Origin of the sequence: Massilia sp. TS11 (assembly GCF_022012445.1) — a bacterium.
Lineage (GTDB): Bacteria > Pseudomonadota > Gammaproteobacteria > Burkholderiales > Burkholderiaceae_D > Telluria.
Map to the genome: position 1 here is coordinate 228525 of NZ_JAKLTS010000005.1, position 57496 is coordinate 286020.

Annotated in this window: 47 protein-coding genes and 3 tRNA genes (2 of these 50 only partly in view); 27 read left to right on the forward strand and 23 right to left on the reverse strand. The window is 64.4% G+C overall.

The genetic code is table 11. From position 1 onward, the window contains the following. Both LZ005_RS09895 and LZ005_RS09900 read right to left on the reverse strand, forming a co-directional pair. A protein-coding gene (locus LZ005_RS09895) for a phytanoyl-CoA dioxygenase family protein (RefSeq protein ID WP_237807252.1) crosses the window boundary here: on the reverse strand, positions 1 to 902 show its 5' portion. It extends 154 nt beyond the left edge of the window; 902 of the gene's 1056 nt are visible here — the first part of the coding sequence; the start codon lies at positions 900 to 902; the stop codon falls past the left edge of the window. A 3-nt stretch (positions 903 to 905) separates the two neighbouring features. After that, entirely contained in the window at positions 906 to 1481 is a 576-nt protein-coding gene (locus LZ005_RS09900; protein WP_237807260.1) for a helix-turn-helix domain-containing protein, read from the reverse strand. A gap of 151 nt (positions 1482 to 1632) precedes the next feature. Here LZ005_RS09900 and kbl point away from each other — a divergent pair, with 151 nt between their 5' ends. The 7 genes from kbl (at position 1633) to moaD (ending at position 8689) form a co-directional block, all read left to right on the forward strand. Continuing rightward, a complete protein-coding gene (kbl, locus tag LZ005_RS09905) occupies positions 1633 to 2832 on the forward strand; it encodes a glycine C-acetyltransferase (RefSeq protein WP_237807280.1) in 1200 nt (399 codons plus the stop codon). A 17-nt stretch (positions 2833 to 2849) separates the two neighbouring features. Further along, entirely contained in the window at positions 2850 to 3812 is a 963-nt protein-coding gene (locus LZ005_RS09910) for an NAD-dependent epimerase/dehydratase family protein (RefSeq protein ID WP_237807282.1), read from the forward strand. A 61-nt stretch (positions 3813 to 3873) separates the two neighbouring features. Next, positions 3874 to 5259, forward strand: a complete 1386-nt coding sequence (locus LZ005_RS09915; protein WP_237807289.1) for an L-serine ammonia-lyase — start codon at positions 3874 to 3876, stop codon at positions 5257 to 5259. A 106-nt stretch (positions 5260 to 5365) separates the two neighbouring features. After that, entirely contained in the window at positions 5366 to 5641 is a 276-nt protein-coding gene (locus LZ005_RS09920) for a cation transporter (protein WP_237807292.1), read from the forward strand. A 108-nt stretch (positions 5642 to 5749) separates the two neighbouring features. Further along, the gene (thrC, locus tag LZ005_RS09925; RefSeq protein ID WP_237807294.1) at positions 5750 to 7219 is read left to right on the forward strand and encodes a threonine synthase; all 1470 of its coding nucleotides are present in this window, start codon (positions 5750 to 5752) and stop codon (positions 7217 to 7219) included. A 4-nt stretch (positions 7220 to 7223) separates the two neighbouring features. Then, the gene (glp, locus tag LZ005_RS09930; protein ID WP_237807296.1) at positions 7224 to 8435 is read left to right on the forward strand and encodes a gephyrin-like molybdotransferase Glp; all 1212 of its coding nucleotides are present in this window, start codon (positions 7224 to 7226) and stop codon (positions 8433 to 8435) included. Continuing rightward, entirely contained in the window at positions 8432 to 8689 is a 258-nt protein-coding gene (moaD, locus tag LZ005_RS09935) for a molybdopterin converting factor subunit 1 (RefSeq protein ID WP_237807298.1), read from the forward strand. The genes glp and moaD overlap by 4 nt, the downstream gene beginning before the upstream one ends. Here moaD and LZ005_RS09940 read toward each other — a convergent pair. Next, the gene (locus tag LZ005_RS09940) at positions 8686 to 9360 is read right to left on the reverse strand and encodes a phosphoribosyl-dephospho-CoA transferase MdcG domain-containing protein (RefSeq protein ID WP_237807300.1); all 675 of its coding nucleotides are present in this window, start codon (positions 9358 to 9360) and stop codon (positions 8686 to 8688) included. The two genes, moaD and LZ005_RS09940, sit on opposite strands and share 4 nt — an antisense overlap. A gap of 123 nt (positions 9361 to 9483) precedes the next feature. Between LZ005_RS09940 and LZ005_RS09945 the strand changes: the two genes are divergently transcribed. Then, positions 9484 to 10719 carry a TIGR03862 family flavoprotein gene (locus tag LZ005_RS09945; RefSeq protein ID WP_237807302.1) on the forward strand — a complete coding sequence of 412 codons (1236 nt, stop codon included), beginning with the start codon at positions 9484 to 9486 and terminating at the stop codon, positions 10717 to 10719. On the opposite strand, the gene LZ005_RS09950 is transcribed toward LZ005_RS09945, so the two are convergent. The 6 genes from LZ005_RS09950 to hpnC form a co-directional block, all read right to left on the reverse strand. Next, positions 10712 to 11521 (reverse strand): GIN domain-containing protein, encoded by an 810-nt coding sequence (locus LZ005_RS09950; RefSeq protein WP_237807309.1) that lies wholly within the window; start codon positions 11519 to 11521, stop codon positions 10712 to 10714. The two genes, LZ005_RS09945 and LZ005_RS09950, sit on opposite strands and share 8 nt — an antisense overlap. Continuing rightward, positions 11518 to 12285: a DUF1700 domain-containing protein gene (locus LZ005_RS09955; RefSeq protein ID WP_237807311.1), complete on the reverse strand. Its 768-nt coding sequence runs from the start codon at positions 12283 to 12285 to the stop codon at positions 11518 to 11520. Before LZ005_RS09955 ends, LZ005_RS09950 begins: the two co-directional genes overlap by 4 nt. 9 nt (positions 12286 to 12294) lie before the next feature. After that, positions 12295 to 12444, reverse strand: a complete 150-nt coding sequence (locus tag LZ005_RS09960; protein ID WP_237807317.1) for a hypothetical protein — start codon at positions 12442 to 12444, stop codon at positions 12295 to 12297. A gap of 103 nt (positions 12445 to 12547) precedes the next feature. Further along, the gene (gene hpnE, locus LZ005_RS09965) at positions 12548 to 13921 is read right to left on the reverse strand and encodes a hydroxysqualene dehydroxylase HpnE (protein ID WP_237807325.1); all 1374 of its coding nucleotides are present in this window, start codon (positions 13919 to 13921) and stop codon (positions 12548 to 12550) included. Continuing rightward, positions 13914 to 14747, reverse strand: coding sequence for a presqualene diphosphate synthase HpnD (gene hpnD, locus LZ005_RS09970; protein ID WP_237807334.1), 834 nt, complete (start codon positions 14745 to 14747; stop codon positions 13914 to 13916). Before hpnD ends, hpnE begins: the two co-directional genes overlap by 8 nt. Before the next feature lie 39 nt (positions 14748 to 14786). After that, positions 14787 to 15608, reverse strand: coding sequence for a squalene synthase HpnC (gene hpnC, locus LZ005_RS09975; protein ID WP_237807341.1), 822 nt, complete (start codon positions 15606 to 15608; stop codon positions 14787 to 14789). Between the two features lie 129 nt (positions 15609 to 15737). Between hpnC and LZ005_RS09980 the strand changes: the two genes are divergently transcribed. The 11 genes from LZ005_RS09980 (at position 15738) to LZ005_RS10030 (ending at position 28903) form a co-directional block, all read left to right on the forward strand. Next, positions 15738 to 16883, forward strand: a complete 1146-nt coding sequence (locus LZ005_RS09980) for an efflux RND transporter periplasmic adaptor subunit (protein ID WP_237807349.1) — start codon at positions 15738 to 15740, stop codon at positions 16881 to 16883. After that, positions 16880 to 19957, forward strand: a complete 3078-nt coding sequence (locus LZ005_RS09985; RefSeq protein WP_237807351.1) for an efflux RND transporter permease subunit — start codon at positions 16880 to 16882, stop codon at positions 19955 to 19957. Before LZ005_RS09980 ends, LZ005_RS09985 begins: the two co-directional genes overlap by 4 nt. Positions 19958 to 20059: 102 nt before the next feature. Then, positions 20060 to 20146, forward strand: a tRNA-Leu gene (locus LZ005_RS09990). A 35-nt stretch (positions 20147 to 20181) separates the two neighbouring features. After that, positions 20182 to 21519, forward strand: a complete 1338-nt coding sequence (tig, locus tag LZ005_RS09995; protein ID WP_237807360.1) for a trigger factor — start codon at positions 20182 to 20184, stop codon at positions 21517 to 21519. Between the two features lie 29 nt (positions 21520 to 21548). Then, positions 21549 to 22175: an ATP-dependent Clp endopeptidase proteolytic subunit ClpP gene (clpP, locus tag LZ005_RS10000; RefSeq protein ID WP_237807362.1), complete on the forward strand. Its 627-nt coding sequence runs from the start codon at positions 21549 to 21551 to the stop codon at positions 22173 to 22175. Between the two features lie 147 nt (positions 22176 to 22322). Then, positions 22323 to 23591, forward strand: coding sequence for an ATP-dependent Clp protease ATP-binding subunit ClpX (gene clpX / locus LZ005_RS10005; protein ID WP_237807364.1), 1269 nt, complete (start codon positions 22323 to 22325; stop codon positions 23589 to 23591). Positions 23592 to 23851: 260 nt separating this feature from the next. Further along, entirely contained in the window at positions 23852 to 26275 is a 2424-nt protein-coding gene (gene lon, locus LZ005_RS10010) for an endopeptidase La (protein ID WP_237807366.1), read from the forward strand. 143 nt (positions 26276 to 26418) lie between these two features. Next, complete coding sequence (locus LZ005_RS10015) at positions 26419 to 26691, forward strand: HU family DNA-binding protein (protein WP_237807368.1); 273 nt, start codon at positions 26419 to 26421, stop codon at positions 26689 to 26691. A gap of 43 nt (positions 26692 to 26734) precedes the next feature. Next, positions 26735 to 26811: transfer RNA gene (locus LZ005_RS10020), tRNA-Asp, on the forward strand. Positions 26812 to 26836: 25 nt separating this feature from the next. After that, a tRNA-Asp gene (locus LZ005_RS10025) sits at positions 26837 to 26913 on the forward strand. 61 nt (positions 26914 to 26974) lie between these two features. Further along, positions 26975 to 28903, forward strand: coding sequence for a SurA N-terminal domain-containing protein (locus tag LZ005_RS10030; protein WP_237807377.1), 1929 nt, complete (start codon positions 26975 to 26977; stop codon positions 28901 to 28903). Positions 28904 to 28974: 71 nt separating this feature from the next. Here the strand turns inward: LZ005_RS10030 and mnmH are convergent, their stop codons facing one another. Next, on the reverse strand, positions 28975 to 30030 hold the full coding sequence (gene mnmH / locus LZ005_RS10035; protein ID WP_237807393.1) for a tRNA 2-selenouridine(34) synthase MnmH: 1056 nt from the start codon (positions 30028 to 30030) through the stop codon (positions 28975 to 28977). Further along, positions 30027 to 30653 (reverse strand): arylesterase, encoded by a 627-nt coding sequence (locus LZ005_RS10040; RefSeq protein ID WP_237807395.1) that lies wholly within the window; start codon positions 30651 to 30653, stop codon positions 30027 to 30029. Before LZ005_RS10040 ends, mnmH begins: the two co-directional genes overlap by 4 nt. Here LZ005_RS10040 and LZ005_RS10045 point away from each other — a divergent pair. Next, on the forward strand, positions 30652 to 31371 hold the full coding sequence (locus tag LZ005_RS10045; RefSeq protein WP_237807397.1) for an ABC transporter ATP-binding protein: 720 nt from the start codon (positions 30652 to 30654) through the stop codon (positions 31369 to 31371). The genes LZ005_RS10040 and LZ005_RS10045 overlap by 2 nt on opposite strands. Here the strand turns inward: LZ005_RS10045 and LZ005_RS10050 are convergent. Beyond that, on the reverse strand, positions 31368 to 32843 hold the full coding sequence (locus tag LZ005_RS10050) for an NAD(P)H-hydrate dehydratase (protein ID WP_237807399.1): 1476 nt from the start codon (positions 32841 to 32843) through the stop codon (positions 31368 to 31370). The genes LZ005_RS10045 and LZ005_RS10050 overlap by 4 nt on opposite strands. An 86-nt stretch (positions 32844 to 32929) precedes the next feature. On the opposite strand from LZ005_RS10050, the gene LZ005_RS10055 reads away from it, so the two are divergent. Then, a complete protein-coding gene (locus LZ005_RS10055) occupies positions 32930 to 36520 on the forward strand; it encodes a hydantoinase B/oxoprolinase family protein (RefSeq protein ID WP_237807401.1) in 3591 nt (1196 codons plus the stop codon). A gap of 176 nt (positions 36521 to 36696) precedes the next feature. Here LZ005_RS10055 and LZ005_RS10060 read toward each other — a convergent pair whose 3' ends face one another. Next, a complete protein-coding gene (locus tag LZ005_RS10060; RefSeq protein ID WP_237807403.1) occupies positions 36697 to 38415 on the reverse strand; it encodes a lipopolysaccharide assembly protein LapB in 1719 nt (572 codons plus the stop codon). A gap of 52 nt (positions 38416 to 38467) precedes the next feature. Further along, the gene (locus LZ005_RS10065; protein WP_307727790.1) at positions 38468 to 40099 is read right to left on the reverse strand and encodes a tetratricopeptide repeat protein; all 1632 of its coding nucleotides are present in this window, start codon (positions 40097 to 40099) and stop codon (positions 38468 to 38470) included. Between the two features lie 228 nt (positions 40100 to 40327). On the opposite strand from LZ005_RS10065, the gene purL reads away from it, so the two are divergent. Next, on the forward strand, positions 40328 to 44344 hold the full coding sequence (purL, locus tag LZ005_RS10070) for a phosphoribosylformylglycinamidine synthase (protein WP_237807405.1): 4017 nt from the start codon (positions 40328 to 40330) through the stop codon (positions 44342 to 44344). A gap of 4 nt (positions 44345 to 44348) precedes the next feature. Here purL and LZ005_RS10075 read toward each other — a convergent pair whose 3' ends face one another. Continuing rightward, positions 44349 to 45053, reverse strand: a complete 705-nt coding sequence (locus LZ005_RS10075) for a helix-turn-helix transcriptional regulator (protein ID WP_237807413.1) — start codon at positions 45051 to 45053, stop codon at positions 44349 to 44351. 71 nt (positions 45054 to 45124) lie between these two features. Between LZ005_RS10075 and LZ005_RS10080 the strand changes: the two genes are divergently transcribed. The 3 genes from LZ005_RS10080 to LZ005_RS10090 all read left to right on the forward strand — a co-directional run bounded on the left by LZ005_RS10080 (position 45125) and on the right by LZ005_RS10090 (position 46468). Continuing rightward, positions 45125 to 45427 (forward strand): NIPSNAP family protein, encoded by a 303-nt coding sequence (locus tag LZ005_RS10080; protein ID WP_237807415.1) that lies wholly within the window; start codon positions 45125 to 45127, stop codon positions 45425 to 45427. Next, positions 45424 to 45774: an antibiotic biosynthesis monooxygenase gene (locus LZ005_RS10085; protein WP_237807417.1), complete on the forward strand. Its 351-nt coding sequence runs from the start codon at positions 45424 to 45426 to the stop codon at positions 45772 to 45774. Before LZ005_RS10080 ends, LZ005_RS10085 begins: the two co-directional genes overlap by 4 nt. 79 nt (positions 45775 to 45853) lie before the next feature. Beyond that, positions 45854 to 46468 carry a hypothetical protein gene (locus tag LZ005_RS10090; RefSeq protein WP_237807425.1) on the forward strand — a complete coding sequence of 205 codons (615 nt, stop codon included), beginning with the start codon at positions 45854 to 45856 and terminating at the stop codon, positions 46466 to 46468. A 65-nt stretch (positions 46469 to 46533) separates the two neighbouring features. Here LZ005_RS10090 and LZ005_RS10095 read toward each other — a convergent pair whose 3' ends face one another. The 6 genes from LZ005_RS10095 to LZ005_RS10120 all read right to left on the reverse strand — a co-directional run bounded on the left by LZ005_RS10095 (position 46534) and on the right by LZ005_RS10120 (position 51027). Beyond that, positions 46534 to 47322, reverse strand: a complete 789-nt coding sequence (locus tag LZ005_RS10095) for a peptidyl-prolyl cis-trans isomerase (protein WP_237807428.1) — start codon at positions 47320 to 47322, stop codon at positions 46534 to 46536. Positions 47323 to 47382: 60 nt separating this feature from the next. Further along, a complete protein-coding gene (locus LZ005_RS10100; RefSeq protein WP_237807430.1) occupies positions 47383 to 48159 on the reverse strand; it encodes a peptidyl-prolyl cis-trans isomerase in 777 nt (258 codons plus the stop codon). Between the two features lie 88 nt (positions 48160 to 48247). Then, on the reverse strand, positions 48248 to 48520 hold the full coding sequence (locus LZ005_RS10105; RefSeq protein WP_237807438.1) for a BolA family transcriptional regulator: 273 nt from the start codon (positions 48518 to 48520) through the stop codon (positions 48248 to 48250). Beyond that, complete coding sequence (locus LZ005_RS10110; protein WP_237807440.1) at positions 48517 to 49143, reverse strand: septation protein A; 627 nt, start codon at positions 49141 to 49143, stop codon at positions 48517 to 48519. The genes LZ005_RS10105 and LZ005_RS10110 overlap by 4 nt, the downstream gene beginning before the upstream one ends. Positions 49144 to 49146: 3 nt before the next feature. Then, positions 49147 to 49539 (reverse strand): peptide-methionine (R)-S-oxide reductase MsrB, encoded by a 393-nt coding sequence (msrB, locus tag LZ005_RS10115; RefSeq protein WP_237807443.1) that lies wholly within the window; start codon positions 49537 to 49539, stop codon positions 49147 to 49149. 9 nt (positions 49540 to 49548) lie between these two features. Then, entirely contained in the window at positions 49549 to 51027 is a 1479-nt protein-coding gene (locus tag LZ005_RS10120; RefSeq protein WP_237807445.1) for a YdiU family protein, read from the reverse strand. A 143-nt stretch (positions 51028 to 51170) separates the two neighbouring features. Between LZ005_RS10120 and LZ005_RS10125 the strand changes: the two genes are divergently transcribed. Then, complete coding sequence (locus LZ005_RS10125; RefSeq protein ID WP_307727791.1) at positions 51171 to 52823, forward strand: 3-(methylthio)propionyl-CoA ligase; 1653 nt, start codon at positions 51171 to 51173, stop codon at positions 52821 to 52823. Between the two features lie 76 nt (positions 52824 to 52899). Next, complete coding sequence (locus tag LZ005_RS10130; protein WP_237807447.1) at positions 52900 to 54987, forward strand: 3-hydroxyacyl-CoA dehydrogenase NAD-binding domain-containing protein; 2088 nt, start codon at positions 52900 to 52902, stop codon at positions 54985 to 54987. A gap of 226 nt (positions 54988 to 55213) precedes the next feature. On the opposite strand, the gene LZ005_RS10135 is transcribed toward LZ005_RS10130, so the two are convergent. Both LZ005_RS10135 and LZ005_RS10140 read right to left on the reverse strand, forming a co-directional pair. Further along, entirely contained in the window at positions 55214 to 56884 is a 1671-nt protein-coding gene (locus LZ005_RS10135) for an MFS transporter (RefSeq protein ID WP_237807449.1), read from the reverse strand. A 99-nt stretch (positions 56885 to 56983) separates the two neighbouring features. After that, positions 56984 to 57496, reverse strand: the 3' portion of a protein-coding gene (locus tag LZ005_RS10140) for a DNA alkylation repair protein (RefSeq protein WP_237807451.1). The gene runs 177 nt beyond the window's last position; 513 of the gene's 690 nt are visible here — the last part of the coding sequence; the start codon falls outside the window, past its right edge — the gene reads right to left on this strand; the stop codon is at positions 56984 to 56986.

A 57496-nucleotide genomic window follows, 5' to 3' on the forward strand; every position in this document is an offset into this window, starting at 1 on the left:
TCGGTGGCGGCGATGAACTGGGGCGGCACGGTCTGGCCGGCGTAGCGGTTGGGCATCAGCTCGCCGGTGGCGATATTGCGCAGCTCGCGGAAGCAGATGCGCCCGTAGGCCGGATCGGACAGCATCGGCGTGTAATAGGCGCAGTCTTCGAAGAAATAGTGGGTCACCTGGGACCAGCGCGTGCGAGTCCGGTCCTGGTGCGGCATGCCGCCATGCATGAGGTTGGCGGCCCAGATCAGGGCCTGGCCTTTGCGGGCGAGGAAGGTTTCGGGCCGCGCCTGGTGGGCTTCGACCAGCTCGCGCCACATCGGCTCGTACAGCGACTGGCTGACCTTGCCTTCGTATTCGGCCACGCACAGGCCGATGTGCTCATTGCTCAGCACTGGCCATTTGTGGCTGCGCGGGAAATACATGAGGGGCCCGGCCTCGGGCAGGATGTCTTCGAGCGCGATCCAGACGCCGCACATGAAGCGCTCGGGCATCGAATGGAAGTGGATGGCGTCGGTGTGGTAGTGCTGCTGGGTGCCGACCGGGAAGTTCAGCGTCTGAAATGGCCAGGCGCGCTTGCCGTACAGCTTGCTCAGCAGCTCGAGAATGGCCGGATGGGCGGCCAGGGCCTTGACATCGGCGTCGAACTCCCAGGCGTCCTGCAGGCGCAGGCTGTACTGGGCCTGATCGGCGCGCCAGGTGTCGAGATCGAAACGGGGACCGAGATTGGCCTTGATGCGCTCGGCACGCTCGGCGAACTCGGGGTCGGGCACGTCGATGACGGCATAGCCGCGCATATTCAGGTCGAGCGCGATGCGCCGCTCGTCCTCGGTGAACGCGGGGTCCGCGAAGATGCGGGCAAAGAAGGGCGATTCGATCAGCGGTACGCCGGGCAGCGGATTCGGTTGGCTCATGGGTCAGCGGTGAACGACGACCAGCAGCGCACGGGCTTCGGATTTGCCCGTGTTGCGGATCGTATGATTTTGATCAGCATTGTAACGGGCGGTCGCTCCCTGTTTCAGCTTCTTTTTTGTATTGCCGGCTTCAATTTCGAGACTGCCGTGCAGCACGGTCAGATGTTCGTGCGTGCCGGGGTCGTGCGCTTGCGAGGCCAGTTCGCCGCCGGCCGTCAGGCTCAGCTCGTACCATTCGTACTTACCGGCCAAGTCCATCGGCCCCAGAATGCGCAGTGTGTAGCCGGCGTGGGCGCCAGGCAGGGTCGGGGTTTCATGGGCGTCGACCACGCGTATCGTTTCGACGTCGCGCACTTCGGCCGTCAGCAGTTCGCCGATGCCGACGCCGAGCGCATTGGCCAGGCGCCAGGTGATCGCAATCGTCGGGTTGGCTTTCTCGCGCTCGATTTGGGATAACATGGACTTGGACACGCCCGCGATCCGGGACAGGTCTTCCAGCGTGAGCCCGCGCGCCAGCCGCAGGCGTTGCAGGGTGGCGCCCACCTCGGGCGGAGAATTCGGAGCAGCGGCTGTTTTCATGGTTGCGAAGTTCAATAAGCTTCTGTAGTATTCGATATATTGAATTATCGTTCGATTTATTGAAACGCGTACCGATCGTCGAACAACGCGATCTACGGTACACATTGTTCACCAGCCGGTCAAGCGCCGGCCCCGGACCAGTGAGGACAGCATGAGTGGGAAAGACGCTTTCTACAGCAGCCTGCAGCAGAACCTGGAAACCCTGAAGGAACAGGGCCTGTTCAAGCCCGAGCGCGTGCTCGCTTCGCGCCAGGGCGCGGAAGTGCAGGGCGCCGACGGCCGCACGCTGATCAATATGTGCGCCAACAACTACCTGGGCCTGTCCGGTGAGGAAGCGACCGTGCAGGCGGCCATCGCCGCCACCGAAGAGTTCGGCTACGGCCTGTCCTCGGTGCGCTTCATCTGCGGCACCCAGACCGTGCACAAGCGTCTGGAAAAAGCCATCGCTGACTTCCTCGGTACCGAAGACACCATCCTGTACGCGGCCGCCTTCGACGCCAATGGCGGCGTGTTCGAGCCGCTGTTCGATGAGAACGACGCCATCATTTCCGACGCGCTCAACCACGCCTCGATCATCGACGGCATCCGCCTGTGCAAGGCCGCGCGCTTCCGCTACGCCCATAACGATATGGACGACCTCGAGAAGCAACTGCAGGCCGCCGCCGACAAGCGCCACAAGATTATCGTGACCGATGGCTGCTTCTCGATGGATGGCACGATCGCCCAGCTCGACAAGATCGTCGCCCTGGCCGAGAAATACGGCGCCCTGACCATGATCGACGAATGCCATGCCTCTGGCTTCATGGGCAAGACCGGGCGCGGTACCCACGAACACCACAATGTGCTGGGCAAAATCGACATCATCACCGGCACGCTGGGCAAGGCCCTGGGCGGCGCCATGGGCGGCTTCACCTCCGGCCGCAAGGAAGTGATCGAGATGCTGCGCCAGAAGTCGCGCCCCTACCTGTTCTCGAACTCGCTGGCGCCGTCGATCGCCGGCGCCTCGCTGGCCGTGCTCGAGCGCCTGTCGCGTTCGACCGAACTGCGCGACCGTCTGCACGAGAACACCGCCTATTTCCGTCATCACATCGAAGCCCTGGGCTTCACGATCAAGCCCGGCACCCACCCGGTGGTGCCGGTCATGTTGTTCGATGCCAAGATCGCCCAACAGTTTGCCGCCCGAATGTATGAGCTGGGCGTGCTGCTGTCGGGTTTCTTCTACCCCGTCGTTCCGATGGGTCAAGCCCGCGTGCGCGTCCAGCTTTCCGCTGCACATACCCGCGAACAGCTCGACCGCGTCCTGGCCGCCTTTGCGCAAACCGGCCGCGAACTGGGCGTCTTGAAGAACTAAGATCTTGAAGGAACACCATGGAACGTATTCTCGTTATCGGCGCCAACGGCCAGATTGGCAGTGAACTTGTTGAGGCCTTGTCGGTCAAATTCGGCGTAGACAATGTCATCGCCTCGGATATCAGCACCACCAACCTGTACCACGCCAAGCACTACACCACGGTCGACGTGCTCGACAAGCTGCGTCTGGCCACCCTGATCGCTGAGCGGAACATCACGCAGGTGTATCAGCTGGCGGCCCTGCTGTCGGCCACCGGCGAAAAGGCCCCGCTCAAGGCCTGGACCCTGAACATGGACGGCCTGCTCAATATTCTGGAAGTCGCGCGTGAGCGTGCCGAGCAGGGCAAGCCGCTGCGCGTGTTCTGGCCCTCGTCGATTGCCGCGTTCGGCCCCAACACGCCGGCCGAGCACACGGCCCAGTACACGATCATGGACCCGACCACGATCTACGGCATCAGCAAGCTGGCCGGCGAGCGCCTGTGCGAGTACTACCACGCCAAGTATGGCGTCGACGTGCGCTCGATCCGCTATCCGGGCATCATCAGCTACAAGTCGCCCCCGGGCGGCGGCACCACCGACTACGCGATCGCGATCTTCCACGCGGCCCTCAAGGGCGAGCGCTACGATTGCTTCCTCGGTCCGGACACCACCCTGCCGATGATCTACATGCCCGACGCCATCCGCGCCACCATCGAACTGATGGATGCGCCGGCCGAGCAGGTGAAGATCCGCTCGTCCTACAATGTGGCCGGGGTGTCGTTCAACCCGCGCGAGCTGTACGAAGCGATCCGCGCCCAGCGCCCGGAGTTCACGATTGCCTACACGCCCGACAGCCGCCAGCAGATCGCCGATACCTGGCCGCGCAGCCTGGACGACGAGCGCGCCCGCAGCGACTGGGGCTGGCAGGCGAAGATCGGTCTGGAGGCCATGGTCACCGACATGCTCAAAAACATCAAAGTCGGCCCGAACCAAGCCCGCTGAGATTCAACATAAGCTGCGCTAATAAGACGCGGCAAACATAAGTAAAAGTGAGACAAGCAGCATGGACATGAGCGTTTTCGATCTGTTCAAGATCGGTATCGGGCCTTCGAGCTCGCACACGGTGGGGCCGATGGTGGCCGCACGCCGTTTCCTCGATGAATGCGGCTGCCTCGAGCAGGCCACCGGCATCGAGGTCGGCTTGTACGGTTCCCTGGCCCTGACCGGCGTCGGCCACGCCACCGACAAGGCGGTGATTCTCGGCCTGGCCGGCGAGACCCCGCAGGGCGTCGACCCGGACAAGGTCGAGGACATGCTGGCCGAAATCGCCCTCGACGGCGAAATCGCTCTGCTGGGCCGCCAGCGCGTGCCCTTTGTGGCAGGCCAGCATATCGCCTGGCACAAGCAGTCCGTGCTGCCCGAGCACACCAATGGCATGCGCTTCACGCTGCATCTGGCCGATGGCAGCCAGATCGAGCGCGTGTTCTACTCGGTCGGCGGCGGCTTCATCCAGGCGGCCGGGGAGGGCCAGCGTGCGCCCGACGCCCAGGTCGACGTTCCGTATCACTTTGGCACGATGGACGAGTTGCTGGCCCTCGGCCGCGCCCAGGGCAAGCGCGTCGGCGAGATGATGCGCGCGAATGAGCTGGCGCGCATGGATGCCGCCACGCTCGACGCCGGCCTCGACCGTATCTGGTTCACCATGCGCGACTGCATCGCGCGCGGTCTGGTGCAGGAGGGTGAGCTGCCCGGCGGCCTCAATGTCAAGCGCCGCGCCGCCAAGCTGTGGCGCCAGGCGCAGGAGGCCAGCCCCGAACAGAAGCCGAATGGCTTGCCGCACGATGCGCTGCACCACGTCAGCCTGTTCGCCATGGCCGTCAATGAAGAAAACGCCGCCGGCGGGCGCGTGGTGACGGCGCCGACCAATGGCGCCGCCGGCATCATTCCCGCCGTGCTGCGCTACTACGCCGAGGACTGCCGGCCGAGCGACGCGGCGGCCGGCATCCGCGAGTTTCTGCTGGTGGCGGCGGCCATTGGCATGCTGTGCAAGAAGAACGCCTCGATCTCGGGCGCCGAAATCGGCTGCCAGGGCGAAGTTGGCGTGGCCTGCGCGATGGCCGCGGCCGGTCTGGTGGCGGCCCTGGGCGGCAGCAATGAACAGGTGGAGAACGCGGCCGAAATCGGCATCGAACACCACCTGGGCATGACCTGCGACCCGATCGGCGGCCTCGTGCAGATTCCCTGTATCGAACGCAATGGCATGGGCGCGATCAAGGCGATTACCGCCGCTTCGCTGGCCATGAAGGGCGACGGTACCCATTTTGTCAGTCTGGACAGGGTGATCGACACCATGCGCCAGACCGGGCATGACATGCAGGCCAAGTACAAGGAGACCTCGCTCGGCGGTCTGGCCGTGCATGTAGTGGCAGTCAACCAACCTGCCTGCTGAGCAACACTGTTGTAAAACTGATCGTCGCGTAAATAAAAACTGCGCGAGGGCGGGATTTCCGTCGTAGACTGGTCCCGCTGTACTCTCGATAAGAAAGGAAGAAAAAATGAAGAAAGTATTTGCTGTGCTCGCGATGTCCGTGTTCTCGCTGTCGGCCCTGGCCGCTGACAAGACGGTGGTGCTGTCCGTGCCGAAAATGCAAGCCGAAGCCGATGCCGCCAAGGTCAACGGCGCCCTGAAGAAGATCCCCGGGGTGAGCAAAGCCCAGGTCAAGCTCGACAAGCGCGAAACCCACGTGACTTTCGACGACAGCAAGACCTCGACCTCGGCCCTGCTGCAGGCAGCCAAGGATATCGGCTACGCCGCCACCCAGGTGGAATAAGCCGGCACGTCCGGGCGGCCGCGCGCTGCCCGGACGTTTTTAACAAGGATGGCCGGGGCGCACTATAATGGGAGGCTGATTCCCGCTCCAACCCACCGATCCTTGCTCATGCAATACGTCTCGACGCGCGCCAATCCGGCCCAATCCGCACCGCAATCCTTCTCTGACATCCTGCTCGGCGGCCTGGCCTCCGACGGCGGCCTGTTTCTCCCGACTTCCTATCCGCAAGTGAGCGATGCCGAGTTGACAGCCTGGCGTTTGCTGTCCTATGCCGAGCTGGCTTTCGAAATTCTCAAGAAGTTTGCGACCGATATTCCGGAAGCCGATCTGCGCGCGCTGACGGCCAAGACCTACACGGCCGCCGTGTACAAGAATGTGCGCGCCGGTGAAGACCCGGCCGAGATCACGCCGCTGCGCGTGCTCGGCTTCGAGGGCGACGCCGGCCTGGTGCTGCAGTCGCTGTCGAACGGCCCGACCCTGGCCTTCAAGGACATGGCCATGCAGCTGCTCGGCAACCTGTTCGAGTACGCGCTGGCGAAGACCGGCGACCAGCTGAATATTTTCGGCGCCACCTCGGGCGATACCGGCTCGGCGGCCGAATACGCGATGCGCGGCAAGCAGGGCATCCGCGTGTTCATGCTGTCGCCGCACCAGAAGATGAGCGCCTTCCAGACGGCCCAGATGTTCAGCCTGCAGGATCCGAATATCTTCAACATCGCCGTCGAAGGCGTGTTCGACGACTGTCAGGACATGGTCAAGGCCGTGTCGAACGACCTCGATTTCAAGGCGCGCCACAAGATCGGCACCGTCAATTCGATCAACTGGGCGCGCGTCGTGGCCCAGGTCGTCTATTACTTCCGCGGCTATCTGAAGGCGACGCTGTTCAATGACCAGAAGGTCTCGTTCTGCGTCCCCTCGGGTAATTTCGGGAATATCTGCGCCGGCCATATCGCCCGCCAGATGGGCCTGCCCATCGACAAACTGGTGGTCGCCACCAATGAAAACGATGTGCTCGACGAGTTCTTCCGCACCGGCATCTACCGCGTGCGCAAGTCGGCCGAGACCTATCACACCTCGAGCCCCTCGATGGACATTTCCAAGGCCTCGAACTTCGAGCGCTTCATTTACGACCTGGTCGGCAAGGACAGCGCGCGCGTCAAGGCCCTGTTCCAGAAAGTCGAGACGGCAGGCGGCTTCGACCTGTCGGGCGGCCCGGGCAGCGATGGCGACGAATTCAAGCTGGTTGCCCAGTATGGTTTTGTTTCCGGCAAATCGACCCATGCCGACCGCCTCGCCACGATCCGCGACGTGCGCCAGCGCTACGGCATCACGATCGACACCCACACGGCCGACGGCATCAAGGTCGCGCGCGAACACATGCGCAATGGCGTGCCGATGATCGTGCTGGAAACGGCGCTGGCTGCCAAGTTCAATGAAACCATCCGCGAGGCCCTGGGCGAGGACGCCGAGCGCCCGGCCGGCTTTGAAAACATCGAAGCCTTGCCGCAGCGCTTTACCGTGATGCGTCCGGATGTGGCCGAGATGAAGGCCTTTATCGCCGCCAACACCGGCCTGTGATCCGATGAAGCCGCCGATGCTCACCGTGGCCGAAGCGCTCGCCGTGCTGTGCGCGGCGGCGCGTCCCGTGGCCGAGACGGAATGGGTGCCGACGCTGGAGGCCAATGGCCGTGTGCTGGCTGAGGATCAGCTGGCGGGCATCGACGTGCCCTCGGCCGACAACACCCAGATGGATGGCTATGCCGTGCGTGCGGCCGACTGCGCCAGTGGCGCGGCTGTGTTGCCGGTGTCTCAGCGCATTCCGGCGGGCCATGTGGGGCAGCCGCTGCAGCCGGGTACGGCGGCGCGCATCTTCACCGGGGCCATGCTGCCCGCGGGCGCCGATGCCGTCGTCATGCAGGAGCAGACGGCGCCGGCCGGCGAGGGCAGCGTGATGATTCAGCACGCGCCGCGCGTCGGTGAGTGGGTGCGCCGCGTCGGCGAGGACGTCCGCGCCGGGTCCGTGATTCTGCCGGCCGGCACGCGCCTGCGCGCGCAGGAGCTGGGCCTGGCCGCCTCGGTCGGGCTGGCGCGCCTGCCGGTCAAGCGCCGCCTGCGCGTGGCCGTGTTCTTCACTGGTGACGAATTGACGATGCCGGGGGAACCTTTGGCCCCCGGCGCGATCTATAACAGTAACCGCTTCACGCTCCGTGCACTGCTCGAGAACTTTGGCACCGTGATAACGGACTTCGGTATCGTACCGGACTCGCTTGAAGCTACGCGCAACACCCTGCGTGAAGCGGCCGCCTCGCACGACCTCATCATTACCTCCGGCGGCGTCTCCGTCGGCGAGGAAGACCACGTGAAGCCGGCCGTGGAGGCCGAGGGCAAACTCAATCTCTGGCAAATCGCCATGAAGCCGGGCAAACCGCTGGCCTTTGGCGAAGTCGGCCAGGCCTTTTTCATTGGCCTGCCTGGCAATCCGGTGTCGAGCTTCGTGACCTTCCTGCTGTTCGTGCGCCCCTTCCTGCTGCAGTTGCAGGGCGTGGCCCAGGCGCGTGCGCCGCTGAGCTTCCCCATGCGCGCCGATTTCGACTGGCCCAAGGCCGACCGCCGCAATGAATTCCTGCGGGCGCGCATCAATGCCGCTGGTGGGCTCGACTTGTTCAAGAATCAGGGCTCGGCCGTGCTGACCTCGACGGTCTGGGGCGACGGGCTGATCGACAATCCGCCCGGCCAGACCATCCGCGCGGGCGAGCTCGTGCGATTCACTCCGTTTAGCGAATACCTGCAATGAAGATTCAACTGCGCTTGTTTGCCAGTGTGCGCGAGGCCATCGGCCTTGGCCAGGAAAGCCTGGAGCTGCCGCCCGAGGTGGCGACCGTCGGCGCCTTGCGCGCCCATCTGGCCGCACGCGGCGGCGCCTGGGCCGAGGCCCTGGCCGAAGGGCGGGCGCTGCGCATGGCCTGCAATCAGCTGATGTGCGGGCCGGACACGGCCCTGAGCGAAGGCGCCGAAGTCGCCTTCTTCCCCCCGGTCACGGGCGGTTAGGGCGGCAGGCTGGTCAGGATCGCCTGGACGTGCATCAGGCGGATCGTGCTCAGGTCCTTGGTCATCAGGTGGGTGCGGCCCGAGTTGGCCGCGCGCCATTCTTCCCAGGCCACGGCGTGGCCGCTCGGGAACATGATTTCAATTTCTGCGGCCAGTGTCGCCGCGTGCGCCGCCAGCTTGGCCAGGCCGAGCTGGAGTTCGGCCTTGGTCTGCGGGCGCAGCACCAGTTGCAGCGGCGAGTCCGCGTCGATATAGGTCTGCCCGGTTAAGCCCTGCAGCGCCAGCATGCCCGCCGTTTCCAGCGCCGGGCCGGGCGCGTGCGCCAGGCTGTGCAGGCGTTCGGCCACGCTGTCGGGCAAGCTGGGCAGCACATCGCCGAGGGCCGGCGCGCGGCCGCTGGCGCGCACGCCCTCGCGCAGGGTGCGCAGCGCGACCCGCAGCGGGGCCGCTTGGGCCGCGCTGGGCGCGAGGACGGCGCCGACCGCCAGGCCCTCGTGGCCAATGTCGGCATCCTGGGTGCGGACGATCAGCGGCCAGTCGCGTTCGCGCCATTGCCAGAGCTGGGGCACGACCTCGGGCGCGGCCTGGGCGATGGCGACCTGCCATCCGCGCGGGTTGAGCCACACAATGTCATGCCGCTCAAATACGCGCGGCTTTCCGGAGTTGTCCATTCCGCCATTTTACCGCGCCGGCAGGGCGCTGCAGGCATTGCCGAGTGCCGCGCTCGGTCATGCCGATTGCATCCGCGCGCCGCGGCCAGTATGCTGCGGCTTTGGTTTTTTCCGTATTGAGAGATGAGCGTTCCCGCACGCATTGCTGTGATTGGCGGCGGCCCGGCCGGCCTGATGGCCGCCGAAGTGCTGGCCGAGGCTGGACTGGCGGTCGATGTCTACGACGCCATGCCCTCGGTCGGCCGCAAGTTTCTGCTGGCGGGCAAGGGCGGCATGAATATCACCCACGCCGAGCCGCTCGACCAGTTCGTCAAGCGCTACGGCACCCAGGCCGAGCAGGTCGGCGCCTGGCTGCATGGCTTTGGCCCGCAGGCGCTGCGCGAATGGATTCATGAGCTGGGGATTGACACTTTCGTCGGCAGTTCGGGGCGCGTGTTTCCCACTGAGATGAAGGCGGCCCCGCTGCTGCGTGCCTGGCTGCGCCGGCTGCGCGGGCAGGGTGTGCAGTTTCACCAGCGCCACCGCTGGAGCGGCTGGGCGGCGGACGGCAGCCTGGCCTTCGAGACACCCGAGGGCGCCATCTGCGTGCGTCCGGCCGCCACTGTGCTGGCCCTGGGCGGCGCCAGCTGGGCGCGGCTCGGCTCGGACGGGCGCTGGCTGCCGGTGCTCAGCGCGCGCGGCATTCCGACCGAGCCGCTGAAACCGGCCAATTGCGGCTTCGACGTCGACTGGAGCGCCCACTTCAGTACGCGCTATGCGGGCGAGCCCTTGATCACCGTGGCCCTGACGGCCGCGCAGCCCGATGGCAGCGAGCGCAGCCAGCGCGGCCAGTTCGTGATCACGGCCGGCGGCGTCGAGGGCAGCCTGATCTACGCGTTTTCGGCCACCCTGCGCGAGCAGATCCTGATCGACGGCCAGGCGCGCATCTGGCTCGATTTGTTGCCGGTCCATAGCGAGCAGCGCGTGCTCGACGCCGTCAGTGCCGGGCGCGGCGGCAAATCCATGTCGAGCCATCTGCAAAGCAAGCTTGGGCTGAAAGGCGTGAAGGGCGGCCTGCTGCGCGAATGCCTGAGCCGCGAGGCCTATTTCGACCCCGTGCGTCTGGCCCAGGGCATCAAGCGCCTGCCCGTGATCCTGAAGCGCGCGCGCCCGATCGACGAAGCCATCAGCAGCGCCGGCGGTATCCGCTTCGAGGCGCTTGACGCCGGGCTGATGCTGCGCGCGCTGCCGGGCGTGTTCGTGGCCGGGGAAATGATCGATTGGGAAGCGCCGACCGGCGGCTATCTGCTGACCGCCTGTTTTGCCAGCGGGCGCAAGGCAGGGGCGGCCGCGGCCGCCTGGGTGCAGTCGCTTACTTGAAGGCGACGTCGCCGGTGCCGGTCTTGGTAATCACGCGCTCGGTCGGCGAGCCGAACACGCTGACGTCGCCGCTGCCATTCAGGATGACTTCGGCAGCTTTCTGAGCCCGCACCACCGAACTGCCCGAGCCGGTCAGGGCGATGCGCGCCTTTTCCGCCGTCAGATGCTGGGCGTCGAGGTCGCCAGAGCCGCGCTGATCGGCCTTGAATTCCTTGCACTGGCCGACCACGATCATGCGGCCCGAGCCATTGACTTCGACCGCCACCCGGTCCGACAGGCCGCCATTCAGATCCATTTCGCCGCTGCCATTGATGGCTGCTTCGATGTCCTTGTAGCGGCCGTTGAAGGTCAGGCGGCCGGTGCCATGCATTTCGGTCAGCAGCTTGTCGCCCGAAAAGCCATTGATTTCGCTGTCGCCGCTGCCATGCACATACAGGCGTTCGAGGTTGGGCAGGGTCAGTTCCACGGTCAGGCGTTCGCGCGGCAGCAGGATCATGCCGCGCATGCCGATATGCAGGGTGGCGCCGTCCTGGCTGGTGACCACATTCTTCAGGAAACGCTGTTCGCCGCGCACGCTCAGGGCCGGGGTCATGCCCTGGCGCAGGCGCAGATCGATCGGGCCGTTGAGGTCGACGTTGATGATGTTCTTGGCGATCGGACGCTTGTCGGTCGCCAGTTCGCGGCCCTCCTGGCTGACGATCGTGTGGTGGGTGTGCGAGCGCAGGTAGCTGTAGGCGGCGCCGATCAGCAGCAGGCCGACGACGAACATCCCCATGCCGAGTTTCACGAGATTACGCATCATTGGCCACGCAGGATGTTGAAGTTCATTTCGACGTAGCGCTTGAGCCCGATGAGGGTGTAGCGCGTGACCACCACCGACAGCAGACTCAGCAAGATACCGCCGATCATCAGGCCGAAGCCGACGAAGGTCTGGGTCGTGCGCGCCTCGGGGTCGAGTTCGGTCGAGATTTCGACCGGCCCGATGGCGGTGCGCTCGGCGCGGTCGAACACGCGCGAACGGCCCGGATCGTTTTCCTGGACTTCCTCGACCGGCACCGGACTGATGTGGACGCCTTCGCTGCTGATCGAGACATGGGTCTGGGTGCTGCCGACGCGCTCGCTCTCATCGTCGCTGATGACGTAGTGCAGGGGCGTATTGATGACCACGTGGTTGACCGCGGCCAGGCCCGAGGCCGTGACCACGATGCCGCAGGCGTAAAAGCCGATCGCACAGGCGTACAGGGCCGCCACCAGCGAGGCGTAGACCATGCCCGGCACCACCATGAACAGGTTGAAGATGGCCAGGCCGACGGCCGAGACCAGCATGCGCAGCGGATTGATCGGGCGCGGCTTCTTTTGCAGGTCCGACAGATGGCTGCTGGCGCGCAGGGTCATGGCGATCTTGCGCGGCTCGTCGAGGCCGGCAGCAATGCTCTCTTCGCTCTGGCCGCCGGCGACGCCGTCGACGAAACGCTGTTCGTAGTAGGCCAGCGTCTTGGCGACGGTCTCGGCCGGCAAACCGGCGAGGGCCGCGCGCAGGGCGTCAAGGTATTGCTGTTTATTCATCTACTGCCTTCAGATATGGCCCAGACCCACCATCGGCACGGTGGCCAGTTGGGCGCCAGCCGGCAGTTTCGCCAGACTGGCAGGTTGCACGATCATGGCCATCGTCGCAGCGACCAGGGCCACGACTGCCAGGGTACGGAGCGTCAATTTGAGGTTCATGATGTTTCCTGTCGTCCCAGAGGTTTGTCGATGGTGACACTCTACCGAAACGCTTCGGATCATCGTAGCGGATTGCGACAGGATGCATAAAAGGGGCCCCAGCCTACACTTTTCCGGGGGTGAAGCGGTCGAGCACCAGGCGCGCGGCGGCGCGGCCCGAGCGCACGGCGCCCTCGAGCGTGGCCGGATAGGGGCCGTCGGTATAGTCGCCGGCCAGGGCCAGACCGGGCGCGCTGGTGGCGTTCGGCGGGCGCACCAGGCCCGGCGTGCAGGCGAAGGTGGCGCGTTTCTCCGTAATGACCTGGTGCCACTCGGGCTGGCGCAGGGCCGGCATGCCCAGGTCCTCAGCCAGCTGGTGGGCGACGGCCTCGGCCAAGGCCGGCTGGGGCAGGGCGGCCGCCTCACTCGCGGCGCTGACGACGACGGCCAGCAGACCGGCTTGTTTTTCGTGCAATTGGCCGCGGTCGAACACGAACTGGCCAAAGCGGCGCAGGCCCGGATGGTCGGCCAGGGCGTAGAACGGCAGGTCCAGGCGCAGATCGGGCCGATACTGCAGGTAGACCGTGGTGATCGGCTGGTAGGCGAACGAGGACAGGGCGGTAATCGCCTCGTCCAGCTGCTGGCCCTCGACGTCGAGCAGCAGCATCGCGGCCGGATTCGGCGGCGTGGCGAGAATCACGCCATCGGCGAACATATTCCAGATGCCGCCCACGGCCGTGCCGCTGGCGATCACATGCCACTGGTCGCCCGAGGCCGGCTGCAGGCTGCTGACCTTGGCGCCGGTGCGGATTTTGCCGCCGCGCTGTTCGAGATAGGCTGCGGCCTTGTCGGGGAAGATCTCGGACAGGTTCAGGCGCGGCAGCAGCATGTCGGAGGCCGCGCGCCGCCCGCCCAGGCTGTCGCGCAGCACATTCAGAAACACCTGGGCCGAGGCCTGCTCGGGTGGCGTATTCAGGGCCGCCAGGCACAGTGGGCGCCACATCAGCTGCACCAGGCGCGCGGTCTGGTCGAAGCGCTCGAGCAGTTCGCTGACGCTGCAGTCCTCGTACAGGGGCCAGCCCATCCAGCGCGCGCCGGTGGAAAAACGCGCCAGCGCCAGCTTGTCGGCCCGCTCCAACCCCTTGGCGCGCCACAGGGCGACCAGCACATGCCAGGGCGCGGGCAGACGCGGGGCGGCAAAGTCCATGCCGGTCTTGCCCGGATAGCGCATCTGCAGCGGCAGCGTCAGAAAGGCCGCATCGCGCGCGATGCCGACCTCGTCCAGCAGAGCCAGGGTCTCGCGGTAGGCGCCGAGCAGGATGTGCTGGCCATTGTCGAGCTGTTTGCCGTGCAGGTCGACACAGCGGGCGCGGCCGCCCAGGGTGCGGGCCGCTTCAAACAGGGTGACCTTGTGGCCGGCCCGCGCGACCTCGACGGCGGCGGCGCAACCAGCCCAGCCGGCGCCGATGACGGCGATGTGTTTCTGCTTATCAGCCACGGATATAGGTTTTCCAGGCCAGCCAGAGCTTGCGCAACGGCGTCAGCGAGATGCGCCGGTTCAGCACGTGATAGCCGTCGGCGGCGATTTCTTCCAGTACCGTGCCGTAGATCGCGGCCATCATCAGGCCCGGGCGCTGGGCGCGCCGGTCTTCGCGCGGCAGCAGGGCGTAGGCTTCGGCGTAGATCTTGCGCGCGCGCTCGATCTGGAAGGCCATCAGGGCCTCGAAGCGCTCGCTGTGGCGCGCGTTAAGGATGTCGGCCGCCGTCACCTGGAACTGCTGCAGTTCATTGATCGGCAGGTAGATGCGGCCTTTGCGCGCATCTTCGCCGACGTCGCGGATGATGTTGGTCAGCTGGAAGGCCAGGCCGAGTTTTTCCGCATACTGCAGGGTCTGCGGATTGCTGTAGCCGAAGATGCTGGCCGACAGGATGCCGACCACGCCGGCCACATGCCAGCAATAGCGCTGCAGGTTCGGATAGTCGAGATAGCGCGACTGGTCGAGGTCCATTTCCATGCCGTCGACAATCGCCAGCAGATGCTGCTGTTGCAGCTGGTAGACAGGCACATGGGGCGCGAGCGCCTGCGTCACCGGATGGCTAGGCTGGCCCTGGTACATCTTGTCGATTTCATTGCGCCACCAGGCCAGTTTGATGCGCGCCACCGAGGGGTCCGAGCATTCGTCGACCGTGTCGTCGACCTCGCGGCAGAAGGCGTACAGGGCCGTGATGGCGCGCCGCCGCTCAGGCGGCAGGAACAGGAAGCTGTAATAGAAACTGGAGCCGCTCTGGACGGTCTTTTGTTGGCAATATTCGTCGGGCGACATGGTCAGTTGGGCAAAGCGCGAACGCAAATAGCGCTTATCTTAGCCGACCATCCACACGGCGCGCCAGAGCATGCGCAGCCAGTCGCCCGCGCCGAGCACGGGGCGGCGCCGGAACACGTCGTAATCGACGGCCTCGATCTTCTCCAGAATCCGCAGGCCGCCCTGGACCACGAGGCGCAATTCCCAGCCGATCCTGCCTGGCAGGCGCAGGGCCAGGGCAGCGCCGGAGCGCATCAGCGCGCGCGCGCGCCCGACCTCGAAGGCCATCAGTGCGCGGAAGGCCGGACCGGCGTCGGCGGCATCGAGCATTGCCTGGCTGACGCCAAAACGCGCCAGACTGTCCTGGGGCAGGTAGATCCGGTCTTTTTTCCGGTCGATCGCCACATCCTGCCAGAAGTTGATAAGCTGTAATGCAGAACAGATGGCGTCCGACTGGCGCAGATTCTCCGGCGTGGCCGCGCCGTACAGGTGCAGCATCAGGGCGCCGACCGGATTGGCCGAGCGCCGGCAATAGTCGAGCACGGCGGGGAAGTCGGCATACCGGGTCGTCACCACATCCTGCTGGAAGGCGTCGAGCAGATCGTAAAACGGCTGCCACGGCAGCGCGTACGCGGCCACCACCTTGGCCAGCGGGCTGAAGATCTCGGGTGCGGTGGGGGCGGGCTGGCCGGCGGCGAGGGCGTCGAGTGCCTGCCGGTAGGCGCTCAGGGCGGCCAGGCGCTGCGCTGGGGTGGCATCGCCTTCGTCGGCCAGATCGTCGGCCGAGCGGGCGAAACGGTAGATGGCCTCGACGGCAGGCACCAGCCGGCGCGGCAGCAGGACGGAAGCAACCGGGAAATTTTCGTAGTGATCGACTGACATGGCGGCCCGCTAGCGATAAATGACGCAAAAGTCATTTGCAAAACTGCCGAGCCTGCTTATAATTACTAACTTACGAGTCATTAAGTTATTCTCTGTGTTCGTCCAGCTCGCATACTAAAGGAAAACATCGTGCCTGCTCACCGCCTGCCCCTCGCCAGCCTGACGCTGGTTGCCTCCCTCGCCGTATTGACGGGCTGCTCCAAGCCCGAACCCAAGGGCGAGGACATCCGTCCGGTCCGCGCCATCACGCTCGCGGCCGATACCGTCGCCATCCAGGCCGAATTCGCGGGCGAGGTGCGTGCCCGCGTCGAATCGCGCCTGGGCTTCCGGGTGCCGGGCAAGATTACCAGCCGCCTGGTCGAGGTCGGCAGCGTGGTCAAGCGCGGCCAGGTGCTGATGCAGCTCGATCCGCAGGACCTGCAGCTGGCCCAGGCCCAGGCCAATGCCGGCCTGCGCGCCGCCGAGACCAACCGCGACCTGGCGCAGGCCGAGCTCAAGCGCTACCAGGAACTGCGTGAGAAGAATTTCGTGTCCCAGGCCGTGCTCGACGCCAAGCTCTCGACCTACAAGGCCGCCCAGGCCAGCGTCGATCAGGCTCAGGCCGCCTACAAGGGCCAGACCAACCAGGCCGCCTACAGCAGCCTGGTGTCCGATATCGACGGCGTGGTGACGGCGGTCGACGCCGAAGTCGGCCAGGTGGTCGCGGCCGGTACGCCGGTGGTGCGCGTGGCCAAGGCCGGCGAGAAGGAAATCGTGATTGGCATCCCCGAGGACAAGGTCGATACCCTGCGCCAGGTGCCCGATGTGGCCGTGCGCCTGTGGGCCAATCCGAAGGAAGTCCTGAAGGGCAAGATCCGCGAAGTCTCGCCGGTGGCCGACCCGCAGACCCGTACCTATACGACCAAGGTCTCGGTGCCCGAGGCCCCGGCCGACGTCAAGCTGGGCATGACGGCCCTGGTCCAGTTCACGGCCGCCGCGCCGGTGCCGATGATCAAGGTCCCGCTGACGGCCCTGTTCCATGAGAAGAACAAGACCTCGGTCTGGGTGGTCGACAAGGGCGCCGTGCAACTGGTGCCCGTGCAGGTGGGCGGCACCAGCGGCAATGACATTCTCCTGACCAGCGGCGTGAAGCCCGGCCAGACGGTCGTGACGGCCGGTGTCAATCAGCTCAAGAATGGCCAGAAGGTCAAGGTCCTCGGCGTCGACGTGCCTGCTTCGATCGCCAGCCCGAACACGGTGGCTGCCGCTGCCGCAACCGGTGAGGCGCTGCAATGAAGGGCTTCAATCTTTCCCGTTGGGCGCTTGAGCATATTCCGCTCACGCGCTACCTGATCGCCACCTTGCTGATTGCCGGTCTGCTGGCCTTCCAGAATCTGGGTCAGGACGAAGACCCGCCGTTCACCTTCCGCGCGATGGTCGTGCGCGCCATCTGGCCGGGCGCCACCGCCGTGCAGATGGCCGAGCAGGTGACCGACAAGCTGGAGCGCAAGCTGCAGGAAACCCCGTATGTGGACAAGATCCGCAGCTATTCCAAGCCGGGCGAGACCCTGATTATCGTGCAGCTGCGCGAATCGACCCCGCCCAAGGAAACCAATGGCTCCTGGTATCAGGTCCGCAAGAAGATCGGCGACATCCGCGGCACCTTGCCGTCGGGTGTGATCGGCCCCTTCTTCAATGATGAATTCGGCGACACCTACGGCTCCATCTTCGCGCTCTCGGGCGACGGCTTCACCTATGCCGAAGTCAAGGATTATGCGGACTTCGTGCGGCAGCAGCTGCTGCACGTGGGCATGGTCAACAAGGTCGAACTGTTTGGTGTGCAGGACGAGAAGATCAACATCGAGTTCTCGCACAAGAAATTCGCCCAGCTCGGCATTCCGTTCGAGCAGATCGTCAACCAGATCGCCACCCAGAACAATGTCGAGTCGACCGGGGTGCTGGTCACGCCGACCGATAATCTGCAGGTGCGCGTGACGGGCGCCCTCAAGTCCGTCAAGGAACTCGAGGAGCTGGAACTGCGCGCCGGCGGCACCACCTTCCGCCTCGGCGACTTTGCCACCATCAAGCGCGTCTACCAGAACCCGCCGACCGACAAGATGCGCTACAACGGCAAGGAGGTCATCGGCCTCGGCATCTCGATGGAGAAGGGCGGCAATATCATCGTGATGGGCAAGGAGCTCGAGGCCAAGGCCAATGAGATCCGCGCCAAGCTGCCGGTCGGCCTGACGCTCGAGCGCGTGTCCGATCAGCCGAAGGCCGTCAGCGCCTCGGTCGGCGAATTCGTGCGCACCCTGATCGAGGCGATTCTGATCGTGCTCGGCGTGAGCTTTGTGGCCCTGGGCTTCCATACCAAGCCCTTCCGCATCGACATGCGCCCGGGCCTGGTGGTGGCGCTGACGATTCCGCTGGTGCTGGCCATCACCTTCCTGTTGATGAGCATCCTGGACATCGACCTGCACAAGATCTCGCTCGGCGCCCTGATCATTGCGCTTGGCCTGCTGGTCGACGACGCCATCATCGCCGTCGAAATGATGGTCCGCAAGATGGAGGAGGGCATGGACCGCTTTGAGGCGGCGACCTTTGCCTACACGAGCACGGCCATGCCGATGCTGACCGGCACCCTGATTACGGCCGCAGGCTTTCTGCCGATCGGCCTGGCCAAGTCGGCCGCCGGCGAGTACACGTTCTCCATGTTTTCGGTGAATGCGATTGCGCTGCTGACCTCCTGGCTGGTGGCCGTGATGTTCACGCCCTACATTGGCTACATCCTGCTGAAGGTGAAGCCGGGCAGCGGCAGCCACGATGTGTTTGATACGCCGGGCTTTCGCAAGTTCCGCGCCCTGGTCAACTGGTGCGTGGAGTGGCGCAAGACCACCATCGTGCTCAGTCTGCTGACCTTCTTCCTCGGCGTGTTCGGCTTCAAATTCATCGAGAAGCAGTTCTTCCCCGATTCCAGCCGCCCCGAGCTGATGGTCGAGATGTGGCTGCCCGAGGGCGCCGCCTTCCAGAACACGGAAGCCCAGGCCAAGAAGTTTGAAGCCTGGGTCATGAAGCAGCCCGGCGTCGAGAGCGTGACCGCGTATGTGGGCACGGGTTCGCCGCGCTTCTACCTGCCGCTCGACCAGATCTTCCCGCAGTCCAACGTCAGCCAGTTCGTGGTGCTGCCCAAGGACCTGCAGGCGCGCGAGGCCCTGCGCCTGAAGATCACCGAGGTCTTCAAGAAAGACTTCCCGGAAGTGCGCGGCCGCGTCAAGCTGCTTCCGAACGGGCCGCCGGTGCCGTATCCGGTGCAGTTCCGCGTGCAGGGGCCGGACATCGGCAAGGTGCGCCAGCTGGCCGATGAGGTCAAGGACATCATGCGCGCCAACCCGAATACCGTGGGCGTGAACGACAACTGGAACGAGTCGGTCAAGGTGCTGCGCCTCGACCTCGACCAGGACAAGCTGCGCGCCCTTGGCGTGACCTCGCAGACGGTGATGCGCGCCGCGAATACCATCCTGTCCGGCACGCCGGTCGGCCAGTACCGCGAGGACAATAAGCTGATCGACATCGTGATCCGCCAGCCGGTCGAGGAGCGGGCGACGATTTCGGTGCTGAACGACACCAATATCCCGACCGCTTCGGGCAAGGCCGTGCCGATCTCGCAGCTGGCGCGCGTGCAATTCGTCTGGGAACCGGGCGTGGTCTGGCGCGAAGGGCGCGAGTGGGCGATTACCGTGCAGTCCGACGTGGTCGACGGCATCCAGGGGCCGACCGTGTCGGGCCAGATCACCGAGAAGCTGGCCACCCTGCGCGCCAAGCTGCCGGCCGGCTACCAGGTGGTGCTGGCCGGGGCGGCGGCCGACAGCAAGGCGGCTGAACAGTCGATCTCGGCGAATGTGCCCTTCGTGCTGTTCCTCGTGTTTACGCTGCTGATGCTGCAGCTGCATAGCTTCTCGCGCTCGGTGCTGGTCTTCCTCACCGGCCCGCTGGGCGTGGCCGGGGCGGCGATGGCCCTGCTGTTGCTGCAGCGTCCCTTCGGCTTTGTGGCCCAGCTCGGCGTGATCGCCCTGTTCGGCATGATCATCCGTAACTCGGTGATCCTGGTCGACCAGATCGAGCAGGACATCCGCAAGGGCGCCGAGCCCTGGGATGCGATCGTCGAATCGGCCGTGCGGCGCTGCCGCCCGATCGTGCTGACGGCGGCGGCCGCGGCCCTGGCCATGATCCCGCTGTCGCGTTCGGTGTTCTGGGGACCGATGGCGGTGGCCATCATGGGCGGCCTGATCGTCGCCACGGCCCTGACCCTGCTGTTCCTGCCGGCCCTGTACGCGGCCTGGTTCCGGGTCAAGAAGCCGGCCGGACGCTGAGCCGGGCGCGGCAAACGCGGGTCTGCGGACCCGCGTTTTTTTTGTATGGATGGCAAATTCAACCACCCCTGGCCGTTTTCCGCTAAAATATCGCGTTTTCCTGCGAGGATGGCGAAATTGGTAGACGCACCAGGTTTAGGTCCTGACGCCAGCGATGGTGTGCGGGTTCGAGTCCCGCTCCTCGCACCACGATTTGAATAATTACTTCTTGGACGATTTTTAACATGGCAACTGCAGTCGAATCCCTGGGCAAACTCGAACGTCGCATGACGATCTCCTTTCCGCTCGCTGACGTCCGTTCGGAAGTCGAAGCGCGCCTGAAGAAGCAGGCCAAGACGGCCCGCTACCCCGGCTTCCGTCCGGGCAAAGTGCCGATGAAAATGGTCGCCGCCCAGTACGGCTATCAGATCGAATCCGACGTGCTGAACGACAAGGTCGGCCAGGCTTTCAATGCCGCTGCCAACGAAAACCAGCTGCGCGTGGCCGGTTTCCCGCGCATCGAGCCGAAGCAGGATGCCGCTGAAGGCATGGTCGCCTTCGACGCCGTGTTCGAAGTCTATCCGGAAGTGCAAGTCTGCGATCTGAGCACCCTCGAGCTGGACACCATCCAGACCCCGGTGACCGACGCCGAAATCGACAAGACCATCGAGATCCTGCGCAAGCAGCGCGTGCACTACCACGTCAAGGGCGAAGCCGGCGAACACGGCGACGGCGGTGAAGCCATCGCTGCCAACGGCGACCGCGTGACCGTGGACTTCGTGGGCAAGATCGACGGCGTCGAATTCGCCGGCGGCAAGGCCGACAATTATCCGTTCGTGCTCGGCGAAGGCCGCATGCTGGCCGAGTTCGAAGCCGCCACCATCGGCCTGAAAGTGGGCGAGTCGAAGACCTTCCCGCTGACCTTCCCCGAGGACTACCACGGCAAGGATGTGGCCGGCAAAACCGCCGAGTTCACCATCACCCTGAAGAAGCTCGAGTGGGCCCACCTGCCCGAAGTCGACGCCGAATTCGCCAAGTCGCTCGGCATGGCCGACGGCGACCTGAACAAAATGCGCGCCGACATCAAGACCAACCTCGAGCGTGAAGTGGCCGGCCGCGTCAAGGCCCGCAACAAGGAAGCCGTGATGGACGGCCTGGTCAGCAAGACCGAACTCGACGTGCCGAAGGCCCTGGTCGAGGAAGAATCGCGCCGTCTGGCCGAAGGCACCCGTCAGGACATGGCCGCGCGCGGCATGGACGTGAAGAACATGCCCGAGTTCCCGCTCGACCTGTTCACCGCCAAGGCCGACCGCCGCGTGCGTCTGGGCCTGATCCTGTCGCAGCTTGTGTCGGAAAACAAACTGCACGCGACGCCGGAGCAGGTGAAAGCGCAAATCGAAGACTTCGCCCAGTCCTATGAGGACCCGAAAGAAGTCCTGAAGTATTACTATAGCGATCGTCGTCGCCTGGCCGAAGTCGAAGCCCTTGTTTTGGAAGAAAACGTCGTTAACTTCGTTCTCGGTAAGGCCAAGGTCACGGCCAAGGATGTTTCGTTCGACGAACTGATGGGCCAGCAAGGCTAAGCTGTCCCTCGCTTGCAAAAGGAAATCGCATGACAGGACTGATCAAGAATCCGGCACTCGATACCCAGGCTCTGGGTCTGGTGCCGATGGTGGTGGAACAAAGCGGCCGCGGCGAGCGCGCCTATGACATCTACTCGCGCCTGCTGAAGGAGCGTGTGGTGTTCCTGGTCGGCCCTGTCAACGACCAGATGGCCAATCTGATCGTGGCCCAGCTGCTGTTCCTCGAGAGCGAGAATCCGGACAAGGATATTTCGCTCTACATCAACTCGCCCGGTGGTTCCGTGTCGGCTGGCCTGGCCATTTTCGACACGATGAACTTCATCAAGCCGGATGTGTCGACCCTGTGCACGGGCATGGCGGCCTCGATGGGCGCCTTCCTGCTGGCCGCGGGCGCGAAAGGCAAGCGTTTCTCGCTGCCCAATTCGCGCATCATGATTCACCAGCCGTCCGGCGGTTCCCAGGGCCAGGCTTCGGATATCGAAATCCAGGCCCGCGAGATCCTCTACCTGCGCGAACGTCTGAACAGCATCATGGCCACCAACACGGGCAAGACGCCGGATCAGATCGCCAAGGACACGGATCGCGACAATTTCATGTCGGGTGAAGAAGCCGTCGCCTATGGCCTGATCGACAAGGTCCTGACCCACCGCGCCTGATTGAGATCGGGAAAATCGGTCTGCTGACGCCCGGACGCCACAACGTTCGGGCGTTTCCTTTTCAGATCGGGTAGCATGTGGTGGTGCGCAACTTTGCGCCTGGGCGTTTAGCCTTTATACTTGTAGCAACTCTTTTTAACTTGCCCCATGTCTGACAAAAAATCCTCCAGCGGTGAAAAGCTCTTGTACTGCTCCTTCTGCGGCAAGAGCCAGCACGAGGTGAAAAAGCTCATCGCCGGTCCCTCGGTGTTCATTTGCGACGAGTGTATCGATCTGTGCAATGACATCATCCGCGACGAGACCTCGAACGTGGAGACGGTCGGCGGCGCCAAGTCCGACCTGCCGACCCCGCACGAGATCGCCGCGCTGCTCGACCAGTATGTGATCGGCCAGCAGACGGCCAAGCGCATCCTGTCGGTGGCCGTGTACAACCACTACAAGCGCCTCAAGCACCTGGGCAAGAAAGACGAAGTCGAACTGGCCAAGTCGAATATCCTGCTGGTCGGCCCGACCGGCTCCGGCAAGACCCTGCTGGCCCAGACCCTGGCGCGCATGCTCAACGTGCCCTTCGTGATCGCCGACGCCACCACCCTGACCGAAGCCGGTTATGTTGGTGAGGACGTCGAGAACATCATCCAGAAGCTCTTGCAGTCGTGCAATTACGAAGTCGACAAGGCCCAGCGCGGGATTGTCTACATCGACGAGATCGACAAGATTTCGCGCAAGTCGGACAATCCCTCGATCACGCGCGACGTGTCGGGCGAGGGCGTGCAGCAGGCCCTGCTCAAACTGATCGAAGGCACGATGGCCTCGGTGCCGCCCCAGGGCGGGCGCAAGCACCCGAACCAGGATTTCGTGCAGATCGACACGACCAACATCATGTTCATCTGCGGCGGCGCCTTCGACGGCCTGGCCAAGATCATCCAGAACCGCTCCGAGAAATCGGGCATCGGCTTCTCGGCCTCGGTCAAGAGCCAGGTCGAGCGTGAAAACGCCGAGGTGCTGCATGATGTCGAGCCCGAAGACCTGATCAAGTTCGGCCTGATCCCCGAGCTGGTCGGCCGTCTGCCGGTGGTCGCCACCTTGTCGGAACTGACCGAGGACGCGCTGATCCAAATCCTGGTGGAGCCGAAGAACGCTCTGGTCAAGCAGTATGCGAAATTGCTCGACATGGAAGGCGTGGAACTCGAAATCCGTCCGGCCGCCCTGCATGCCATCGCCCGCAAGGCCCTGGCCCGCAAGACCGGCGCGCGCGGCCTGCGCTCGATTCTCGAGCACACGCTGCTGGACGTGATGTACGATCTGCCGACCCAGCAGAATGTGGTCAAGGTGGTGATCGATGAAAACACGATCACGAACGCGGCCAAACCCTTGCTGATTTACGCAGAAACGCCGAAAGCCTCGGGCGAAAACTGAAAAAAGGTCGTTGTTCCGCCGCGAAAAGGGTTTGAAACTCAAAAGTGCGGCGGTACAATTTACCTCAATAAAAGCACTCGGGCTTCAATCGAAAAGCCACTCACAGTTTCTCTGTGCGGTGGCTTTTGCTTTTCTGGTTCGAATTTCTTTTAGAACAACCCGGTTAATTCCTTTCAACTTGTAGAAATAATTCTCCAGTCCCCTTGTGTTTTGGAGATCAGGTCCAAGATTGTTCATAAAGTTTTTCTATAAGGTATGCCATGACTATCTCTAAATTAACCGAGCAAACCACGCTGCCGCTGTTGCCGCTGCGTGATGTAGTGGTTTTCCCCCACATGGTGATACCGCTGTTCGTGGGCCGCCCCAAGTCGATCAAGGCACTGGAGGCAGCCATGGAACAGGGCAGGTCAATTATGCTGGCGGCCCAGAAGACGGCCGCCAAAGATGAGCCGTCGCCGGCCGACATCTATGAAATCGGCTGCGTGGCCAGCATCCTCCAGATGCTCAAGCTGCCGGACGGCACCGTCAAGGTGCTGGTCGAAGGCGCCCAGCGCGCCCGCATCGACCGCATCAGCGATACGCCTTCGCACTTCACGGCCGAGGTGACCCCGGTCGAGACCGAAATCGGCGACGAGTCCGAAATCGAGGCGATGCGCCGCGCCATCGTGCAGCAGTTCGACCAGTACGTCAAACTCAACAAAAAGATCCCGCCCGAGATCCTGGCCTCGCTGGCCGGCATCGACGACGCCGGCCGTCTGGCCGACACCGTGGCCGCCCATCTGCCGCTCAAGCTCGAGCAGAAGCAGGTCATCCTCGAGATCTTCAATGTCGCCAAGCGCCTCGAGCATCTGCTGTCCCAGCTCGAAGGCGAGCTCGACATCCTGCAGGTGGAAAAGCGCATCCGCGGCCGCGTCAAGCGCCAGATGGAAAAATCGCAGCGCGAGTACTACCTGAACGAACAGGTCAAGGCCATCCAGAAGGAACTGGGCGAGGGCGAAGAGGGCGCCGATATCGAGGAGCTCGAGAAGAAGATCATCGCCGCCAAGATGTCCAAGGAAGCGACCGAAAAGGCCAATGCCGAGCTGAAAAAGCTGAAGCTGATGTCGCCGATGTCGGCCGAAGCCACCGTCGTGCGCAACTACATCGACACCCTGATCGGCCTGCCCTGGAAGAAAAAATCCAAGGTCAACAACGATCTGGCCAATGCCGAGAAAGTGCTCGAGTCCGATCACTACGGCCTCGACAAGGTCAAGGAACGCATCCTTGAATATCTCGCCGTGCAGCAGCGCGTCGACAAGCTGAAAGCGCCGATCCTGTGCTTCGTCGGCCCCCCGGGCGTGGGCAAGACCTCGCTCGGCCAGTCGATCGCCAAGGCCACCAACCGCAAGTACGTGCGCATGGCCCTGGGCGGCGTGCGCGATGAAGCCGAGATCCGCGGCCACCGCCGCACCTATATCGGTTCGATGCCGGGCAAGGTGCTGCAGTCGCTGGCCAAGGTCGGCGTGCGCAATCCCCTGTTCCTGCTCGACGAGATCGACAAGCTGGGCGCCGACTTCCGCGGCGATCCGTCTTCGGCCCTGCTCGAAGTGCTGGACCCGGAACAGAACCACACGTTCTCGGACCACTACATCGAAGTCGACTTCGACCTGTCGGACGTGATGTTCGTGGCCACCTCGAACTCCTTCAACATCCCGCCGGCCCTGCTGGACCGGATGGAGGTGATCCGCCTGTCGGGCTACACGGAAGACGAGAAGGCCAGTATCGCCCTGCGTTATCTGCTGCCCAAACAGATCAAGAACAACGGTCTGAAGGAAGCCGAGATCGCCGTCTCGGAAGCGGCCGTGCGCGACATCATCCGTTACTACACGCGTGAAGCCGGTGTGCGTTCGCTCGAGCGCGAAGTGTCGAAGATCTGCCGCAAGGTCGTGAAGATGCTGCTGCTGAAAGGCGGCGAGAAGAAGGTCACGGTCACGCCCAAGAACCTCGACAAATTCCTCGGCGTGCGCCGCTATGACTTCGGCGTGGCCGAGAAGGACAACCAGGTCGGCCAGGTGGTCGGTCTGGCCTGGACCGAAGTCGGCGGTGATCTGCTGACCATCGAGGCCGTGCAGATGCCGGGTAAGGGCGGCACCATCCGCACCGGCACGCTTGGCGATGTGATGAAGGAATCGATCGAGGCGGCGCGCACCGTCGTGCGCAGCCGCGCCCAGCGCCTCGGCATCAAGAACGAGGTGTTCGAGAAGACCGACATGCACATCCACGTGCCCGAAGGCGCCACGCCCAAGGATGGTCCGTCGGCTGGCATCGCCATGACCACGGCCATGGTGTCGGTCTACACCGGCATCCCGGTGCGCGCCGACGTGGCCATGACGGGCGAGATCACGCTGCGCGGCGAAGTGCTGCCGATCGGCGGCCTGAAGGAAAAGCTGCTGGCAGCCCACCGTGGCGGCATCAAGACCGTGCTGATCCCCGAGCAGAACGTGAAGGACCTGGCCGACATTCCGGACAACGTCAAAAACAAGCTCGAGATCGTGCCCGTGCGCTGGATCGAGAAGGTGCTCGAGATCGCGCTGGAACGCCAGCCGACCCCGCTGCCGGACGAGGCCGTGGCCGCTGCGGCTGCGACCCCGGCCGTGACCACGCCGGCCAGCCCGGACGGTCAAGGCGAGGTCGTCAAGCACTAAGACGCTGTCGCGTAGGACGCCACAACGGCGGGCTGCGGCCCGCCGTTTTCTTTTGCCTCCTTGACAGTTCAAGGACCCATCGCGTCTAATTGCGCGCTGCGGATTCCACGGGGATCCCGTTTGACTGTGAAAAAGGATAATTTGTGAATAAGACTGAACTGATCGACTACATTGCAGGCTCCGCCGACATCACCAAAGCGTCGGCCGCCCGTGCCCTCGACGCTTTCATGGAAGCCGTCACCACCAGCCTGCAAAAGAACGACAGCGTGACTCTGGTGGGCTTCGGCACCTTCAGCGTCGGCGATCGCGCCGCCCGTACCGGCATCGATCCGCGCACCAAAGAAGCCATCGAAATCAAGGCCGCCAAGGTTCCGAAATTTAAGGCTGGTAAAGCGCTCAAAGATGCTGTAAACTAATGCGCTTCGGCGGTATGACAACCGCCGAAGTTTTGAAGTTCTCGGAGCGGTAGTTCAGTTGGTTAGAATACCGGCCTGTCACGCCGGGGGTCGCGGGTTCGAGCCCCGTCCGCTCCGCCAAGTTCTTCAAAGCGCAAAACAATCCGGAGCGGTAGTTCAGTTGGTTAGAATACCGGCCTGTCACGCCGGGGGTCGCGGGTTCGAGCCCCGTCCGCTCCGCCAGAACACAAAAAGAGGGCGAACAGATGTTCGCCTTTTTTTTCAACCTGAGACACGTTACGCCATGTTTGATTTCATTCGTACCCACCAGAAGCTGATGCAGCTCTTGCTGCTGGTGCTGATCCTCCCGTCCTTTGTGGTGGTCGGTGTGTCGAGCTACAAGAGCTTCGACGGTGCGGCAAATGCGGTGGCCACGGTGGCCGACCAGCCGGTGACCCAAGCCGAATGGGAAAACGCCCAGCGCACCCAGATGGAACGCTATCGCCAGGCGCTTGGCGCCCAGTTCGATCCGAAGATGTTCGAGACGCCCGACGTGAAGCTGCGCGCGCTCGAAGATCTGGTCAGCCAGAAGGTGATGAACGTCGAGATCGGCCGCGCCAACATGACGGTCAGCGAAGAAGTGCTGCGTAGCGATATCGGCCGTATCAAGGAGCTGCAAAAGCCGGACGGCAGCTTCGACGTCGACATCTACAAGGCCTTGCTGGCCGCGCGCGGCATGACGCCGGCGATGTTCGAGCAGAGCCGCCGCCACGACATGGCCGTCAACCAGCTCAATGCCGCCATTCAGGAATCGGCGTTTGCCCCGCGCACCGTGGCCAAGCGCCTGTCGGACATCAACGAGCAGGAACGCGAAGCCCAGGAAATCATTTACAAGGCCGATGACTTCGCCAAGAACGTCAACGTGACCGAGGCCATGGTCAAGGCCTATTACGACAAGAACGGCGCCCAGTTCCAGCTGCCGGAACAGGCCCGCATCGAGTATCTGGTGTTCGACCAGTCGGTGGTGGAGAGCCAGGTGTCGGTCAGCGACGCCGAAGTCAAGGCCTACTACGAAGCCAACCAGAAGCGTTTCGAGTCGCCCGAGCAGCGCCGCGCCAGCCACATCCTGGTGGCTGTGAAGAAGGACGCGCCGGCCGCCGAGAAGAGCGCCGCCAAGGCCAAGGCCGAAGCCATCCTGGCCGAAGTGAAGAAGACCCCGGCCGATTTCGCCAAAATCGCCAAGGCCAAGTCGGACGACAAGGCCTCGGCCGAACTCGGCGGCGACCTCGACATCGTTGAGAAGGGCGCCTTCGTCAAGCCGGTCGAAGACGCGATCTTCAAGCTCAAGCAGGGCGAGATCTCGGGCCTGGTGGAATCCGAATACGGTTTCCACATCATCACCGTCACCGCGCTCAAGCCGTCCGGCCTGAAGAGTTTTGACGAAGCCAAGGCCGAAATCGCTGCCGAGCTGAAGAAGCAGAAGATGGGCAAGAAGTACTCGGAACTGGCGGAAGCCTTCACCAATACCGTGTATGAGCAGTCGGACAGCCTGAAGCCGGCCGCCGACAAGCTGAAGCTGACGATCCAGACCGCCACCCTGAACGGCCGCACCGCGCTGCCGGGCAGCACCGCGCCGACCAATAATGCCAAGTTCCTGAAAGCCATCTTCTCCGATGACGCGATCAAGAACAAGCGCAATACCGAAGCCGTTGAAGTTGGCAGTAGCACGATGATCTCGGGCCGTATCGTCGAATACAAGCCGGCCAGCAAGCGCCCGCTGGCCGAAGTGGCCGAGGACATCAAGAAGCGCGTGACGATGGAAGAAGCCGTCAAGCTGGCCAAGAAGGCCGGCGACGACAAGATCGCCGCCGCCAAGGGCGGTGACGCCGCTGGTTTCGGCGAGGCCAAGATCGTCTCGCGCGTGAAACAGCCACCGTTCAACCAGACTGGTGCGCTGGCCGTGCTCAAGGCCGATGTCAGCAAGCTGCCGGCCGTGATCGGCGTCGAGCTGCCGGGCCAGGGCTATGCGGTCTACCGCATCACCAAAGTCAGCCAGCCGGCCGAGCAGGACAAGGCGCGCCGCGAGGCCGAGGCCCAGCAAATCGCCGGCGCCATGGGCCAGGCCGAACTGTTTGGCTACGTCGATGCGCTCAAGGCCAAAGCCAAGGCCAAGATCAACATCAAGGCCAGCGACATCAAGACCGAACAGCCGGCCGAAGCCCCGGCCAAGTAAGTCAGCGGCACCGCAAAAACAAACGGCCCGGAGCGCAAGCCCCGGGCCGTTTTTGTTTGGGTGCTCCGGTCTCAGCCCGGATGCAGCTGGCGCGCCAGCGCGAGGAAGGCGTCTGGCGTGATATCGGCCAGTTCGACCTGCTGCGCGCGCGGGTAATGGACGAAATTGCGTTCGATCGATTTCAGATAGGCTGGGTCGTAATGGTCGACCAGCAGCTCACCGACGAGCTGAGCCATCTGGCCGCTGTTGGCGAGCGCATGCCAGGCGTCGATTTTGGCGCGGCCATGGAGTTTGACCAGGCAATCGAGCTGGCGGTTCAGCGCGGCCGGATCGGCAATGAAATGGCGGTAGTCCTCCATCAGCAGCTGGACGCGCTTCTCGTGGCTGAGCTGCAGGGAAATCACCGGCGCCTGGCGGATCGCTTCCATTAGCGCATCGGGCACGCGCAGGCTGCCGACCTTCTTGCTTTCCGATTCGACGAACACCGGCAGGGCCGGGTCGAAATGGCGCAGCTTATCCCACAGCATGGACTCAAACCATTTCTGCGGCGGCTGGGGCGCGTCCGGCACATTGCCGAGCACAGAGCCGCGGTGGACGGCGATGCCCTCCAGATCCAGCACCTGGGCGCCGATCGATTCGAGCACGTTCAGCAGGCGGCTCTTGCCGCAGCCGGTAGTGCCGCACACAGCGCGGAACTGCAGCGGCGGCAGCTGGTCCAAAGCTTGGAGGAGGGCAGTGCGGTAGGCCTTGTAGCCGCCGTCGAGCTGCACCACGGGCCAGCCAATGCGGCTGAGCACGGTCGCCATCGAACCGCTGCGGTTGCCGCCACGCCAGCAGTAGATCAGGGGCTTCCAGTCGCGCGGCTTGTCGAGCAGCTGTTGCTCGATGTGCATGCCGATATTGCGTGCGACCAGGGCCGCACCGATCTTCTTGGCTTCAAACGGGCTTTGCTGCTTGTAGATGGTGCCGACGCGCGCGCGCTCTTCATTGTCGAGCACGGGCAGGTTGATGGCGCCGGGGATATGGTCCTCGGCAAATTCATCGGGGCTGCGGACGTCGATGATGCTGTCGTAGCGGTCGAGTTCGGGCAGAACGGCATCGATGCCGAGCAGGAGAGGATATTTCATCGGGTCTTGAGCAGGGCCGCCAGTGGCGGCCAGATGGTATTCAGGATCGTCGGGTGGGCCGCGGCCGTCGGGTGGATGCGGTCGGCCTGGAACAGTTCGGGCTTGTCGGCCACGCCTTCCAACATGAAGGGCACGAGGGCGACTTTCTGCTCGCGCGCCAGCATGCCGTAGGTGTTGAAGAAGCGCTCGGTATAGTCTTTGCCGTAGTTCGGCGGCAGGCGCATGCCGACCAACAGCACCTTGGCCTTGGCCGCCTTGCTCATGCTGATCATCGTGCGCAGATTGTCTTCGGTGGCCGCCTGCGACAGGCCGCGCAGGCCGTCATTGCCGCCCAATTCGATGATGACGACCTCAGGCTGCTTGTCCTTCAGCAGGGCCGGCAGGCGCGTGCGCCCGCCGACGGTGGTCTCGCCGCTGATGCTGGCATTGACGATCTGTATATCAAGCTTCTGCGCGGCGAGCTTTTTTTCCAATAAGGCCACCCAGCCGGCGCCGCGCACCAAACCATATTCGGCGGACAAACTATCACCCAGCACAAGCAAAGTTTTTGGTGCAGAATAGGCGCTCGCCGCGAAGGCGCACAGCAGCAGGGCCAGAGCCCATTTCTTAAAAAGCATACGCATGCCAGATCATTTCGAAGCGACCGAAGTCGTGTTGGATTCCCGAGCTACGGGCCAGGTGCCCGCCATTGCCGTCAGCGGCTTGAGCAAGCGCGTGCAGGACGCGAGCGGCGCGCTGACGATTCTCGATCAGGTCGATTTTACCGTGCAAGCGGCCGAAACGCTTGCCATTGTGGGCGCCTCCGGTTCCGGCAAGTCCACCTTGCTGGGCCTGCTGGCCGGGCTCGACAGCCCCAGCAGCGGCAAGGTGCTGCTGACCGGCGTCGATCTGTACGCGCTCGATGAAGACGGCCGTGCCGCTTTCCGCAAGGAGAAGCTGGGCTTTGTGTTTCAGTCCTTCCAGCTGCTGGCGCACCTGACTGCGCTGGAGAATGTGATGCTGCCGCTGGAACTGAAGGGCGACCGCGAGGCGCGCGCCAAGGCCGAGGCCATGCTGGCGCGCGTGGGCTTGTCCAGCCGCCTGCGCCATTACCCCAAGTTCATGTCGGGTGGCGAGCAGCAGCGCGTGGCGCTGGCGCGCGCCTTTGTCACGGAACCGCCGCTGCTGTTTGCGGACGAGCCGACCGGCAGCCTGGACGCGGCCACCGGCGAACAGGTGATCGAGCTGATGTTCACGCTCAACCGCGAGCGCGGCTCGACCCTGGTGCTGGTCACGCACGACCCCTCGATTGCGGCCCGCTGCGGCCGCACCATCACGATCGCGGCCGGGCGCCTGGTTTAGGCGCACAGGCGGTTCAGCTCGGCACGGATCGCGGCTGGCAGCTCGCCCGCCGTCAGGCCGATCGGGCCGATGCCCTGGGCCACCAGGCGATCGGCCGCCGCGCCATGCAGCCACACCGCGCCCAGGGCCGCCGCGCTGCGCGGCCAGCCCTGCGCCAGCAGCGCGCCGATCAGTCCGGCCAGCACATCGCCCGTGCCAGCCGTCGCCAGCCCCGGGTTCCCGGTCGGATTGATGAACATATCGCCCTCCGGCGTGGCAATGACCGTCCCCGAGCCCTTGAGCACGACCACCGCATTCAGGCGGCCGGCCAGTTCGCTGGCGGCTGACAGCCGGTCCTGCTGGACCACGGCGGCCGTCATGCCGAGCAGGCGCGCGGCCTCGAGCGGATGCGGGGTCAGTACCGGCTGCTCATGGCGGTGCATCAGCGCATGGCGCAGGCCCTCGTCATGGGCGATCAGGTTCAGGCCGTCGGCATCGAGCACGAGCGGGCTGAAGGCATCGATGGCGCGTTGCAGGAAATGGCGCGCGGCCTTGCCATCGCCCATGCCCGGACCCGCCACGACCACGGCCTGGTTGAATTCCACGTGTTCGGCGCTGCGGTACATGACTTCCGGCTGCACCGGGTCGAGCGCCAGCGCCGGGTCGATGGCGGCCACATACACGCGGCCGGCGCCGGCCAGCAGGGCCGTGCGCGCCGCCAGCACGGGCGCCCCGCACATGCCCGACGCGCCGCCGAGAATGGCGACATTGCCGTAGGACCCCTTGTGGCCGCTGTGCGAGCGCGGCTGGCAATAGGCGGCAAAGGCGCTCGGGTCGAGCAGATGCAGGCGCGTGTCCGGCGTGCTCAGTCCAAGCGTGGCGAGCGTGACCTGACCCGCGTGTTCGCGCCCATCGGCCGTGTGCAGGCCCGGCTTGTCGCCGATGTAGGTGACGGTATGGGTCGCACGGATGGCCACGCCCTGGCCGCCGACCACACCGCCGGTATCTGCGTCGAGGCCGCTGGGGGTGTCGAGGGCCAGCACTTTGCCGCCGCGTGCGTTGACGGCCCGCACCAGCGACTTGAATTCGCCCGCCAGTTCGCGCGCGAGGCCGATGCCAAACAGACCATCCACGATCAGGTCGGCCTCGGGCAGTTGATCGTCGATCAAGGTGATGAAGCGGGCTGTGCTGGCCTGAGCGCGCGCCAGTGCCGCTTGCGCCTCGGCGGAGGGCGCGGCCCGGCCCGGGAAATGGGCCACCAGCACGGCCACCCCGGCGTCGGCCAGATTGGCCGCCACCTCGAGTGCATCGCCGCCGTTATTGCCGGGCCCAGCCAGAATCAGGGCGCGGCGCAGGCCGCCCGACCCCAAAATGGACAAGGCGACATCGGAGGCGGCGCGGCCGGCCTCGCGCATCAGGCTGCCTGGCGCCACCTCGGCAAATGCAGCCTGTTCAAGCTTTCGGATTTCAGCAACGGAATACAGCGGCCTCATACGCATCCTTTCGTGATGATGAGATTGTGCCAGCTTCCGAGGCAGTACAATAGCCGCCAGCTAACAACAACATGGAGCAGGCTGGCATGGATTGGCAATTCTGGATCGATCGCGGCGGTACGTTCACCGACATTGTGGCGCGCAAACCGGACGGCAGTCTGGTCACCCATAAGCTGCTGTCCGAAAATCCGGAGCAATACCGCGACGCCGCCGTCGCCGGCATCCGCCACCTGCTCGGCGGCACGATCAGCGCCGGGCAGATCGAGGCCGTGAAGATGGGCACCACCGTCGCCACCAATGCCCTGCTCGAACGCAAGGGCGAGCCGACGCTGCTGGCCATCACCCGAGGTTTCCGCGACGCCCTGCGCATCGCGTACCAGAACCGCCCGCGCATTTTCGACCGCCACATCGCGCTACCGGAACTCCTGTACCGCGACGTGGCCGAAATCGACGAACGCATGGGCGCGCACGGTGAGGTTGTGACGCCGCTGGACGAGGCCGCCGCACGCGCGGACCTCGAGCAAGCCTTTGCGCGCGGCTATCGCGCCCTGGCCATCGTCTTCATGCACGGCTACCGTTACCACGCGCACGAGCAAGCCGTGGCGCGCATCGCCCGCGAGATCGGCTATACCCAGGTGTCGGTCTCGCATGAAGTGAGCCCGATGATGAAGCTGGTGGCGCGCGGCGACACCACCGTGGTCGACGCCTATCTGTCGCCGATTCTGCGCCGTTACGTCGATCAAGTCGCGTCCGAGCTGCCAGGCGTGAACCTGCAGTTCATGCAGTCCAACGGCGGGCTGACCAATGCGCGCACCTTCCAGGGCAAGGACTCGATTCTGTCCGGCCCCGCGGGCGGCATCGTCGGCATGGTGCGTTCCAGCCAGTTGGCTGGTTTCGACAAGGTCATCGGTTTCGACATGGGCGGCACCTCGACCGACGTCTCCCATTTCTCGGGCGAATTCGAGCGCGTGTTCGAGACCCAGGTGGCAGGCGTGCGCATGCGCGCCCCGATGATGAGCATCCACACCGTCGCCGCGGGCGGCGGTTCGATCCTGCATTTCGACGGCAGCCGCTACCGCGTCGGCCCCGACAGCGCCGGCGCCAATCCCGGCCCGGCCGGATACCGGCGCGGCGGCCCCCTAGCCGTCACCGACTGCAACATCATGCTCGGCAAGATTCAGCCCGCGCATTTCCCTCAGGTATTCGGGCCGGATGCCAGCCAGCCGCTCGACGCCGACATCGTGCGCGCGCGCTTCACCGCCATGGCCGAGGAGATCGGCCGCGCGACCGGCAAAACGCCGACGCCCGAGCATGTGGCCGAGGGTTTCATCGACATCGCCGTTGGCAATATGGCGAATGCGATCAAGCAGATTTCCGTGCAGCGTGGTCACGATGTGACCGAGTACACGCTGACCAGTTTTGGCGGAGCCGGCGGGCAGCATGCCTGTCTGGTGGCCGACGCGCTCGGCATGAAGACCGTGTTCGTGCACGCGCTGGCCGGCGTGCTGTCGGCCTATGGCATGGGGCTGGCCGACCAGACCGCCATGCGCGAAGCCGCCGTCGAAATCCGTCTGATGGACATGGCGCCCGCCGACCTGTCCGCGCGCCTCGCGCAGCTGGCCGAACGCACACGCCAGGAATTGCTCGAGCAGGGCGTCGCGCCCGAACGTATCCGCCTGATCCGCCGCGTGCACCTGCGTTACGAAGGCACCGATTCCGCCCTGATCGTGCTGCACGGCGACACTGCCGCCATGCAGGCCCAGTTCGAGACCGCCTACAAAAAGCGCTTCAGTTTCCTGATGCCGCAGCGCGGGCTCGTGGTCGAGGCTGTGTCGGTGGAAGCGATCGGCGCCTCCGACGCGCCGGCCGAAGTGACGCCCGTGCAGGCCGAGCGCGCGGGCAAGGCCGCGCCCGACGAGCAGGTGCGGATGTACAGCGGCGGCGCCTGGCACAGCACGGCCCTGTACAAGCGCGCCGGGCTGCGCGTGGGCGACCGCCTGCCCGGACCCGCCATCATCGCCGAAGACAATGCCACCACGGTGGTCGAGCCCGGCTGGGAGGCCGAGATCACGCCGGCCAACCATATCGTCATGCGGCGCGTGCAGCCGCTGCCGGCACGGCGCGCGATTGGCACCACGGCCGATCCGGTCATGCTCGAGATCTTCAACAACCTGTTCATGTCGATCGCCGAGCAGATGGGCCTGCGCCTGCAGAACACCGCCTACTCGGTCAACATCAAAGAACGCCTCGATTTCAGCTGCGCGATTTTCGACGCCGCCGGCCAGTTGATCGCCAACGCGCCGCACATGCCCGTGCACCTGGGCTCGATGGGCGAGTCGATCAAGACCGTGATGCGCGAGAACGGCGGCCAGATGCGCGCGGGCGACGTGTTCATGCTGAACGATCCCTACAACGGCGGCACCCATCTGCCCGACGTGACCGTGATCACCCCCGTGTTCGACGCCGCCGGGCAGGAGATTCTGTTCTACGTCGGCTCGCGCGGGCACCATGCCGATATCGGCGGCACCACGCCCGGCTCGATGCCGCCCGACTCCGTCACGATCGAGGAGGAGGGCGTGCTGATCAATAACTTCAAGCTCGTCGATGGTGCCAGCGGCCAGCTGCGCGACGCCGAGACGCGCGCGCTGCTGGGCGGCGCCCGCTACCCGGCGCGCAATATCGATCAGAACATGGCCGACCTGCGCGCGCAAATCGCCGCCAACCAGAAGGGCGTGGACGAGCTGCACAAGATGGTGGCGCACTTCGGCCTCGACGTTGTGCAGGCGTATATGCGCCACGTGCAGGACAATGCCGAGGAGGCCGTGCGGCGCGTGATCACCGCGCTGAAGGACGGCGCCTACACCTACGAGCTGGACAATGGCGCGCGCATCCAGGTGGCGATCCGCGTCAACCACGCCGAGCGCAGTGCCGAGATCGATTTCAGCGGCACCTCGGCCCAGCAGCAGAACAACTTCAATGCACCGTCGGCCGTGTGCATGGCGGCCGTGTTGTACGTGTTCCGCACCCTGGTCGACGACGAGATCCCGCTCAACGCCGGCTGCCTGAAGCCGCTGAAGGTGAATATTCCCAAAGGCTCGATGCTCAATCCGAGCTACCCGGCGTCCGTGGTGTCGGGCAACGTCGAGACCTCGACCTGCATCACCAACGCGCTGTACGGAGCGCTGGGCGTGCTGGCCGGTTCCCAAGGGACGATGAACAACTTCACCTTTGGCAACGCCACCTACCAGTACTACGAGACGATTTCGGGCGGCTCCGGCGCGGGCGAGGGATTCGACGGCACCGACGTCGTGCAAACGAATATGACCAACTCCCGTTTGACCGATCCCGAGATCCTCGAGTTCCGCTTCCCGGTGCGCTTGGAGAGCTACGCGATCCGGGCGAATTCGGGCGGCGCCGGGCGCTGGCATGGCGGCAATGGCGGCATCCGCAAAGTGCGCTTCCTCGAAGCGATGACGGCCGCCATCCTCAGCAACAACCGCCTGCATGCGCCCTTCGGCATGGCGGGCGGCGCTCCAGGCAGCTGTGGCCGCAACTACGTGATCCGCGCCGACGGGCGCGAAGAAGCGCTCGGCCACATCGGCAAGACCGACATGGCCCCGGGCGACACCTTCGTCATCGAAACCCCAGGTGGCGGCGGCTACGGCCCTGCCTCCTAGAAAAATCGGGGTCAGACCCCATTTATCTCACAAGAAAATCGGGGTCTGACCCCGATTTTTCTTTGAGCTAAGGTTTTGGCCTTAACCGCCATTTTCGACCGGCGGCTGGGTGTCCGCCGCCACAAGCCTTTCCCCGCAGATAAATTGGGGTCTGACCCCGATTTGTTTGGGCGGCACTATTTGGGGTAGGTGGCGGCCACGCTGGGGTCTTGCTTTTGGGCTTGGCGCAGGTCCTCGTCGCCGTTTTGGCCTTGCTGGCGTTTGGCCAGGGCGAGGCCGTATCGGGCGCCGGCGGCGTCGGGGCGCAGCTTGAGCACGGCTTCGAACTGGCGCTGCGCTTCCGCCGGGCGCTTGAGCTGCAGCAGCAGGCGGCCGCTGGCCTCGGCCAGGCGCGCTTCGGCGTCGGGCGCAGCGCTGCGGCCCGTCTCCAAGGCGCGCAGCGCGAGCGTGGGTTCGTTCAGGCCTTGGTACAGCTGGGCCGCGGCCAGGTAGGTCTGGCCTTCCTTGGGCCAGGCTTCGAGCAACATCGCCCCTTGTGCGACGGCCTTGGCGGGATCGCCCTTGGCCTGCCACACGCGCGAACGGATCGCGTAGGCCGCATAGTTGCGGCTGTCCTGGGCGATGGCGGCGTCGGCGTCCGTCAGCGCATTATCGAGATCGTGCTTACTCTCGTAGGCAAGCGCGCGCCACAGGCGGCAGTCGGTACACTCGGAACTGCGGCTGATTGCGTCGCTCAGGCCGCTAATAGCGGCGTCGAACTTGCCGGCCTGGTAGTCGATGCGGGCGCGCACGAGGGCGATGCCGGGCTCGTTCGGGTCGAGCGCCTTGGCGCGCTGGAGATCGCGCTCGGTGCCGGCCTGGTCGCCGCCTTCAAAGCGGGCGAGGGCGCGTGCAGCCGGAATGCGCGCTTGCTGCGGCGCGAGCTGTTCGGCCTGGTCGTAGGCCTGGATCGCGGCGGGAATGTCGCGCGCGGCCATGGCCTGGCGTGCCTGGAAAATCTTCTCTTCGAGCGGGTCGCGCAGCGGCCGGGTGGCCTCGGCGCTGGCCACGGGCGCGCGCGGGCGCACCGGTGCCTTCCACTTGTTGTAGGCCATGCCGAGCACGACCATCAGCGCGGTGCCGCCGATCAGCAGATGGGGCAGGCGGCGGAACGGATCGCGTGCCTTGGCTTCGCGCGCGCGCGTGCTGGCCGCCTCGGAATGGCGCCACTCGTGCTGGGGAACAAGGGCGCCGGCCTCGCGCCACATGGCGATCGCCTGGGGACCGACCAGCACGTGCATGAGATTCGGAAAGCGCTCGAGCAGACTGTTCAGAAACGGCAGGTCGCTCAGGACTTCGGCCCGCGTCGGCACCTCGCCCGTGCGCAGGCGCTGGCACAGGCGTTTGGTTTCGAGATGGTCGGCGTAGTTCTGGCGTCCGAAGGGAATGCTTTCGTCAAGCGCGGCGTCGATGCGTTGGCCGGGCGCGCCCATGGCCAGCAGGCGGCGCCGGTCCTTCATCCAGCGGAAGCTGTGCTGGGCTGCTTCGAAAAGTTGCTCGTTGCCGGGCCGCCAGCCAGCGGCCAGGTGGCGGGCGATGTCCTGCTCGAAACCGGCCTGGGCCTCGGCTGTCTGCATGTCGGGCTCGGCCAGCACGGTGGCCAGCGCATCGCGCCAGGGCGCCACGCTGCGTTGATCGGCATACGGCAGCAAGGCCGCGCTCGCATGCAGAAAACGGGTGAACGGACTGCCTTCGCGCCCGAGCCAGGCGCGCGCGAACGCGAGGTCGGCGTCGAGGATATGTATGGCTTCGGGCTGGGTTGCAAGGCGCTCGCGTTGCTGGGCGGCGGCGGCCTCAACGCTGTTGATATCGGCAGTGCCTGGCAAGCCCAGGCGGGTGAAGATGGTCTCGCTCATTGGCTGACGGCTATCCTGCGGAAAGCCGCCATCCTAGCAGGAAAAGATTGCTTTAAACACCGATACCGTATTTGCGCCGCACGGCCTCGAATTCCTCTTCGAGTTTGGGCAGCTTGTCGTTGTGCGCGTCGATGCGTTTGATCGTATCGATGTCGCCGTAGATGCGCTCGGCCAGCGTGTGGTCCCAGCCCATCGCGTCGATCTGGCGCAGGAAGATGCGCGAGGCCGCAAACAGCACCTGCAGATTGCCCGGTTGCATATGCAGCGCTTCGAGCATGGCCTGGGTCGCGCCTTTGTGGTCGCCGGTTTTGGAGCGGTCCTCGGCCTTGGCCATGAGCTCGGCCACCTGGGCTTTGAGATGGGAATTGATGGTCTCGGCCAGATCCTCGCGCCCGTGCTTGACGAAGAACTGCACGGCCTGGGGTGCCGGCATCTCGCTGTTCGGGTCGGCCATGACGTTCATGACCACGGCCGTCGCCTCCTCGTCCAGGCTGTAGTCGAGACAGCTCTTGGCCAGATCCAGGCGCAGGCGCGTGGACAGGCCCTCGGCCGTCTTCATGCCGGCCGCGGCGGCCTGCAGCTGCTCGACCGCGGCATCGATATTGCCGTTCGCTTCCTGCATCAGTGCGGTCGAGATGGCCTTGCACACATCGACCGAGGCAACGCCGCGCAGCGAGCGCTCGAGGTCGCGGATGGTGGCAGCGGCCTGCACATTGTCATTGCGGGCGACCAGGGTGCGCACCAGATTCACATGGTCTTCGGGATTGCGGAACTCGGAATAGCGCGCCTTGATCAAGACCTGCTTGAAGCTCTTTTCGGCCATGCCGAAGTCGCCCGATTCGAGCGCGGTGTCGCCCAGCACGCGCAGGCGGCGCACCACGTGCGGCGAGATCGACACGGCCGTCTCCAGCGTGCGCTGGGCGGCCTGGACGTCGCCATTGGTCTTGTAGCAGGTTGCCAGCAGGTCGTAGGCGGCCATGAACTTCGGGTTCTCGGTCGTCAGGCGCACCAGTTCGGCCTGGGCGTCGAGCGAGCGGCCCTGGGCGATCATGGCGCGCGCCAGTCCCAGATGGGCCCAGCCGATCGGCTTGGTGGCGAGGATATTGCGGTACATCTCCTCGGCCTCGGCATATTCTTCGAGCGACATGTGCAGCTCGGCGCGCAGCTTGGCAAATTCCACCGCGTAGCGCGGCATATTCGCTTCGCCGCTGGCGCAGGACTTGATCGCCTCGCGCAGATTGCCCTGGCCGATCAGCTGATAGGTCGGCAGGAAGGCCATGCGCCGCTCGATCGCGCGCTGGATGCGGGCGCTGAGCACGTCGACAGTGAAGGGCTTGAGAATGTAATCGGTGGGCACCAGTTCGGCCGCGCTGATGACCTTGCTGTAGATGCCTTCCGAGGTAATCATGATGAAGATCGTCCACAGGCCGATCAGCTTGTGCAGGCGCAGGTCTTCCAGCAGCTGCTGGCCGTCCTGGCCGTCTTCCTGGCTGCCCAGGTCGTATTCGCACAGGATGATGTCGTACGAGCGCTTCATCAGCTGGCGGATCGCGGTCCCGGAGGACTGGGCGAACTCCACCTTGGTGATGTTCGCCTGCACCAGCATATTGTGCAATTGCCCGCGCATGCCCGGATTCGGGTCCACGATCAGCACGGACAAATTGCTGTTGTCTTGCATTCCCATTAACTAACCCTAAGTCTCACGGCCCATTTTTATCGGTAACGGCTCTCGCGACCGTCTCTTGATAAGCGTTCAATAGGGTACGCGAAGCCGGCCCGCAGGACAACCAAAAGGGCGGAATTTGTGACTGAAACCGGTTGCCTTTTCTGCCAAGAAGGGGGCGGGGAGGGTATAATGTCGGCCTCTATCCAGTCCAATCCGCAGCCACGCTGCATCAACCATCCTCCAGCCATGTTGATACTGCCGGGTTCCAATGCCCTGTCTGCTTTCCGTACCAAACGTCTCCTGAGCCAATTGCAAGCGGTCGCCCCGGCGGTCAGCGCTGTGGTGGCGCGCTTCGTCCACTTCGTCGATGTGCCGGGCGGCCTGTCCGCCGAGGACAGCGCGCGTCTCGACGCCATGCTGGTCTATGGCGAACCGTTCGCGCAGCCGGCCCATGATGGCCACAGCGAACAGTTCGTGGTGATTCCGCGCTTCGGCACGATTTCACCCTGGGCCTCGAAGGCGACCGACATCGCCCACAACTGCGGCATGGCCCACATCCACCGCATCGAGCGCGGCGTGCAGTACTTCGTGCAGCTCAAGCAGGGCTGGCTCGGTATCGGTGGCGTCAAGCATCTGGCCGAGGCCGAAGTGCAGGCCGTGGCGGCGCTGCTGCACGACCGCATGACGGAGAGCGTGCTGCGCACGCCGGAGCAGGCCCAGGCCTTGTTCCAGGAGCTGGAAGCCAAGCCGCTCGCCTTCGTGGACGTGGTCGGCCGTGGCCGCGCGGCCCTGGTCGAGGCCAATAGCGAGATGGGCCTGGCCATGTCGGACGACGAGATCGATTATCTGGAAGCGGCCTTCAGCAAGGCCGGCCGCAATCCCTCGGACGTGGAACTGATGATGTTCGCCCAGGCGAACTCGGAGCACTGCCGCCACAAGATCTTCAACGCGGACTGGACCATCGACGGCGTGGCGCAGGACATCTCGCTGTTCAAGATGATCAAGAACACCCACGAGAAGCATCCGGAAGGCACGGTCGTCGCCTATTCGGACAACTCCTCGATCATCGAAGGCGGCAGCGTCACGCGCTTCTATCCGGATGGCGCGACCCAGCAGTACACGCCGAAAACCGAGCTGACCCACATCCTGATGAAGGTCGAGACGCACAACCACCCGACCGCGATTTCGCCCTTCCCGGGCGCCTCCACCGGCGCCGGCGGCGAGATCCGCGACGAGGGTGCGACCGGCCGTGGCGCCAAGCCCAAGGCGGGTCTGACCGGCTTCACCGTCTCGAACCTGATGCTGCCCGAGGCCGTGCGCGCCTGGGAAACCGCGGCCGACGTGACGGCCGCCGGTGAACGCGCACCCGCCGCGGCCTATGGCAAGCCGGAGCGCATTGCCTCGCCGCTGCAGATCATGATCGACGGCCCCATCGGGGGCGCCGCCTTCTCCAACGAATTCGGCCGCCCGGTGCTGGGCGGCTACTTCCGCACCTATGAGCAGAATGTCGGCGCGGCCGGCACGGTCTACGGCTATCACAAGCCGATTATGATCGCCGGCGGCATCGGCAATATCTCGGCCGTGCACACCCACAAGCACGGGATCCCGGTGGGCAGCCTGCTGATTCAGCTCGGCGGCCCCGGCATGCGCATCGGCATGGGCGGCTCGGCCGCGTCCTCGATGGCGACCGGCACCAACACGGCCGATCTGGACTTTGACTCGGTCCAACGCGGCAATCCGGAGATGGAACGCCGGGCCCAGGAAGTCATCAATGCCTGCTGGGCCATGGGCGAGAACAACCCCATTCTGTCGATCCACGACGTCGGCGCCGGCGGTCTGTCCAACGCCTTCCCCGAGATCACCAATGACGCCAAGCGCGGCGCCATTTTCGATCTGCGCAAGGTGCCGCTTGAGGAATCGGGCATGGCCCCGAAAGAGATCTGGTCGAACGAATCGCAGGAGCGCTATGTGCTGGCCATCGCCCAGGAGCGCCTGGCCGAATTCCAGGCTCTGTGCGAGCGCGAGCGCTGCCCGTTCGCGGCCGTCGGCGTCGCCACCGAGGAACGCCAGCTCAAGCTGGTGGACCCGAAAACCGGCGTGGACCCGGTCGATATGCCGATGGAAGTCCTGCTCGGCAAGCCGCCCAAGATGCACCGCGACGTCAGCCATGTGCGCTACGACTTCCCGGCCCTGGACCTGACCGGTATCGCGCTCGAGGAAGCGGCGCAGCGCGTGCTGCAGCTGCCGACCGTGGCCGACAAGTCCTTCCTGATCACCATTGGCGACCGCAGCGTGGGCGCGATGTCGGTGCGTGACCAGATGGTCGGTCCGTGGCAGGTGCCGGTGGCCGATTGCGCCGTCACCGCGATGAGCCTGGAAGGCTATCTGGGCGAGGCCATGGCCATGGGCGAACGCACGCCGCTGGCCGTGATCGACGCGCCGGCCTCGGGCCGCATGGCGGTCGGCGAGGCGATCACGAATATCGCCGCCGCCCCGATCGCCAAGATCGGCGACATCAAGCTGTCCGCCAACTGGATGGCCGCCTGCGGCCAGCCGGGCCAGGACGCCGCGCTGTTCGATACCGTCAAAGCCGTGGGCATGGAACTGTGCCCGGCGCTGGGCGTGTCTATCCCGGTCGGCAAGGATTCGCTGTCGATGCGCACCACCTGGAAGGACGACGGCCAGGACAAGGCCGTGATCTCGCCGGTGTCGCTGATCGTCTCGGCCTTTGCGCCGGTGACCGATGTGCGGCGCGCGCTGACTCCGCAGCTGCGCACCGATCTCGGCGACACGGCCCTGATCCTGATCGACCTCGGCCGCGGCAAGAACCGCATGGGCGCCTCGGCCCTGGCCCAGGTGACCCAGCAGCTCGGCAATGCCGCGCCGGACGTCGACGATCCGGCCGACCTGAAGGCCTTCTTCGAGGCGATCCAGGAACTGAATCCGAAACTGCTGGCCTACCACGACCGTTCCGACGGCGGCCTGTTCGCCACACTGTGCGAAATGGCCTTTGCCGGCCGCGCCGGCGTGACCGTCAACCTCGACATCCTGACGCTGGAAAGCGAACATGCGATGGACCAGGGCGACGCCAAGAACTGGGCCGGCCAGGTGGCCGAGCGCCGCAATGACCTGACCCTGCGCGCGCTGTTCAGTGAGGAACTGGGCGCCGTCATCCAGGTCAAAGCCGAGGAGAAGTCGGCCGTGATGGAAGTGCTGCGCAAGTACAATCTGGGCGCCTGCTCGCACATCATCGGCAAGCTCAACGACCGCGGCGTGGTGGAATTCACGCGCGACGCCAAAGTCATCTACAGCCAGCCGCGCAGCGCGCTGCATCGCCTGTGGAGCGAGACCAGCTGGCGCATCGCCCGCCTGCGCGACAACCCGGCCTGCGCCGATGCCGAATACGATCGTCTGCTCGACGAACAGGACCCGGGCATGACGCCGAAGATCAGCTTCGATCCGGCCGAGAACGTGGCCGCGCCCTTCATCGCCAGCGGCGCGCGTCCGCGCGTGGCCATCCTGCGCGAGCAGGGCGTCAACTCGCACGTGGAAACCGCCTGGGTCATGCACCAGGCCGGCTTTGACGCGATCGACGTCCACATGAGCGACCTGATCGCCGGCCGCGCCCGCCTTGACGCCTTCCAAGGGCTGATCGCCGTTGGCGGCTTCTCCTACGGCGACGTGCTCGGCGCGGGTGAGGGCTGGGCCAAGACGATCCTGTTCAACAGCAAGCTGTCGGAGCAGTTCGCCGCCTTCTTCGCGCGTGGCGACAGCTTCGGCCTGGGCATCTGCAATGGCTGCCAGATGATGAGCAATCTGAAGTCCATCATCCCGGGCGCCGCCGCCTGGCCCAAGTTCACGCGCAACAAGTCGGAGCAATTCGAAGCGCGCTTTGCCATGGTGGAAGTGCTGGACTCGCCGTCGATCTTCTTCAGCGGCATGGCCGGGACCCAGACCCCGATCGCCGTCGCGCACGGCGAAGGCTTTGCCGACTTCTCGCAGACGGGCGACATCGGCCAGGCGCTGGCGGCACTGCGTTATGTCGACAACCGTGGCCAGGCCACCGAAGCCTATCCGTTCAACCCGAACGGCTCGCCGGCCGGTCTGACGGCGGTCACCACGGCCGATGGCCGCTTCACCGTGATGATGCCGCACGCCGAGCGCGTGTTCCGCACGGTGCAGCACTCGTGGGCGCCCGATGGCTGGGGTGAGGACGGCCCGTGGATGCGGATGTTCCGCAACGCGCGCAAGTGGGTCGGCTAAACGCCTAGACGGCCAGGGCAGGGCGGGCCGCGAGGTCCGTCAGCTCGGCCAGCCAGCGCTGGCCCGGCGGCGTGATGTGCAGCACGCGCGAGTGCTTGTCACGCCGCACCCAGTCGCGTTCCAGCAGCGTGCGCAGCAGCGCCGCGCCGAGCGCGCCGGCCAAATGGCTGCGCCGCTCGCTCCAATCCAGACAGCTGCGGCACAGTACGCGCGGCTGCGCCTCGAGCGCGGCCACATCGATCCCCCAGGACTGCATCAGGGCCCGGCCCGGCGTCGACAGCCGCATGCCGTCCGCCCCCAGGACGAAGGCGCCGCGTGCCAGCAGGGCCTCGTACACAGCCACCCCGGTTTCGCCGGCCAGATGGTCGTAGCAGACGCGCGCCTTGCGCAGCGCCGGCTCGCGCGGGCTCGAGCGCAGGCGCACGGCACCGGTGCGATAGGCCACCTGCATCAGCGATTCCAGCAATTGGGCCACATCGTGGCTGGCCAGCCGGTAGTAGCGGTGGCGGCCCTGAACTTCCACCGCCAGCAGCTGGGCCTCGAGTAGTTTGGCCAGGTGCCCGCTCATCGTCTGGCGGCTGACATGGGCGTGTGTCGCCAGCTCGGTTGCCGTCAGCGCCATGCCGGACATCAGGGCGGTCAGCGCCTCGGCGCGCGCATGGTCGCCGATCAGTGCGGCGATGCCAGTAATCTGTGGGCCATCTTTCATGCTTCGATCTTAGCCGAAGCATCGCGCGGCTCCAAGGCTGGACAATGGGCTTTTTTCACCAGGAGCCCTGCATGATCACCGTGTTTATCCGCTATGAAATCGATCCGTTCCAGCGCGCCGCCTTCCAGGAGTATGCTGAGAACTGGGGCCGCATCATTCCGCGCTGCGGCGGCCAGTTGCTCGGCTACTTTCTGCCGCACGAGGGCAGCAACTACGAAGCCTGGGGTCTGATCGGCTTCGCCAGTCTGGCCGAATACGAGGCCTACCGGGCCCGCCTCAAGGCCGACCCCGAAGGCCGCGCCAATTTTGCCTTCGCGCAGGAGCGGCGTTTCATTCTGCGCGAGGAGCGCCGCTTTACGGAGAAAGTCGCATGATCGCCGTTATTTTCGAAGTCACGCCCGCCCCCGGCAAACAGGGCGACTATCTGGACTGGGCCGCCGAGCTGGCGCCGCTGCTGCAGGGCCGCGATGGTTTCATCTCGGTCGAGCGCTTCCAGATCCTGAGCGACCCGAGCCGCCTGCTGTCGCTGCAGTTCTGGCGCGACGAGGAAGCCCTGACACGCTGGCGCAATGAGGAGGCGCACCGCAGCGCCCAGGCCGGTGGTCGGGCCGGCATCTTCGCCAATTACCGGCTGCGCGTGGCCCATGTGTTGCGCGACTATGGGATGCACGAACGGGCCGAGGCGCCGGCGGACTCGCGGCGCGCACACGATCTTGGCTAGATAGCAAGATTAATTGCACGAAGGTACAAGTTACTTTCGGCTGCGGCACGCGCACAATAGGCATGAAGGAGTCCACATCATGCACGTCGCCCGTTTGAATTCGCCGCTGCTACGCCAGCCCAGCCTGTGGGAGCGCCTGGTCGATTATGTCGCCGGCGCGCCCGTCAAACCGGCTTCGGCCGATTTTGGCGATCAGGCCCCGTACGAAACACCGACCCATGCGGCCGACTATGTGCTCGAGCGCGATTACGGCGAGAACACCCTGGTCGGCGTGCTGGCCGGCCTGGCGCCGGGTCAGCCGGGCGCGCTGCTCACCATGCTGGCGCGCACCGTGCTCGACGACGCCATTCTGCTGGCAGGCGCCGACGATCCGGCCGGGATTCTGCGCTGCGCAGACGGCGATCTGAAAACCCTGCTGGCCGCCGGTGGCTGTCAGAATCTGGTGGGCGGGCAATTGGCCGCCGCCTTCGTGTATGTGGACCGGGCGCGCGGCGTGCTGCGCTTTGCCGGCGCCGGCATGAGCCTGCGCACGGCCCTGGCCAGCGAGCAGCAGCAGGCCGAGGGCAAGGCCGTGCCCTTGAACAGTCCCGACACCGTGGTCTACACCAATACCGAGCTGCCGTTCGCCCCCGCCATGCGTTTCGATTTCTGCCAGGGCGGGGCGATGTTCCATACGATGTCGCTCTACCGCTGAAGCTCAGGTCGCAGGCAATAAAAAAGGCAGACCGCGGTCTGCCTTTTTTGTATGCCCGGAGGCGCTTACTTGACTTTGGCCTTGGCCATCAGGTCCTGACGGAACTTGGCGACTTTGGCTTGCACCAGCTGTTCGCCAATCTGTTGCTTGACCTGGTCCAGCGGCGGGAACTGGGCGTCACGCACGTCGTCCAGCTTGATCACGTGGAAGCCGAATTCCGATTTGACCGGGGTTTCGGTGATCTGGCCTTTTTTCAGGCCGACCATGGCGTCCGAGAAGGCTTTCACGTAGCGGGCCGGCGAGGACCAGCCCAGATCACCGCCAGCTTCCTTCGAACCGTCCAGCGACTTGGCCTTGGCCAGGTCTTCAAACTTGGCGCCGCCTTTGAGCTGCTTGATGATGTCGGTGGCTTCGGCTTCGGTCTTCACCAGGATGTGGCGGGCCGAGTATTCCTTGTCGCCCATGGCGGCCTTGTACTTGTCGTACTCGGCTTTGATTTCTTCGTCCTTGACCGGGTTCTTCTGCACGTAAGCCTGGAGCATGGCATTGATGATGATGCTCTGACGGGCGTTATCGATGGCGGCCTTGACGTCTTCCTTGGTGCCGAAGCCTTGCTTGTCGGCTTCCTGCAGCAGCACTTCGCGGGCGATCAGTTCCTGCTTGACGGCGTCGCGGGTCTGGGCGTTGTCCGGGGCACGGCCCGAGGCGACAACTTGCTTGACGGCGGCGTCCAGCTTGGCTTGGGGAATGGCCTTGCCGTTCACGGTGACGGCAGCGGCTTGTGCCTGGGCGAAGGCGGGGGCTGCGGCGATGGCCAGCATGGCAAACAACAGACGGGCAGGCTTGAACTTCATTGTCAAATTCCTAAAAATTGAAAAGAAGACGGCGCCCAGAGGCGCCGCCGGCATACGAGATTACTTGATTTTTGCTTTCTTGAGAAGCTCGTCCTGGTAAGCCTGCAGCTTCTTGTTCTGCAGGGCTTCGGCCACTTGCGGCTTAACTTCTTCCAGGGTCGGCAGCTTGGCGGCGCGGATGTCGTCCACCTTGATCACGTGCCAGCCGTTCGGGGTCTGGACCGGGGTCTCGGTGACCTGGCCCTTGTCCAGCTTGACGAAGGCGTTCGAGAACACGGGCGGGAAGGCCGACGGGGTAGCCCAGTCGAGGTCGCCACCGTTGGCAGCGGTGCCGGTGTCTTTCGAGGTCTTGGCCAGGTCTTCGAACTTGGCGCCGCCTTTCAGCTTGGCGATCACGTCCTTGGCAGCGGCTTCGCTGTCGACCAGGATGTGGCGCACGTGGTATTCCTTGTCGCCGGCCTGCTTTTTGAAGGCATCGTATTCAGCCTGGATCTCGGCGTCGCTGACCTTGTTCTTGGCCAGGTAGGCGCTGATCATGGCGTTGATGGTGATGGCCTGGCGCGCATTTTCGATCTGCAGCTTGACGTTGGCGTCCTTGTCGAAGCCTTGCTTTTCGGCTTCCTGCATCAGCACTTCGCGCTGGATCAGCTGGCTCTTGATATTGTCGCGCAGCTGGGGCGAATCCTGTTGGCCTTGCGCCACGGCTTGCTTCACGATCGCTTCCACGCGGGCCGAGGGAATCGGCTTGTTGTTCACCACAGCGATGTTCTGTGCCATGGCAGGAGCGGCGGCAACAGCGAGGAGCGTCAACAGCAGGCGGGCTGGCTTCAAGTTCATTGTGTTTTTCCTAACGGGATTGTAAGTACAGACAAAGATCCACAGTGTGGATCATTCACCTTAAAACTAGCTGAAATGTTACAAGCGCTTACAGCTCGGACGGGGTCAGTGCGGTAATGGCGAGGGCGTGTATTTCAGAGTTCAACATTTGTCGGACCGCATCATACACCAGTCGATGGCGCATGACGAGATTCAGGCCCGTAAAGCGCGCCGAGACGATTTTTACACGGTAGTGGCCGCCGCCCGAGGCGGCGCCCGGATGGCCCGCGTGCAGGGCCGAGTCGTCGCCGACTTCGAGCTGCTCGGGCGCCAGCGCCGCCGTCAGCAGGGCGCGGATTTTGTCAGGACGCACATCGCTCATGCTTCCTCCTGCATGTATTTAGACAGGAAGAAGGTCTGGCCGATGATGAAGGCGAGGAACAGGCCAGTAAAGCCGAACAGCTTGAAACTGACCCAGGCGCTGGTGTCATTCGCAAACAGCACGAAGGCGACAAACAGATTGAGTGCACCCAGGCCGGCCAGGAACACAATCCAGGCATAGCCGAGGCGGGCCCACATCTGCTCGGGCAGTTTGATCTGTTCTTCCATCGCCTTGCGCATCAGGTTCTTTTTGAATATCACCTGCGAGACCAGCAGCAGCACGGCCATGGCCACGTACAGAATCGTGGGCTTGAGCTTGATGAAGTTCTCATCGTGGAAATACACGGTCAGGCCGCCGAAGACCACGATGATGGCCAGCGAAAACCACAGCATGCCATCGACCTTGCGCTTGCGCGCCAACAGGTATCCGACCTGGCAGAAGGTGGCGACGATGGCGATGACCGTCGCCAGAATCACCGGCGCCTGGGCCGGCTGCAGGCCGGCAGCCATGAAGTCCCCGAGATAGCGGCTGACGACGGCGTGGGCAGCGTCGGTGTGACCCTCCGCCCATTTGAAGCTGCCGAAGAAGAGGATGACCGGGAACAGGTCGAACAGGAATTTCATCACTTACTTGGGATCGAAGCGTAAAGAGGCAGAATTGATGCAATAGCGCAGCCCCGTGGGCGGCGGACCATCGGGAAATACGTGGCCGAGGTGGGCGTCGCACACGGCGCAGATCACCTCGGTGCGCAGCATACCATGACTGCGGTCGAGCTTCTCGATGATGCGGTCGGCTGCAAGCGGTTTGAAGTAGCTGGGCCAGCCGCAGCCGGAGTCGAACTTGGCGTCCGACTCAAACAGGGGCGTATTGCAGCAGACGCAGGTGTAAATGCCGGCCGCGTGGTGGTCCCAGTATTGGCCGGTGAAGGCGCGTTCGGTCGCGGCCTGGCGCGTCACCTGGTAGGACAGGGGGTCGAGGGCGGCGCGCCATTCGGCGTCGGTCTTTTTCACTTTTTCCATGTTGGCTCCTCAGGATGAACAACTGACTTCGAGCCCGCTGGCCCAGTCCGGCGGCAGCGCGGCATAGGCCGCGTGCTCTTCCTGTTCGTCGTACGGCTTGGCGAGAACTGACAGCAAGCGCTGGACCTCGCTGAAATCTTTATTCTGCGCCTTTTCGATGGCGACCTGCGCCAGATAATTGCGCAGCACGTATTTGGGGTTCACGGCGCGCATGGCGGCCTGGCGCGGGGCGTCGGCGCTGTCTTCCTGGCGCAGGCGGGCGCGGTACTGGACCAGCCAGGCATCGCAGGCGGCGCGGTCGATGAACAGGTCGCGCACCGGACCGTCCTGGGCGGGATCGTCGCGCCGGATCGCGGCCAGACGGCGGAAGAACAGCGTGTAGTCGACCCGGGTGGCCTGCAGCATCGCGTACATCGCGTTGAAGAAGTCTTCGTCCTGATCGAGCGTGGCCTTGAGGCCGAGCTTGGCATGCAGCAGTTCGTCCATGGCCGTGCTGTAGGCCGGACCATAGGCCTCCAGCGCCGCATGGGTGGCGTCCACGCTGCCGATCAGGGGCACCAGGGCCTGGCCAAGGGCAAAGCAATTCCATTCGCCGATGCGCGGCTGGTTGGCGTAGCTGTAGCGCCCGCTGTTGTCGCTGTGGTTGCAGATGTGGTGGGCGTCGAAGGCTTCCATGTAGCCAAACGGACCGTAGTCGAGGGTCTGGCCGAGAATCGACATATTGTCCGTGTTCATCACGCCATGCATGAAACCGACGGCCTGCCATTGCGCGATCAGCTTGCCGGTGCGGCGCGTGACCTCGGCCAGCAGCGCCTGATAAGGGTTGTCGGCCTCGGCCAGCTCGGGATAAAAGTGCGCGATGACGTGGTCGGCCAGCTGGCGCAGCGCCGCATTGTGTTTGCCGTAGTACCAGTGTTCAAACGAGCCAAAGCGCACGAAGCTCGGCGCCATGCGGATGACGACGGCGGCCGTCTCGATACTTTCGCGCACGACACCGAGATCGGAGCCGACGACGGACAGCGCACGCGTGGTCGGAATGCCGAGCGCATGCATGGCCTCGGAGCACAGAAACTCGCGGATCGACGAGCGCAGCACGGCGCGCCCGTCGCCCATGCGCGAGTAGGGCGTCAGACCGGCGCCTTTCCACTGCAACTCCATCGGCCCCTCGGGCGTCTCGACATCGCCGAGCAGAATCGCGCGCCCGTCGCCGAGCTGACCGGCCCAGACGCCGAACTGGTGGCCCGAATACACGGCCGCCAGCGGGGCCGCTGCGGCCGGGGCGCGCTGGCCGGCCAGCACGGCCAGACTCTCGGGCGCGGTCAGCTGGGCCGGGTCCAGACCGAGCAGCTGCGCGGCCGAGGGACTGACGCCGACCAGATACGGGTCGGGCAGGCCGCTGCCGTTCAGGCGCGTGTAGAAGTGCTCCGGCAAGCTGGCGAAGCGATTATTGAAGCGCAGCGCGTCGGGCGTGTGGGTGGGTGTGAGCATCGGCGGATTCTACCCCAGGCGCTGGCGGCCTGCAGGCGGCCACACGGGCGCTTGTGCGGCGCAGCACGAAAAGTCATTGACGGCCCGGCGACTGCAGGTCGACACTCGAAAATGCCAGTTAATCACCGAAAAGAGGAGTCTGAATGTCGCCGTTGCACAAGAGCCCGTTGATGGGCGAGATGATGCATGTTCCCCTGTTAATTTCGACAATTATCGACTTTGCCGCGCGTCATTACGGCAGTGCGGAAATTGTCACCCGGCGCGTGGAAGGCGACATCCACCGCTACACCTACCGCGATTGCGCCCGCCGCGCGCGCCAGCTGGCCAATGCGCTGAGCGGCCTCGGCGTGCAAATGGGCGAGCGCGTCGGCACCCTGGCCTGGAATACCTACCGCCACCTGGAAGCCTACTATGGCGTGTCGGGTTCGGGCGCCGTGCTGCACACGATCAATCCGCGCCTGCATCCGGAGCAGATCGCCTACATCATGGGCCATGCCGAGGACAAGGTGCTGATGTTCGACCTGACGTTCCTGCCGATCGTCCAGGGCATTGCCGCGCATTGCCCGACCGTCAAGCACTGGGTGCTGATGGCCGAGCGCAGCCATATGCCGACGGACGACAACATCCCTGGCCTGCTGTGCTACGAGGACCTGATCCACAGCCACTCGGACGACTACAGCTGGCCGCAATTCGACGAGAACGCGGCCGCGACTCTGTGCTACACCTCGGGCACGACGGGCAACCCGAAAGGTGCCCTGTACTCGCACCGCTCGACCGTGCTGCACGCCTACGCCTCGGCCATGCCGAACGCGCTGAACGTGACCTCGGGCGATGCGATTCTGCCGGTGGTGCCGATGTTCCATGTGAACGCCTGGGGCCTGCCGTACTCGGTGCTGCTGAGCGGCGCGAAGATGGTCTTCCCCGGTGCCGCGCTCGATGGCAAGTCGCTCTACGAATTGTTCGAGGCCGAGGGCGTGACTTTCTCGGCCGGCGTGCCGACCGTCTGGCTCGGCCTGGTCAACTACTGCCTGCAGAATAATCTGCAGTTTTCGACCTTCCGCCGCACAGTGGTCGGTGGCTCGGCCTGTCCGCCCTCGCTGCTCAATACGATGATGGACAAACTGAACGTCGAGGTGATCCACGCCTGGGGCATGACCGAAATGTCGCCCCTGGGCACGGTCAGCACCGTGCTCGGCAAGCACCGCAGCATGCCCGAGGCCGAACAGCGCAAGATTCGCCTCAAACAGGGCCACGCGATTTACGGCGTCGACATGAAGATCGTCGACGACGCCGGCAAAGAGCTGCCCTGGGATGGCGAATCTTTCGGCCACCTGTATGTGCGCGGTCCCTGGATCGTGAGCGGCTATTTCAAAGGCGAGGGTGGCGATCCGCTCGTGAACGGCTGGTTCCCGACCGGCGACGTGGCCACCATCGACCCCGACGGCTTCATGCAGATTACCGACCGCAGCAAGGACGTGATCAAGTCGGGTGGCGAGTGGATCGGCTCGATCGACATCGAAAACCTGGCGATGACACATCCGGCCGTGCTGCAGGCGGCCTGCATCGGCGTGCCGCATCCGAAATGGGACGAACGGCCGCTGCTGCTGGTCGTCAAACGCCCGGGTCTGGAGCTGACGCGCGAGGATGTGCTTCACCATTTGGAGGGCAAGATCGCCAAGTGGTGGATGCCGGACGAAGTGCTGTTCCTCGATGGTCTGCCGCTGGGCGCCACTGGCAAAGTCCTGAAGAACAAGCTGCGCGAGCAGTTCCGCGAATACAAATTGCCGACGGCATGAAGTAAAAAATAGTACGACCGTTCCTTTATGCGGTATAGTGCGGATCTTCTGGTCCAACCGCATAGAGGAAGACTTCATGAGCGCCGATTACGAGGTTCGCGGCAATATTGCCGTCATCACCCTGAACAACCCGCCCGTCAATGGCCTGGGCCTGGCAACGCGCACAGCCGCGGTGGAGGGCATCCGCCGCGCCGAAGCCGATGAACAGGTCAAGGCGATTGTCATCACTGGCGCCGGCAAGGCCTTCTCGGGCGGCGCCGACATCAAGGAGTTCAATTCGCCCAAGGCCCTGACCGAGCCGACCCTGCACACCCTGATCCGCGTGGCGGAAGGGGCGAGCAAGCCGGTGGTGGCCGCGATTCACAGTGTGTGCATGGGCGGCGGGCTGGAACTGGCCCTTGGCTGCCACTATCGCGTGGCCATGCCAGGCGCCCAGATCGCGCTGCCCGAAGTGAAGCTGGGTCTGCTGCCGGGCGCCGGCGGCACCCAGCGTCTGCCGCGCGTGGTCGGCCTGGAGATGGCGCTCAATTTCATCCTGTCCGGCAATCCTATCCTGTCGGAGAAATTTGCCGGCACCGCCCTGTTCGACGAAATCTACGCGCCCGGCGACGACCTCGTGGCCAAGGCGCTGGCCTTTGCCGAAAAAGTGGCCGATCTGCGGCCGCTGCCCAAGGTGCGCGAGCGCGCCATCGACTACCCGAATTACGAGGCCTTCCTCCAGTTCTCGCGCAACACGGTCAAGGCGATGGCCGGTCCGTTCCCGGCGCCGCTGCAGATTGTCGATTGCGTCGAGGCCGCGGTCACGATGAAGTTTGAAGACGGCCTCAAGTTCGAGCGTGATCGCTTCATCGGCCTGATCCAGACCACCGAATCGAAGTCCCTGCGCCACGCCTTCTTCAGCGAGCGCCAGACCGGCAAGGTGCCCGGCATCGCCGAGGACACACCGCTGCGCCCGATCGCCAAGGCGGCCGTGATTGGCGCGGGCACGATGGGCGGCGGCATTGCGATGAACTTCGCCAACGCCGGCATTCCCGTCACCCTGCTCGAAACCAAGCAGGAAGCGCTGGACAAGGGCATCGCCACGATCCGCAAGAATTACGAGAATTCGCTCAAGAAGGGCAAGCTCACCCAGGATAAGTTCGACAAGCGCATGGGCGCGATCAGCGGTACGCTCGACTACGCCGCCATCGCGGACGCCGACATCGTCATCGAAGCCGTGTTCGAAGACATGGGCGTGAAGGAAGCTGTGTTCAAGCAGCTGGACGCCTGCATGAAGCCGGGCGCGATTCTGGCCTCGAACACCTCGACCCTGGACCTGAACAAGATCGCCGCCTTCACCCAACGCCCGCAGGATGTGATCGGTACCCACTTCTTCAGCCCGGCCAATGTGATGAAGCTGCTCGAAATCGTGCGCGGTGAGAAGACCGGCGCCGACGTGCTGGCCACGACCCTGAAGCTGGCGAAGACGCTCAAGAAGACCGGTGTGGTCTCGGGCGTGTGCGACGGTTTCATCGGCAACCGCATGATCGAGCAGTACAGCCGCCAGGCCGGCTTCCTGCTGGAAGAGGGCTGCCTGCCGGAGCAAGTGGACAAGGCCATCGAAAAGTTCGGCTTCGCGATGGGCCCGTTCCGCATGGGCGACCTGGCCGGCAACGACATCGGCTGGTACATCCGCAAGCGCCGCTATGTGGAAGCGCCGCACATCACCTATTCGAAGACGGCCGACCTGCTGTGCGAAATGGGCCGCTTCGGCCAGAAGACCGGCGCCGGCTGGTACGACTACAAAGCGGGCGACCGCAAGGCCTATCCCTCGGCCGTGGTCAACGAGATGATTGTCAAGCACTCGGCCGATATCGGCGTCGAGCGCCGCAAGATCACGGATGAAGAGATCGTCGAGCGCCTCGTCTACTCGCTGGTGAATGAGGCCGCGCTGATCCTCGAAGAAGGCATTGCGCTGCGCGCGTCCGATATCGACATGGTCTACCTGACTGGCTACGGTTTCCCGCTATTCCGCGGCGGCCCGATGTTCTACGCCGACACCGTCGGTCTGCCGAACGTGCTGCGCGCCATGGAAAAATACGCGCGTGGCCGTCACGGCGACGCCTGGCAGCCCGCACCGCTGCTGGTGAAGCTGGCCGGCGAAGGCAAAGGCTTCAACGGCTAAGCCAGCCTCTACCACGCCCAAAGGCGGCCAGCGGGCCGCCTTTTTTCTCGCCCACACAAGATCCTTGCTCCCCAAACAAATCGGGGCCAGACCCCATTTATCTGTCAGGAAAAATGGGGTCTGACCCCGATTTATCTTGGGAGCAGGTTTTTGTTGGGGCGGAAAAGATGAAACCCCGCCTGATTGCTCAGGACGGGGTTTCGAGGGTGCGACTTACCGGAAAGCTTTAGTCACGCGAGTAGATGTCGTTGTCCTTGGTTTCTTTCACGAACAGCATGCCGATGACGAAGGTGATCGAGGCGATCACAATCGGATACCAGAGGCCGTAGTAAATGTCGCCTTTGTAGGCCACCAGGGCGAAGGAGATCGTCGGCAGCAGGCCGCCGAACCAGCCGTTACCAATGTGGTAGGGCAGGGACATCGAGGTGTAGCGGATGCGAGTCGGGAACATTTCGACCAGCATGGCGGCGATCGGGCCGTAGACCATCGTCACATACAGCACCAGCACGAACAGCAGGGCCACAACCATGGTGGTGTTCACCTGGGCCGGGTCAGCCTTGGCCGGATAGCCGGCTTCCTTGATGGCGCCGCCGATCGCTTTCTTCAGCTCGGCTTCCTTCTTCTTCGAGTCGGCGTCGAAGTTCAGGCCGTCCGGGGTCATCACGGCGTCAAACGAGGTGATTTCCTTGGCGCCGATCTTGACCACGGCGATCGAACCCGGTGCGGCCGGCTGGATCGTGTAGTTCACGGTCGCAGCAGTCAGCATGCCAGTGGCGATGTCGCAGGATTTCGGGAACTTCTTGGTGCCGGTCGGGTTGAACTGGAAGTGGCAGGCTTCCGGATCAGCCACCACCACCACCGGCGAATTGGCCAGTGCCGATTCCAGGGCCGGGTTGGCGTAGTGGGTCAGCGATTTGAAGATCGGGAAGTAGGTCAGCGCGGCCAGCAGGCAGCCTGCCATGATGATCTTCTTGCGGCCGATCTTGTCCGACAGCGAGCCGAAGACCAGGAAGAATGGGGTGGCCAGGGCCAGCGAGGCCGCCACCATCAGGTTGGCCGATTCGCCGTCCACTTTCAGGGTCTGGGTCAGGTAGAACAGGGCGTAGAACTGGCCCGTGTACCACACGACAGCCTGGCCCATGGTCAGACCGATCAGCGACAGGATGACGATCTTGGCGTTCTTCCAGACGAAGAAGGATTCCGAAATCGGTGCCTTGGAGGTCTTGCCTTCAGCCTTCATGCGGGCGAAAGCCGGGGATTCGTGCATCGACATACGGATCCACACCGAGATACCGAGCAGCAGAGCCGAGACCAGGAAGGGTACGCGCCAGCCCCAGTCGTCGAAGTCGGCCGGGGTCATCGATTTGCGGGTGGCGAGGATCACCAGCAGCGACAGGAACAGGCCCATCGTGGCGGTGGTCTGGATCCAGGCGGTGAAGGCGCCACGCTTGCCTTCCGGCGCGTGTTCGGCCACATAGGTGGCGGCGCCGCCGTACTCACCACCGAGTGCCAGGCCTTGCAGCAGGCGCAGGGACACGAGGATGATCGGTGCGGCAATGCCCCAGTCGGCGTAGCCAGGCAGCAGGCCGACGAGGAAGGTCGAGCCACCCATGATCAGGATGGTGACGAGGAAGGTGTACTTGCGGCCGATCATGTCGCCGAGGCGGCCGAACACCAGCGCGCCCAGCGGACGCACGATGAAGCCTGCTGCAAATGCCAGCAGGGCGAAAATGAACGAGGTGGTGGGGTCGCCGATAAAGAACTTCTTGGCGATGACGGCTGCGAGCGAGCCGTACAGATAAAAGTCGTACCATTCAAAGACCGTGCCCAGCGAGGAGGCGAAAATCACCTTCTTCTCTTCACCGGTCAGGCCAACCGACTTGGACGTAGTTGCCATGTCTTGTCTCCGTTGTATTAGATGTTATGTGAATAGCCGATGCGCTATCAGCTGTGACGGAGTGTGGAAGGTAAAACTTACGGATGCCTTTCTTGAAACTTACGCCAAACTTACATATTTGCCCAGATGCTTGCTCGCTTCGCGCACCGTCAGCGGGGCGAACTGGACCCCGGGATTTTGCAGAAAGCCTGCAACGGCGGGCGGATTGTGGTGGGCGTAGTCGCGCAGCGCCCAGCCGATGGCCTTGCGAATGAAGAAATCGGTCTCGCCTGCCAGCTGACGGCTGTAAGAAGATAATCGGTCCGTGTCAGTGTCCGCGCGCCAGCCAAGCTGGTGGATCATGGCCGTGCGCCGCACCCACAGGTTGGCATGGCCGATGGCGGCGTCCATCAGCACTTGCCCGCTGCGCTCGGCATGGAGGATGTCATTCACCACCCCGGCCAGGCCGTCGACGCTGTCCCACCATGCGCGCTGCTGACTCAGTTCGAGCACGGCCGGAATGCTGGCGACACCGAGGCGCTTCCAGTGGCGCGCCAGCAGGTCGATGGCCGCATACTGGCATTCGCGCTCGGGCCGCTCCCACAGGCGGCGGGCCAGTGCCAGCAGGGCGGC

What these genes read in the sequence shown, in the direction of transcription:
- LZ005_RS09900 (WP_237807260.1), bottom strand. Translation starts at nt 1,481, where the DNA reads ATGAAAACAGCCGCTGCTCCGAATTCTCCGCCCGAGGTGGGCGCCACC.
- kbl (WP_237807280.1), top strand. Translation starts at nt 1,633, where the DNA reads ATGAGTGGGAAAGACGCTTTCTACAGCAGCCTGCAGCAGAACCTGGAA.
- LZ005_RS09910 (WP_237807282.1), top strand. Translation starts at nt 2,850, where the DNA reads ATGGAACGTATTCTCGTTATCGGCGCCAACGGCCAGATTGGCAGTGAA.
- LZ005_RS09915 (WP_237807289.1), top strand. Translation starts at nt 3,874, where the DNA reads ATGGACATGAGCGTTTTCGATCTGTTCAAGATCGGTATCGGGCCTTCG.
- LZ005_RS09920 (WP_237807292.1), top strand. Translation starts at nt 5,366, where the DNA reads ATGAAGAAAGTATTTGCTGTGCTCGCGATGTCCGTGTTCTCGCTGTCG.
- thrC (WP_237807294.1), top strand. Translation starts at nt 5,750, where the DNA reads ATGCAATACGTCTCGACGCGCGCCAATCCGGCCCAATCCGCACCGCAA.
- glp (WP_237807296.1), top strand. Translation starts at nt 7,224, where the DNA reads ATGAAGCCGCCGATGCTCACCGTGGCCGAAGCGCTCGCCGTGCTGTGC.
- moaD (WP_237807298.1), top strand. Translation starts at nt 8,432, where the DNA reads ATGAAGATTCAACTGCGCTTGTTTGCCAGTGTGCGCGAGGCCATCGGC.
- LZ005_RS09940 (WP_237807300.1), bottom strand. Translation starts at nt 9,360, where the DNA reads ATGGACAACTCCGGAAAGCCGCGCGTATTTGAGCGGCATGACATTGTG.
- LZ005_RS09945 (WP_237807302.1), top strand. Translation starts at nt 9,484, where the DNA reads ATGAGCGTTCCCGCACGCATTGCTGTGATTGGCGGCGGCCCGGCCGGC.
- LZ005_RS09950 (WP_237807309.1), bottom strand. Translation starts at nt 11,521, where the DNA reads ATGATGCGTAATCTCGTGAAACTCGGCATGGGGATGTTCGTCGTCGGC.
- LZ005_RS09955 (WP_237807311.1), bottom strand. Translation starts at nt 12,285, where the DNA reads ATGAATAAACAGCAATACCTTGACGCCCTGCGCGCGGCCCTCGCCGGT.
- LZ005_RS09960 (WP_237807317.1), bottom strand. Translation starts at nt 12,444, where the DNA reads ATGAACCTCAAATTGACGCTCCGTACCCTGGCAGTCGTGGCCCTGGTC.
- hpnD (WP_237807334.1), bottom strand. Translation starts at nt 14,747, where the DNA reads ATGTCGCCCGACGAATATTGCCAACAAAAGACCGTCCAGAGCGGCTCC.
- hpnC (WP_237807341.1), bottom strand. Translation starts at nt 15,608, where the DNA reads ATGTCAGTCGATCACTACGAAAATTTCCCGGTTGCTTCCGTCCTGCTG.
- LZ005_RS09985 (WP_237807351.1), top strand. Translation starts at nt 16,880, where the DNA reads ATGAAGGGCTTCAATCTTTCCCGTTGGGCGCTTGAGCATATTCCGCTC.
- tig (WP_237807360.1), top strand. Translation starts at nt 20,182, where the DNA reads ATGGCAACTGCAGTCGAATCCCTGGGCAAACTCGAACGTCGCATGACG.
- clpP (WP_237807362.1), top strand. Translation starts at nt 21,549, where the DNA reads ATGACAGGACTGATCAAGAATCCGGCACTCGATACCCAGGCTCTGGGT.
- clpX (WP_237807364.1), top strand. Translation starts at nt 22,323, where the DNA reads ATGTCTGACAAAAAATCCTCCAGCGGTGAAAAGCTCTTGTACTGCTCC.
- lon (WP_237807366.1), top strand. Translation starts at nt 23,852, where the DNA reads ATGACTATCTCTAAATTAACCGAGCAAACCACGCTGCCGCTGTTGCCG.
- LZ005_RS10030 (WP_237807377.1), top strand. Translation starts at nt 26,975, where the DNA reads ATGTTTGATTTCATTCGTACCCACCAGAAGCTGATGCAGCTCTTGCTG.
- mnmH (WP_237807393.1), bottom strand. Translation starts at nt 30,030, where the DNA reads ATGAAATATCCTCTCCTGCTCGGCATCGATGCCGTTCTGCCCGAACTC.
- LZ005_RS10045 (WP_237807397.1), top strand. Translation starts at nt 30,652, where the DNA reads ATGCCAGATCATTTCGAAGCGACCGAAGTCGTGTTGGATTCCCGAGCT.
- LZ005_RS10040 (WP_237807395.1), bottom strand. Translation starts at nt 30,653, where the DNA reads ATGCGTATGCTTTTTAAGAAATGGGCTCTGGCCCTGCTGCTGTGCGCC.
- LZ005_RS10050 (WP_237807399.1), bottom strand. Translation starts at nt 32,843, where the DNA reads ATGAGGCCGCTGTATTCCGTTGCTGAAATCCGAAAGCTTGAACAGGCT.
- LZ005_RS10055 (WP_237807401.1), top strand. Translation starts at nt 32,930, where the DNA reads ATGGATTGGCAATTCTGGATCGATCGCGGCGGTACGTTCACCGACATT.
- LZ005_RS10060 (WP_237807403.1), bottom strand. Translation starts at nt 38,415, where the DNA reads ATGAGCGAGACCATCTTCACCCGCCTGGGCTTGCCAGGCACTGCCGAT.
- LZ005_RS10065 (WP_307727790.1), bottom strand. Translation starts at nt 40,099, where the DNA reads ATGGGAATGCAAGACAACAGCAATTTGTCCGTGCTGATCGTGGACCCG.
- purL (WP_237807405.1), top strand. Translation starts at nt 40,328, where the DNA reads ATGTTGATACTGCCGGGTTCCAATGCCCTGTCTGCTTTCCGTACCAAA.
- LZ005_RS10075 (WP_237807413.1), bottom strand. Translation starts at nt 45,053, where the DNA reads ATGAAAGATGGCCCACAGATTACTGGCATCGCCGCACTGATCGGCGAC.
- LZ005_RS10080 (WP_237807415.1), top strand. Translation starts at nt 45,125, where the DNA reads ATGATCACCGTGTTTATCCGCTATGAAATCGATCCGTTCCAGCGCGCC.
- LZ005_RS10085 (WP_237807417.1), top strand. Translation starts at nt 45,424, where the DNA reads ATGATCGCCGTTATTTTCGAAGTCACGCCCGCCCCCGGCAAACAGGGC.
- LZ005_RS10090 (WP_237807425.1), top strand. Translation starts at nt 45,854, where the DNA reads ATGCACGTCGCCCGTTTGAATTCGCCGCTGCTACGCCAGCCCAGCCTG.
- LZ005_RS10095 (WP_237807428.1), bottom strand. Translation starts at nt 47,322, where the DNA reads ATGAAGTTCAAGCCTGCCCGTCTGTTGTTTGCCATGCTGGCCATCGCC.
- LZ005_RS10100 (WP_237807430.1), bottom strand. Translation starts at nt 48,159, where the DNA reads ATGAACTTGAAGCCAGCCCGCCTGCTGTTGACGCTCCTCGCTGTTGCC.
- LZ005_RS10105 (WP_237807438.1), bottom strand. Translation starts at nt 48,520, where the DNA reads ATGAGCGATGTGCGTCCTGACAAAATCCGCGCCCTGCTGACGGCGGCG.
- LZ005_RS10110 (WP_237807440.1), bottom strand. Translation starts at nt 49,143, where the DNA reads ATGAAATTCCTGTTCGACCTGTTCCCGGTCATCCTCTTCTTCGGCAGC.
- msrB (WP_237807443.1), bottom strand. Translation starts at nt 49,539, where the DNA reads ATGGAAAAAGTGAAAAAGACCGACGCCGAATGGCGCGCCGCCCTCGAC.
- LZ005_RS10120 (WP_237807445.1), bottom strand. Translation starts at nt 51,027, where the DNA reads ATGCTCACACCCACCCACACGCCCGACGCGCTGCGCTTCAATAATCGC.
- LZ005_RS10125 (WP_307727791.1), top strand. Translation starts at nt 51,171, where the DNA reads ATGTCGCCGTTGCACAAGAGCCCGTTGATGGGCGAGATGATGCATGTT.
- LZ005_RS10130 (WP_237807447.1), top strand. Translation starts at nt 52,900, where the DNA reads ATGAGCGCCGATTACGAGGTTCGCGGCAATATTGCCGTCATCACCCTG.
- LZ005_RS10135 (WP_237807449.1), bottom strand. Translation starts at nt 56,884, where the DNA reads ATGGCAACTACGTCCAAGTCGGTTGGCCTGACCGGTGAAGAGAAGAAG.